Source organism: Lachnoclostridium sp. An169, assembly GCF_002160525.1.
Lineage (GTDB): Bacteria > Bacillota > Clostridia > Lachnospirales > Lachnospiraceae > Mediterraneibacter > Mediterraneibacter cottocaccae.
Genome location: NZ_NFKT01000004.1, coordinates 1 through 57671, shown reverse-complemented (window position 1 = coordinate 57671; position 57671 = coordinate 1). Strand labels below are relative to the sequence as shown.

Sequence of the window (57671 nt, the reverse complement as noted above, 5' to 3'; positions counted from 1 at the left end):
TCTCCGTTCTCCGGAAACGAAAAGAGAGCCCCGGCACCTTCCGCCGCTGGCTCTCCTCTTCCCGCACTGCAGGCCGCCTCCGGCAGCCGGCTTCCGCCGATCAGCAAAGCGGATATTTTGCCGTCAGTTCTTCTGCCATCTTTCTGGCAGCCTCAACGTTGTCCTCGCTCTCGATGACCATGGCAATGATCTCTGCGATCTTATCCATATCTTCCTCTTTCATGCCCCGGGTTGTAACTGCCGGTGTTCCAAGCCTTACGCCGCTGGTGACAAACGGAGATCTGGGATCATTGGGAATCGTATTCTTGTTGCAGGTGACATAGGCATCGTCCAGGCGCTTCTCCAGCTCTTTTCCGCTGACATCCGTCTCCGTCAGGTCCACCAGCATCAGATGATTGTCCGTATCGCCGGATACAATCTTCACACCGCGCTTTTTCAGACCTTCACAGAGCGCTTTGGCGTTCTTTAATATCTGCTTCTGGTATTCCTTAAACTCCGGCTGCAGCGCCTCTTTGAAGCACACCGCTTTCGCCGCGATCACATGCATCAGCGGGCCTCCCTGGATCCCCGGGAATACCGCCTTGTTAAAATTGAACTTCTCGTTCACTTCATTGCTCGAAAGAATCATACCGCCACGGGGTCCTCTCAGGGTCTTGTGCGTCGTCGTTGTCGTCACATGCGCGTACGGAATCGGGCTAGGATGGAGTCCTGCTGCCACCAGTCCGGCAATGTGCGCCATATCCACCATAAGATACGCTCCGACTTCATCAGCGATCTCGCGGAACCGTTTGAAATCAATAGTGCGCGCATAGGCGCTCGCCCCGGCAACGATCAGCTTCGGCTTACATTCCTTCGCAATCTCCAGCACCTTGTCGTAATCGATCACACCCTCATCGTTTACCCCGTATGGAACTACGTGGAAATATTTTCCTGACATGTTGACCGGTGATCCGTGAGTCAGGTGTCCGCCGTGGTCCAGATTCATTCCCATATATGTGTCTCCCGGCTGCATCATGGCGAAAAATACCGCCATATTCGCCTGCGCTCCGGAGTGCGGCTGAACGTTCGCGTACTCGCATCCGAACAGTTCCTTTGCACGCTCTCTGGCGAGATCCTCCACCACGTCCACGCACTGGCATCCGCCGTAATAACGTTTTCCCGGATATCCTTCCGCGTACTTGTTTGTCAGAGGGCTTCCCATTGCCGCCATTACAGCCTTGCTCACCCAGTTCTCGGATGCGATCAGCTCGATGTGGGAGTTCTGTCTTTTCATCTCCGCATCAATCGCCGCTGCGATCTCCGGGTCTGTTGTCATGATTTCGTCGAAGTCGTACATTCTCATTATCCTCCATCCTGTTTAATCTGACCTGAAAAAAGCCGCTTGTAAATGCGGCTTTTCTCTGCCTACCTGGTCATTATATCACAGGTATGGCACGGACTGCAAAATTTTTTGCAGGTTTCACTGTTTCTCCTTGCTTTCTCTTTGCTCAGCTGTTCCTTTTTGTTTGTCTGCTCTGCTTAACTACTGCTCTTCATACTGTCCACAATCTCTTTGAGCGTCTCCATGGATACCCTGCCCTGCAGTTCATAGCGGACGCCGTCCGCCACAAAGACTGCGGTCTTTTCCGTGACAAAATGCGGGTCCGTATTGGTGGTGCTGCCGATCAGATTCACGCGGTAGCCGGCGGATGAAACGTAGGAATCCAGATACTCGTAGTAACCAAGATAGTCCGAATCCCATCCGTTTTCTTCCTGCTCTGTGCTGAGCATGTAGCTGACTTTCAGGGAAACCGAAGAAGAATAGACTGCTCCGGGATCACAGTTGTAGCGCCCTACATCTTCCACAAGCTGATAGTCGTCCGTATCACCCACAAGATAATTTTCCACGCTGATTATACCGAAGTCTTTGTTGTCCGTGTAAACATTGACCTGCATGTAAGGATTTTCCCCTTCCAGATCTGAATCCAGGAAACGGTTTCCCAGCAGGCTGTTCACCCTGTCATAGGAACTGTAATCCGCATCGATCAGCCCGCACTCATCCGGCTCTCCCGGAAAAGCGGGTACATCTACCACTTTCATTTGGTCAAGCTCCGGCAATGTCTGGTCGTTTACATTAATCTTGTTCAGGAAACGGTACCCTGCATAAACCGTGGTACCGCCGAGCACAACCACCGCCGCAAACGCCGCCGCAGTCCGCAGAATCCGCTGATACATTGCTTTCTTCTTTTTCAGCATATTGATTCGTTTCGTGCCCGCCTGATCACTCCTCATCCGTTCACTTTCCGCCCGGTCATTTCGCCCGTAATTATTCCCGCAATTCTTCCCGCAACTCTCAGCTCCGGCTGCCATGCGGATCTTATCCTTCATCGCCTCAGACAGCCGGATCCTGTCAAGCTCTCTGCCAAGCTCCGCTTTAACCTCGCTTCTTTCCATTGTCCTGCTGTTTTCCATTATCCTGCCATTTTCCATTGTCCTGCCATTTTCCATCTTTTACACTTCTCCTTCCAGAATTCTTCGCAGTTTCTTTCTCGCTCTGCTGAGCCGTTGCCCAGCCGCGTTTTCAGACGTGCCGATTATGGATGCGATTTCCTTCATCCGAAGTTCCTGGTAATAGTAGAGAAGAATGATCTCCCGCTCCTCCGGATCCAGCCTTAAAATCCCCTGCGAAATGCCCTCCTGCTCGATCAGCTGTTCCACCGGATCATTGCCCTGTACGGAAAGATTCTCGTCAAGCTCATCCATTCCTGTCCTGTACCATCTGTTCCGAAGAATGTTCTTGCAGCAGTTGACCGCAATCCGGGTAAGCCATGTCTTCTCCTTTGACCGGTGCTCAAACCCGCCGTATGACCGCATTGCCCGGATAAATGTCTCCTGAACCGCGTCCTCGGCAAGATGGTAGTCTTTCAGATACAGGCAGCACACCCGCAGAATATCGTCTCCATATTCATTCATCAGTCTGTCCAAAAGGTTTTCTTCTGCCGGCATCATTGATCCCCCTTTCACCTGATTAGACACACCATCTCCCCGAATCCTGACAGAGAAATTGAAAAAATTAAACTTTCTTATACCGACTCACATACATCCCCTGACAGGGGATTTCGTTATCGCTATAAGAAAGAAACAGTTTTTCCCATGAAGTAAAAAATAAGTTGGGGTACGGATAAAGTGAGTCCCCGGTAGGGGCGTCATGAGAGCAGGACTTTAAGTGAGAGCGTTCCGAAAAGCATTGGTTCTGTTTGTTAGTCATCCTGTATGGAGTGCCTCTGCACGAACATGCAGGATGGCGTTACAAACATTCCAATCTTTGAGGTAAAGCGGAACGGTCCTGCGTCATGACGCCCCTGCCGGGGACGGACCTTATCTGTAAACACAAGCTTAATTTTTACGTAAAATCAAAGAGGGACAGCTGGTTGCTTTCGGGCAGGTCCCCGAACAGCCCCAGATCGTTCATCAGGTCGATGACGGTCTTGCTGACCTTGGTTCTCTGGCGGAAATCATCCAGTGACAGGTAAGGGCCGTCCTTGGACGCCTCCTCCACCGCCTCTGCCGCCTTATCGCCCATTCCCTCGATGCTTGCCAGGGAAGGCATGAGCTTTCCGTCGATGATCTGGAACATCTTTGCCTTGGCGCGGTAGATATCGATAGGCATAAACTCGAATCCCCTCGCATACATCTCCTGCACGATCTTCATGTCTTTCATGACATCCTGCTCCTTTTTGCTCAGGGAATCGCTGCGGCGCTTGTAGTCTTTCATATAGTAGTCCAGCTTGTCCTTGCCCTGGCACATGATCTCATAAGAGAAGGCGTCGGCACGGATGCCGAAGTAAGCCGCATAGTAGGCAAGCGGATAGTTGATCTTGCAGTAGGCGATGCGGTATGCCATCATGACATACGCAGCCGCATGGGCTTTCGGGAACATGTAGCTGATCTTCTTACAGGACCAGATGTACCAGTCCGGAACATTGTTTTCCTTCATGATCTCTTCCCACTCGGGTTTGAGTCCCTTACCCTTACGGACGCTCTCCATGATGGTGAACGCCTGGGCGCTGTCCACCCCCTGGTTGATCAGGTAGATCATGATGTCGTCGCGGGTACAGATGGCGGTGGAAATGGTCGCCTTGCCCGATTTGACGAGCTCCTGGGCGTTTCCCAGCCACACATTTGTCCCGTGGGACAGACCGGAAATACGGATCAGGTCGGAAAGGGTCTGGGGCTTTGTATCCTCCACCATCTGGATAACGAAATCCGTACCGAACTCGGGAATTCCGAGACAGCCCAGCTTGCAGCCGTCGATGTCCTCCGGCTTGATGCCGAGCACTTCCGTGCCGTGGAACAGCTCGATCACCTGCCTGTCATCCAGGGGAATGTCGGTTGCGATAAAGGGATGTTCCGCATTATATTCATTGTCCATGGCGTCGGATGTAATATAGTCCTCCAGGGTACGGATCATGGTGGGATCATCGTGTCCGAGAATATCCAGCTTCAGAAGGTTATGGTCAATGGAGTGGTAGTCGAAATGAGTTGTGGTAATTCCGCACTCCATGTCGTTTGCCGGATGCTGCACCGGGGTGAACTCATTGATGTCGTGTCCGTGTGGAAGCACGACGATACCTCCCGGATGCTGCCCGGTACTTCTGCGGATTCCGGTACACCCTTCCGTGATCCTCTCGATCTCGCAGCGGCGTTTTCTCTGCCCGTGGTCTTCATAATAATTCTTCACGAAACCGTAGGCAGTCTTGTCCGCCAGGGTTCCGATAGTTCCCGCCTTGAAGGTATGTCCCTCGCCGAAGAGAACCTCTGTATACTTGTGCGCCTTAGCCTGGTAGTCTCCGGAAAAGTTCAGGTCGATATCCGGCTCCTTGTCTCCTTTGAATCCGAGGAAAGTCTCGAACGGAATGTCGAATCCCGCCTTCACAAGTTTTTCCCCGCACACCGGGCAGGTTTTATCCGGCATGTCGAATCCGCAGCCCCCGGCGAATGCCTTAACTTCCTCGGAATCGAAGTCGCTGTAATGGCATTTCTTACAGTAATAGTGAGGGCTTAAGGGATTAACCTCCGTGATTCCCGCCATGGTGGCCACAAAGGAAGACCCGACCGATCCACGGGAACCTACCAGATATCCGTCTGCGTTGGATTTCCATACCAGTTTCTGGGCGATGATATACATCACGGCGTAGCCGTTGGAAATAATGGAGTTAAGCTCTTTTTCCAGGCGGCTCTCCACCTGTACCGGCAGGTTTTCGCCGTACATCTCATGGGCTTTCCGGTAACAGATATCCCTCAGCTCCTGATCGGAATTCTCGATAACCGGCGGACACTTGTTGGGGTTGACCGGCGAGATCTTCTCGATCATCTGCGCGATCTTCGCGGGATTTTCGATCACGATCTCATGGGCCTTCGCCGAGCCCAGGTAAGAGAACTCTTCCAGCATCTCATCTGTTGTCCGCAAAAACAGCGGGGGCTGTGTATCCGCATCATCAAAGCCTTTCCCTGCCATGATAATCCGACGGTACACCTCGTCCTCCGGATCCAGGAAATGGACATCGCAGGTCGCCACAACGGGCTTGTTGAACTTTTCCCCCAGCTCTACGATCTGGCGGTTCAGCGCTTTTAAGTCCTCGTCCGAACTCACCTCCGGAACCTTGTCGCTTCCGATCATGAATCGGTTGTTCCCCAGAGGCTGAATCTCATAGTAATCGTAAAAATCCGCCAGCCTTGCAATCTGTTCCGAGGACCGTTTCTCCAGGACGGCGCGGTACAGCTCTCCCGCCTCGCAGGCGCTTCCGATAAGCAGCCCCTCCCGGTGTTCATTCAACAGGCTTTTCGGAATACGCGGCCGCCTTGCATAGTAAGTCAGATGGGAGGCTGTGATCAGCTGATAGAGATTGTACCTGCCGATATCATTTTTCGCCAGAATAATGATATGGTGGGTAGTCATCTTCCGGATCGCGTTCACATTGCGGTCTCCGAAATGATTCATCTCCTTAAGCGTGGTAATCTCCCGGTCTTTGAGCATTTCCACGAATTTCACGAAGATCTCCGCCGTCGCCCCGGCATCGTCCACGGCGCGGTGGTGGTTCTCCAGGGAAATACCGAGAGCCTTTGCCACAATATTCAGCTTGTACTTGGACAGCGTGGGCAGAAGCACACGGGCCAGCGCCACCGTATCCACATAGGTAAATTTCTGCTCGATTCCGAGATTGCGGCAGTTCTGTTCGATGAATCCCACATCAAATCCCGCATTGTGCGCCACCAGAGCGCCATCGCCGACAAATTCGAGGAACTGCGGCAGAATCACATCGATGGGGGGCGCGTCGATCACCATCTCGTCGGTGATGCTCGTCAGATTGGTGATTTCAAAGGGGATCGGCCGCTGAGGATTCACAAAGGTACTGAACCGGTCCGTAATCTCTCCTCTTACCACCTTGACCGCACCGATCTCGATGATCCGGTCGTTGATCGCGCTGAAGCCGGTGGTCTCGATATCGAACACAATATAGGTATCGTCCAGGTGCTGATCCCCGGCATTGACCGCGATATCCGTCATATCGTCCACCACATAGCCCTCCACACCGTAGATCACTTTGAAAGGATCATCCTTGTCCAGCGTCTCGATGTAGTGGTTGGCGTCCGGGAAAGCCTGGGCCACGCCGTGATCCGTGATGGCAATGGCGGGATGTCCCCAGTCGTGGGCGCGCTTTACGATATCCTTCACCTCGGAAACTCCGTCCATATCGCTCATCTTCGTATGGCAGTGAAGCTCCACCCGCTTCTCCGGGTTCAGGTCCTGGCGGGAAACGGTAAAGTCCCCGATTTTCTTGATGCCCGTGATGGAACCGATGGTCAGTTCTCCGTCGAACTTGTCGATGGTCGTCACGCCCTTGATCTTGATGAAAGCTCCCTTTTTCAGCTCTCCTAAAATCTCCGGGAGCTGGTCGTTTCTGGCAAACATCTTGACTGTAATCGTATCCGTGAAATCCGTCACCGCAAACATGACGATCGTCTTCTCGTTGCGGATCTCCCGGGTATCAAAGCTGACAATCTTGCCGTGAACCGTAATCTCTCCCATCTCCGTAACCACCTGCTCGAGAGGCATGGGCTCATCGTCAAAGTTCTTTCCGTAGATCAGGTTCGGGTCATCGCCGATCTTCACCGGACGCACATAATCCTTCTTCCGGAAATCTTTCCTGTGGAATTCTTTCTTCCCGCCGGCGTCCTTTCCGCCTCCGGAAGCCCCGGCTCCGCCCTTCGGATGAGCGGAAGAGGAGCTCTTCGTGACACCGTTCTTCCCGGAAGATTCCTGCTCCTTAGCCGGCTGGCTGCCGCGGTGCCTGTCTTCGCCGCGCTGTCTCGCTCTCCTTTCAAAGATGGCATTGATCTCCTGCTGTATCCTCTGCTCATCGTATTCCCGCGACCCGCTCTTCTCCGCTTCCCGGTACGACACGCGGATATCGGCAGTGATATGAAAACGCTGGCTGAAGATCTCCTCCAGCTTTCCGATAATCTCCTCTTTCCTGCCCTCCGACACAATCGTATCCAGCAGCTCCAGACAGACCACATTGCCGTCCTCATAGCGGATATCCGCGTGGGCGAACATATTCGCTGCCAGCACACTCAGTTCCTTAAGCTCCAGAATAATACTCTCCCGGTACTCCTCCATGAGCGCACGGGGGTTATACTGTCCGGACAGACGGTACTGCTCCATGATTCTCACGGAGACATTCGTCTTTCCGAAAAGCTGCTCCTTGATGCGCTGCTCCATCTGCCAGATCTGCTTCTTCTGGATCAGATGATGGCTGAAAATATGTACATGCAGGAAATCCCGGGTGGAATTGGTGGTGATCTTCTGCACCTCCACATCCGCAAAAAGGATCCGCATATCATCGTCCACTTTCAGAGTGGGAAATACATGAAAAAATGTTTTTTCGCTCTTTACCTGTTCCAATTTAACAACTCCTGACGCAGGGTATTTAGAAGTTCCTCTTCTTTTACCTTTTTCACAATCTGTCCCTTCTTAATCAGCAGCCCTTCACCGACGCCGCCTGCGATGCCGATATCGGCTTCTTTCGCCTCTCCCGGTCCGTTCACGGCGCAGCCCATGACTGCCACTTTGATGTCAAGAGGAATATCCGCAACCATCTCCTCCACCTGGTTGGCAAGACCGATCAGGTCGATCTTCGTGCGCCCGCAGGTGGGACAGGAGACAACTTCGATTCCTCCTTTTCTGAGCCCAAGTGTTTTGAGAATCAGTTTCGCCGTGCGGATCTCTTCCACCGGATCTCCGGTCAGAGACACACGGATGGTATTGCCGATTCCCTCGTAGAGGATGATTCCAAGACCCACGGACGACTTCACATTGCCGGAGTAAACGGTGCCCGATTCGGTAATCCCCACATGGAGCGGGTAAGGACACTGCTCTGCGATCAGCTCATGGGCACGGACGCACATGAGCACATCCGAGGACTTGATGCTGACCACCAGATTGTCGTACCCCATCTCTTCGATCATATGTACTTTGTCCAGGGCGCTCTCCACGATTCCCTCTGCAGTGACTCCCCCGTATTTCTCCAGAAGATGCTTTTCCAGAGATCCGCTGTTGACACCCACGCGGATCGGAATACCATGCTCCTTCGCACAGTCCACCACTGCCTTTACGCGCTCCGGAGAACCGATGTTTCCGGGATTGATCCGGATCTTGTCCGCCCCGTTCTCGATGGCTGCAATTGCCAGGCGGTAGTCAAAATGTATATCCGCCACAAGAGGAATATGGATCCGCTTTTTGATTTCCCCCAGAGCCTGCGCCGCCTCCATGGTCGGAACAGCACAGCGGATAATCTCACATCCCGCTGCCTCGAGCCGAAGGATCTGGGCGACGGTTGCCTCCACATCCTCCGTCTTTGTGTTGGTCATGGACTGGATCGCCACCGGGTTGTCCCCGCCGATCTTCACACTGCCGATTCTGATCTCTTTCGTCTGGTTTCTGTACATATCTGTTCTCCTTTCCATAGACAAAAACAGAGAAGAAATTTCCGATGCCCGGAACAGGCTCTCCGCCTGTCCTTCGCCCGGTAACCTCCTCTCTTATATTCCTCCGTATTCTTTCCCGCCGAAGCCGGATTATCTGCGTTCAAAGACCATCCAGTCGCCGTATTCCCGCTCGGTCAGCGTGAGCCTGTCCTGCTCCACACTGTAGTCATATGTGCCGGCAAGAGACTCTGCATCCACAAAGATCCCGGTACCGTCCGCCGCGCTCTCCGACTCGTCCGTCACTTCCCGGGACAGCTCTGTACCGTCATCATATATGGTAAAGGTCTTTATATCTTTATCCACTGTGAAATCCGCCGTGACAGAGAACTCCTCACCGTTTTCGTCTGTTCCCGTCACTGTCGCCTTCCCGTCTCCGCCGATCTCAAGGGTCACGCCGCTATCCTCACTTACCCAGGTGCCCTCGATGGGATTGCCCGTAAAGAGACGGATAATGAAAAATACGGCGATAATAACAATGAGAACCGAGGATACGCTCATCACCGCTCTCCACAGCGTATTACGTTTTTCTTCACTGTTTTTCTGAATCATAAAATACTTCCCTTCATTTTCTTCCTTTTCATTATACGGATTTCATTCTATGCTGTCAACGCTTGAAAAGGAGGGAGTCTTTTATCCCAGCTCCTTTTTCAGGAAATCGAACAGTGTCTGCATCTCCTCCCTGGTTCCCACGGTAATTCTCAGATACTGCCCGATCTTTTCCCCGTTCCAGTGTCTGACAAAGATACCGTCCGCCCGGAGTTTTTCAAAAAGCTCTCCGGCGTCATGCTCCGGATGTCTGGCAAAGATAAAGTTTGCCTTTGAATCCGGGAATACGAATCCCAGTTTTGCGAGTTCTTCCTTTGCCCATTCCCGCGTCTCTGTTATTCTGCGTACTCCCTGCTCAAAATATTCGCGGTCTTTTACAGCCTCCACGCCGCAGGCGATCGCAGCCTGGCTCATCGTGTAGGAATTGAAGGAGTATTTTACATTGTTCAGGCACCGGATCAGTTCCGGATTGGACACTGCATAGCCGATCCGCATTCCTGCCATGCTGCGGGCCTTGGAAAATGTCTGTACAACAATCAGGTTGTCATATTTGTCAATCAGTTCCATGGCCGACCTTCCTGCAAAATCAACATATGCCTCATCCACAATCACGATGGAATCCCGGTTGTGGGAGAGAATATCCTCCACAAAGTCCAGTTCTTCATAGATTGCCGTCGGAGCATTCGGGTTCGGGAAGATGATTCCTCCGTTCTCACGGTAATAGTCCTCTCTTACGATCCGGAAATTCTCATCCAGTTCCGGACATTCGTACGGGATCCGGTAAAGTCCGGCCCACACCTTGTAGAAAGAATAGGTAATGTCCGGGAAAAGCACCGGTCTGCCGGAATTGAAAAAGGTAAGGAAACACAGGGAGAGCACGTCATCCGAGCCCACGCCCACAAATACCTGATCTTCTCCCACACCGTAGAAATCCGCCAGAGCGTTTACCAGGTCTCCCGCAGTGGGATCCGGATAGAGTCGGAAACAGTCCGCATCCATCTCCCGGAGGACGCGCCCGACTCCCGGGGCCGGCGGATAGGGGTTCTCGTTTGTATTCAGTTTGATCACCTTGTTCCGGGGCTGTTCCCCGGGCACATAAGGTTCTGCTGCACGGATATTCTTTAAAAGTTCTGCTCTCACTGTCTTTCGTTCCTTTCTGGTCTGCTGTGTCCGCTCCGGTTCACTGTTTTCCCTGGCAGGTCTGCAGTGCCCGGCGGTTCTTATTTTTTATATTCTGCCGCAAGCTCCGCAAATTTCGGCAGAGAGTTCACAATTGTCTCATAGGATACACAGTATGCGATACGCACATACCCCGGGCATGCAAAAGAGCTTCCCGGAACAATGAGGATATTGTACTTCTTCGCAGCCGCGACGAACTCTTTCTCGTCTGCCACCGGAGATTTAACGAACAGATAGAAAGCGCCCTCCGGCTTGATGCACTCGAATCCCAGCTCTTTCAGCCCGTTGTAAAGTGTCTCCCGGTTTCTGTTATAGAAGGAGATATCGGTCTTCTCGTTCAGGCATGCCTTCACCACTTTCTGCTGAAGTGTTGGAGCGTTGACAAATCCGAGAATACGTGTCGCCACATTCGCAGCCGCATTCAGGTTCTCGCTGTCCGCCGCCTCATCCGGAATCACCAGATAACCGATCCGCTCGCCCGGCAGGGACAGAGACTTGCTGTAGGAATATCCCACAACTGTATTCGCGTAATATTTCGTCAGATAGGGAACTTCCACCCCGTCGTAAGCCAGCTCTCTGTAAGGCTCGTCGGAGATCAGATAGATATCCGTACCGTACTCATTCTGCTTTGCCTCCAGAATGGCCGCAAGCTTCTTAATGGTCTCCTCCGAGTACACCACTCCCGTCGGGTTATTGGGCGTATTCACGATCACCGCTCTTGTCTTCGGGGTGATCTTCGCCTCGAACTCGTCCAGTTTCGGTTGGAAAGTGGCAGTGTCCGGAGAGATCTCCACGATCACGCCGTCGTAGTTGTTCACATAGCTTCTGTACTCTCCAAAGTAAGGAGCAAAGACGATGACTTCATCTCCCGGGTTGAGCAGGGCCTTGAGGATCACATTGAGCCCTCCTGCGGCGCCCACGGTCATCGTGATATTGCGTGCGGCAAAATTCGTGCCGAAGCGCTCATTGAGAGACTCTGCCACTGCCTGGCGCACATCCTCATAGCCGGCATTGCTGTTCGTATAGCCGTGCAGTACGACCGGATCTTCTTCGTTCAGAAGATCGATAATCGCCTTCTTCACCGATTCCGGCGCCGGAACGTTAGGGTTCCCGAGGCTGAAATCATAGACGTTCTCCGCGCCGTAGATCTTTGCCAGACGGTTACCTTCCTCGAACATTGCCCGGATTGCCGAGCTGTTTGCCACCATGTTTTCCATTTTCTTTGAAATCATCTCTGTCACTCCATTTCTTAATTATTTTCTTCTTCCATCCGTGCCGGTTCCGCCGTCTCCGTCACCAGTCCCTTTTCCTCGAGAAATGCGGGACGGTAGGAAAGTTTTGCTTTCCGGAGCCCTTCCGCTCCGGTATCATCCTCACGGTTGACGTATTTATAATCCATGCATTCATGCTGCACGAACTGCTGGTTGATCATCGTATATGCCCCTTCCACATCCGGGAATGCCTTCTCGATATGGACGACAAAAGTATCATCGCAGAGGGGTTCTCCCAGGGAAAACGCCACGATCCTGCCTCCCACTCTCAGAAGGCCGCCTCTTAATCCGAGCTCTTTATAGAGCCGCAGCGAGTTGAGAGTCACACACATCTCGGCATTTTTCTCCGAATCGTCATCGCACCCGTTCTGGTTCCGCCACTTGAGCGCCATCTGGAAACATTCCTCCACGTTCTCCTCCCCGATGCTCTCATAACACCAGTCCGGATAGAGGGTCTTAAACTTGTTGATATGGTTTCTCTTTCCGTGAAGCTTCTTGCCCGCCAGAGTCGCCAGTTTCTCTGTCTCATAGACATAGTCCGCCACATCCCGGTCGTACTCGATCCGGAAACGTCCCGGATACCATCCGTCGAGCTGGGAAAAATACTCCGGTGTCACGTTGTAGAGAACGAACGGGCATCCTTTTTCCCTGCAGTATGCCATCAGATATTCAAGCGCCCGCCTCACATCTTCCGGCTCCCCGGCGGGATAGGAAAACGCCGTGCCCTCATCCTCGCTCCTGAAAACAAGGGTATTCTCGATAACGGCGAATTTTACTTTGTAGTACCTTGACCAGAGATATACGTTCACGAACGTCCGCTCACAGCTCCTGCTGGGCGATTCCCGGAAATAATGGCTGATGCACTCCTTATCTTCCAGTTCAGGCCGTTTGAACACTGGTTCTGTCATACTTTATCAATCCTCCATTTTTGCAAGTTTTGCGGTCTGGTCCGCGGCGATCAGACTGTCGATAATCTCGTCCAGATCCCCGTTTAGGACCGAGTCAAGCTTGTGCAGAGTCAGTTTGATTCTGTGGTCTGTCACCCTTCCCTGCGGGAAGTTGTATGTGCGGATCTTCTCCGACCGGTCCCCGGTACCGATCTGGCTTCTTCTCGCCTCTGCCTCAGATGCCTGCTGCTTCTCAAGCTCCAGATCGTAGAGTTTGGAGCGGAGCAGCCGGAAGGCTTTCTCCTTGTTCTGAAGCTGGGATTTCTCCGTCTGGCTGTAGATGACAATGCCTGTCGGATAGTGGGTCAGACGTACCGCAGAGTCTGTTGTGTTGACACACTGTCCGCCGTTTCCGGAGGCGCGCATCACGTCGATCCGGATATCTTTCTCGTCGATCACAACATCCACTTCCTCCGCCTCAGGCATAATCGCCACAGTGATCGTGGAAGTGTGGATTCTTCCGCCGCTCTCGGTCTCCGGGACCCTCTGTACACGGTGGACGCCGCTCTCATATTTCAGCCGGGAGTAAGCGCCCTGTCCGGAGATCATGAACACACATTCTTTGAAACCGCCGATCCCGTTCTCATTGAGCGAGATCATCTCCGTCTTCCACCCCTTGCTGTCCGCATAATGCACATACATGCGGTAGATCTCCGCCGCGAAAAGCGCTGCTTCATCCCCGCCTGCGCCGGCACGGATCTCCACGATAACGTTCTTGTCATCGTTGGGGTCCTTGGGAAGCAGAAGAATCTTGAGCTGCTGCTCCAGCTCTTCCACTCTGGCGCGGGACTCATTTAACTCTTCTTTTGCCAGTTCCCGCATTTCCTCATCGGATTCTTCTTCCAGCATGGCAAGGCTGTCCTCAATGTTCTGCCTGCACTGCTTGTACTCTTTGTACGCTTCAATGATGGGAGCCAGATCGCTCTGCTCTTTCATCAGTTTACGGAAGCGCTCCGGATCATTCGCCACATCCGGCTCCTGGAGCTCTCCCATCAGTTCCTCATAACGGATCAGTAGATCGTCTAATCTGTCAAACATTTTCTATCGTTCCTCTTCCTGAATCTAAATACAACTTTTTCCAAAATATCTCTCCGGAGAACCGGACAGAACGGCACCGGTATGCAGAACGCACTACCGATACGGCATGCGGCCCAGTACAACCCGGTCAAGCCCCGCCAGGTCCTTCACCACCGCAGTCTCCTCGAATCCTGCCTTCTCCATGAGACTCTTCACGTCCTGCGCCTGGTCGCAGCCGATCTCAAAGAGAAGATAACCGCCCGGCTCCAGATAATCCCCCGCCTCATCCGTAATCCTGCGGTAGAAATACAGGCCGTCTTCTTTTCCGTCCAGAGCCAGCAGGGGATCGTGAAGTTTCACCTCATCTTCCAGAGTCCGGATCTCTGCACTGCGGATATACGGCGGATTGGATACAATCATCCCGAACGTCCCGCTGATTTTCTCAAAGAGATCCGAGCAGATGAACTCTGCGTTCTTCTGTCCCAGATTCCGCGCATTCTCCTGCGCCACCTCCAGTGCTTCCCTGGAAATGTCCGAACCCACTCCTTCCAGAGCCGTCTGTGCCCAGTGAAGGATACTGATCAGAATACACCCGGATCCGGTACACAGATCTAAAATCCGGCCGGTAAAGGGAGCGGAGCCTCCCACCGGCACCTCTCCCTGCTTCAGCAGTCCCAGTGCCTGTTCCACAAGAATCTCCGTGTCCTGCCTGGGGATCAGCACATGTTCGCTGACATGGAATGACAGGCCCATAAATTCCTGTTCCCCGGTAATATGCTGCAGGGGAACCCGTCCCGCCCTGCGGGAAATGCAGCTCTTATATTTTTCCTTATCTTCTTCCGCCATAATGCAGTCGGGATCTGCCAGATAGTGTGCCCGGTCTGTCCCCGTCACATACTCCAGAAGATACCAGGCGTCGAGATCCGCATCCGCGATTCCTGCCTGCTGCAGCACGTCAGTCCCCTTTTTCAGGGCACTTTTGAGCGTTTCTGTTTTCTCTCCCGGAACTGCCGGCAGCCCCGTCCGGTGCTTTTCCCCGCCTGCGGGGAAACCTGCGGTCATCACAGATTCTCCTTCTGCCAGGTACGCCAGTCAAAGACTTCCTCAACGGCGCGGATCCCGACTTCGATCATACTGTCGTCCGGCTCCTTTGTCGTCATGTTCTGTACCCACATGCCCGGTCTGCTCAGGAGATTGACAAAGGGATTATCACTGTTGCCTGCCAGACGGATGATCTCGTAGGAGACTCCCGCAATGACGGGAAGCAGGGCGATCCTCAGAAGTACCCGGAGCACCTGGGACTGGGCAGTGATAAAAAAGGAAAAGATAATACTCACAATCATGACGAAGAAAAGGAAGCTGGTTCCGCATCTCTTGTGCTGCTTTGAACTCTTCCTTACATTTTCCACGTTCAGCTCCAGTCCGTGCTCGATACAGTTGATGCACTTGTGTTCCGCGCCGTGGTACATAAAAGTCCTGCGGATATCCTTCATCCTTGATATAAAGAAGATATAGAGAAGAAAGATCACCATTCGGATGATGCCCTCAAAAACCGTCATGATAATTCTCGAAGATGTGTACCTTTCCACAACCGTACTCAAGAAATACGGCAGAACCATGAAAATTACCGCAGCCAGCACCACCGAAACAGCAACCGTGATATTCATAATCAGACGGTCCTGCTTCTCCCGCTTTGCGGCTTCTTCCGCCGTGACCACCTCTTCCTCCTCATCATCCTCAAAAAAGCTGGCAGAAAACATCAGTGTCTTCATCCCCAGCACAAGGGAATCAATGAAATTGAAAATTCCCCGGATAAAAGGGATCCTAAGAGGCGTCTTCCAGGGGATTACGCTCTTGTAATCCTGAATATCCACAGCGATCTCTCCGTCGGTTTTGCGGACTGCAACGGAATATTTTCCGCCGTTTCTCATCATGATTCCTTCCAGCACAGCCTGTCCGCCGATATTCGATGATTTCATACTGCCTCCTGTGTAAACGTAGAAGAGGCTGAGATGCAACCACCTCAGCCTCCAGCAAATCTTTCTTATTTAATACCGTATTTTTTGTTGAACTTATCAACACGGCCACGGGCCTGAGCCGCTTTCTGCTGACCTGTATAGAACGGGTGGCACTTGGAGCAGATTTCTACGTGGATACTCTTGTTTGTAGATCCTGTCACAAATGTGTTTCCGCAGTTGCAGGTTACAGTTGCCTGATGATACTCCGGATGGATTCCTTCGCGCATGATTTTCACCTCTCTATTTCAAAATTACTAATTATCATTTCTAAACAGCTTTTAAATTGTATCATAAGTTATATCTATTTGCAATACTTTTTTAGATAAACTTCTGTCTTATGATCTGATGGACGAGTTCAGCGTTGGTTTTCGTGCGGGCAAACATGTTGAGAAGATTGTCCACTGCTTCCTCTGCCTTCATGCCGTTCATCGCCCTGCGCATGATATCCGCCGCCTCCTGTTCCTCCCTGGTCAGGAGAAGGTCGTCTCTTCTCGTACCGGACTTCGGGATATCGATCGCCGGGAACACTCTCTTCTCCTGGAGCTTGCGGTCAAGCATCAGTTCCATGTTTCCGGTTCCCTTGAACTCCTCATACACCACATCGTCCATCTTGCTTCCCGTATCCACAAGAGCTGTTGCGAGAATTGTAAGGCTTCCGCCCTCGCGCATGTTTCTTGCAGCACCGAAGAAACGCTTCGGGCTGTAGAGAGCAGCCGGGTCAAGACCTCCGGAGAGAGTTCTTCCTGACGGCGGAACGGTAAGGTTATATGCTCTTGCAAGCCTTGTAATACTGTCCAGCAGGATCATTACGTCCTTGCCGTGTTCCACAAGACGTTTCGCGCGGGCAATCACCATCTCCGACACTCTCTTGTGGTGTTCCGGCAGCTCGTCGAAGGTAGAGTAGATCACTTCCACGTTGGGGCCGGCGATGGCTTCCCGGATATCCGTAACCTCCTCCGGGCGCTCATCGATGAGCAGAATCAGCAGATGCATGTCCGGTTCTCTCTTCTGAACAGAGAGCGCCACTTCCTTTAACAGCGTCGTCTTACCGGCCTTCGGCGGGGAGACGATCATACCTCTCTGTCCTTTTCCGATGGGGGATACCAGATCCACGATGCGCATTGCAGTCGTACATCCCGGCGTTTCCAGACGGATCCTCTTATTCGGGAAGATCGGAGTCAGGTCCTCGAAATTCTTCCTCTTCATTGCCTCCGCCGGACGGAGTCCGTTGATTGCTGAGACATACAAAAGAGCGCTGAACTTCTCTCCCTGCGTCTTGATCCTTGTATTTCCCGTAAGGATATCTCCGGTTTTCAGACCGAATCTGCGGATCTGGGAAGGCGATACATAGACGTCATTTTCTCCGGGGAGATAATTCTCGCAGCGGATGAATCCGTAGCCGTCCTGAAGCACCTCAAGGATACCGTTTGCCGTATATCCGCTGTCAAGCTGCTCGATATCGGTCTCTTCCTTATCTTTATCGTGATCCTTCTCTCTGTCGTCTCTCCGGTCGTGCCTGTCCGCGCGTCCTTCTCTCTTCTCTTCGCGGTCCTTTTTCTCCTCGCGCTTCTCTTCCTTCTCGGCTTTCTCCGTCTTCTTTTCTCTCTTTGCCTTTGTCTCTTTTCCCTCTTTTGCCTCTTTGACGGATTTTGCCTCTTTCTCCTCGGCAGGAGCTTCTTTCTGCGCTTCCTGTTCGTCAAGAGCCAGCATCGCGTCAATCAGGTCGCTTTTCTTCAGACCGGAGATTCCTTTCATCTTTCTTGCTTTTGCCAGTTCCTTCAGAGTCGCCAGCGGCAGAGATTCATACTTTTCTCTTGTCATAAAACCTATCCTTTCTGTTCAAAACAAGACTGCTGTTATTTCTTTACTGATTCAGTTCGTTTTTCATTTTAAATGCTTCGGGAATTATCGTCTGAAATGACGTAAATCGAAAATATGCACCAAAATATGTTCTTATTATACAAGCAGAGCGTCCTCTTGTCAACCACAGAAATCAGTGGTATTATAACGGAATGAAGAAGAGACGAAAAGTGAGGTAAAGCAAATGACGAACAGTGAAAAAGCGTTGCAGATGCATGAACAGTGGAACGGTAAGATCGAGACAACAGCAAAGGCCCATGTAAACTCCAGGGAGGATCTTGCCATCGCCTATACCCCCGGCGTCGCGGAGCCCTGTAAGGTGATCGCAGAAGATCCGGAGGCTGCATACAAATATACCATGAAAGCCAACACGGTTGCCGTCGTCTCCGACGGGAGCGCCGTCCTCGGCCTTGGCAACATTGGCGCACTTGCCGCCATGCCGGTTATGGAAGGGAAAGCGGTACTCTTCAAGGAATTCGGCGGCGTCAATGCGGTTCCGATCTGCCTGGACACCCAGGATACCGAGGAGATCATCCGCACCGTCGTGAACATCGCCCCGGCGTTCGGCGGCATCAATCTGGAGGACATCGCCGCACCGCGGTGCTTTGAGATCGAGACACGCTTAAAAGAGCTTCTTGACATTCCGGTATTCCATGACGACCAGCACGGCACCGCCATCGTCGTCCTCGCCGGAATCATCAACGCCCTGAAAGTGACCGGGAAAAAGAAGGAGGACTGCCGCGTTGTGGTAAACGGCGCCGGATCCGCCGGAGTGGCAATCACAAAGCTTCTCCTCACCTACGGTTTCCCGCACATTACCATGTGCGATATCAACGGAATCATTTCCACGGATTCCCCGAATCTGAACTGGATGCAGAAAGAGATGGCAGAGGTGACCAACCTGGAACACAGAACCGGCACCCTCGCCGACGCCCTCAAAGGCGCGGATATCTTTATCGGTGTGTCCGCTCCCGGCATCGTTTCCCAGGAGATGGTATCTTCCATGAATAAAGACGCCATCCTCTTTGCCATGGCCAACCCGGTTCCGGAGATCATGCCGGATCTGGCAAAGGCGGCAGGCGCAAAAGTTGTCGGTACCGGAAGATCGGATTTCCCGAACCAGGTAAACAACGTGGTCGCTTTCCCGGGAATCTTCAAGGGAGCCCTGGAGGGACGCGCCACACAGATTACCGAAGAGATGAAGCTGGCTGCCGCCAAAGCCATCGCCGGTCTTGTGGCAGACGAGGATTTGAATGAAAACAACATCCTCCCCGAGGCTTTCGATCCCAGGGTTGCCGAGACCGTCAGCCGCGCAGTCAGGGAACTCATCTGATGGGGAAAGAGAAATCAGAAGATAAAAGGCGCTGGGGCGAAAAGCGGTACTATTCCCTGGATTACTACCTGAAACACACATTCGGGGAGAAAGTCTACAAGATCACACTGAACGGCGGCATGACCTGTCCCAACCGGGACGGTCATATCGGAAGAGGCGGCTGTATCTTCTGCAGTGCCGCGGGATCCGGAGATTTTGCGGGGGACGCCGCACTCTCCATAACGGAACAGCTCCGGAAAGGGAAGGCCGATCTTCTCTCAAAGCGTCCGGTGCGCTCCTACATTGCATACTTTCAGGCGTTTACCAACACCTACGCTCCGGTGCCGTATCTGGAAAGGATCTTTACCGAGGCACTGGATGATCCGGAGGTGAAAGTGCTCTCTATCGCCACCCGCCCGGACTGTCTCGGCGACGATGTGATGGAGCTGCTCTCCCGCCTGAACCGGATCCGTCCGGTCTGGGTGGAGCTGGGACTGCAGACCATTCACCCGGACACTGCCCGCTATATCCGCCGGGGCTATGAACTGCCTGTTTTTGAGGAAGCGGTAAAGAGACTGCGCGCTGCCGGAATCCCCGTCATCGTGCATGTGATTCTCTTCCTCCCCGGAGAAAGCCGGGAACAGATGCTCGGGACCATTGACTATCTGAACCGCGCCGGCATCCAGGGAATCAAGCTGCAGCTTCTCCACGTACTGCGGGGGACAGATCTTGCCCGGGAATACGGGAAGGCGCCTTTCCATGTGCCTGACATGGAAGAATATATCGAACTGCTCGGGACATGCATTGCCCGGCTTAACCCGGAGACCGTCATCCACCGGCTGACCGGAGACGGACCGAAAGACCTGCTCATCGCCCCTGCGTGGACCGGGGCAAAACGCACGGTTTTAAACCGACTGAACCAGTATCTGAAGGAAAATGACATCTGGCAGGGAAAGGAGTATTATGGCTGAAACATTTACACTGTATAAACTGATCGTTCTGTATATGCTTGAAAAAGTGGATTTCCCTCTTGCGACCTCGCAGATATCCGAATTTATACTGGATAAGGGATACACCTCCTATTTCCGGCTTCAGGAGACCCTCTCGGAGCTGACCGACTCCGGACTTCTCAAAGCAGAGACAACCCATAACCGGACCCTCTACCATCTCACGGAAAACGGGGCTGAGACGATCCATTTCTTCAGCAATAAGATCTCCCCGGCAATCCGCCAGGACATTGATGATTTTTTAAAGGAAAAACAGTATGATCTGAAAGAAGAAGTGGCTGTAAAAGCTGACTATTATCTGAACACAAACCGCGAATTTGAAGTGCGCTGCCAGATTGTGGAGAACGGATACAGCCTCATCGATCTGAAACTTACCGTTCCGACCGAGAAGGAGGCCGAATCCATCGCCAACAACTGGGACGCCAAAAGCCAGGATATCTACACATCAATCCTCGCGGATCTCCTGTAGGTATTCTCTGATATTTTTTTCATAACCGAGGACGCCGGGTTCGTAGAATCTGGCGTCTTTTATTTCGTCCGGAAGATACTGCTGCTTCACATAATGCCCGGGGTAATCGTGGGCGTACTTGTACCCGGTGCCATGCCCCAGCTTTGCCGCCCCTTTATAGTGAGCGTCTTTTAAGTGAACCGGAACCGTGGTCCTGTATTTCCGGACCGCCTCGTTTGCCGCAAAGATCGCCTGGGAAGCCGAATTGCTCTTGGGCGCGCAGGCCACGTAAGTCGCCGCCTGGGAGAGGATGATCTGGGACTCCGGCATGCCGATGCGCTCCGCCGCCTGAGCTGCCGAGACCGCTACGGTCAGCGCCATGGGATCTGCATTCCCCACATCTTCCGAGGCGCAGATCATGATGCGCCGGGCGATAAACTTCACATCCTCCCCGGCATTTAGCATTTTTGCCAGATAGAATACCGCCGCATCCGGATCCGATCCCCTCATGCTCTTGATAAATGCAGAGATGATATCATAATGGTTGTCCCCCTGCCGGTCATAGTTGATCACCCGCTTCTGGATGCACTCGGACGCCACATCCAGAGTAATATGGATGATACCGTCAGCGCTGCGCTCCGTGGTAAGGATACCAAGCTCCACGGCGTTCAGGGCATTTCTTGCGTCTCCCCCCGCCATATCGGAGAGAAACTCCAGGGCATCCTCATCAATCTGCGCATGAAAACTGCCCATTCCTTTCTCCGTATCCGTAACCGCCCGCCGGATCAGAACCTTGATATCCTCCTGGGAGAGAGGCTGCAGCTCAAAGATACTGGACCGGGAGAGCAGAGCTCCGTTGACCTCGAAGTAAGGGTTCTCCGTGGTGGCGCCGATCAGGATAATGGTTCCGTCCTCCACAAACGGGAGCAGATAATCCTGCTGTCCCTTGTTGAAACGGTGGATCTCATCGATAAAGAGGATCGTCTTTCTCCCGTACATTCCCTGCAGGTCCTTCGCCTCTTTCACGACCTCCTCCATATCCTTTTTCCCCGCCACGGTGGCATTGATCTGCTTAAACTCCGCGCTCGTGGTACTTGCAATCACTTTGGCAAGGGTGGTCTTGCCGGTTCCCGGCGGTCCGTAGAAAATCACCGAACTTAACTTGTCCGCCTTAATGGCGCGGTAGAGAAGCCTGTCCTTCCCGATAATGTGCTGCTGTCCTACCACCTCGTCCAGCGTGGTAGGGCGCATTCTTGAGGCAAGAGGCGCTTCCTTCTCCCTGTTCGCCTCTCTCATATAATCAAACAGATCCATGTTCTATCTTCCTTTCTCTGTCATTTCTGTCAAAGCGAGTTCCCGGATCACTTCCCCGGCGATCAGAAGCCCCGCCACGGGAGGCACAAAAGAGATGCTTCCGGGCACGGCGCGGCGTCCTTCAGGCGGCTCTTCCGTCCCTTCTTTTACCGTCAGCGGCTTCTCTTTGGAATAGAGCACTTTCAGGCTGTAAATGCCCCGCTGCTTTAACTCTCTTCTCATCACCCGGCAGAGGGGGCATACACTTGTCTTTGAGAGATCAGTAATCTCAAAAAGCTCCGGGTGCAGCTTGTTTCCCGTACCCATGCTGCTGATCAGGGGAATCCCCCGCTTCCGGCACTCTTCCACAATGGCAATCTTCGCAGTTACCGTGTCCACCGCATCCACCACATAGTCTGCACCGCAGTCCATGATCTCACCGATGTTCTCCGGCAGCACAAACACATTCTGTATCTCCACCCTGATCCGGGGGCTGATATCACGGATCTTCTCCTTCATCACTTCTGTTTTATATCGCCCCACTGTACTGTGGAGCGCGATGGACTGGCGGTTGATATTCGTCACCGACACCACATCGCTGTCTACAAGGATGAGCCTGCCCACGCCGCTTCTCGCCAGCGCCTCGATACAGTGGCTCCCCACGCCGCCCACGCCGAACACGAGGACAGACGCCCTCTCAAGCCGTTCCATCCCCTCTGTCCCCAGAAGCATCTCTGTCCTGGAAAATTCATTTACTGTCATCTTACTTCTCCTGTCACTGCTTTTTGTTCCTGCCGGGACAACCGCCTGTTCCGCCGTACTGCGGACCGGATGCTGTCAGTCCATCAGCAGCCGGTCCGCAGTGACGAACTCGTAACCTTCTGCCTGTAGTATGTCAACGATCTGCAGGGCTGCTTCCACGGATGTCTCATAACAGTCATGCATGAGAATCATATCATTTTCTTCCACATCCGTCACTACCCTTCGCACAATTTCCTGCGTATTTTTCAGAGACCAGTCCCCGGAATCCACCGTCCATTTCACGTACAGCTTATCTTCTTCCTCCGCGCATTCGGGAAAAGATCCGAAAGGCGGACGCACCAGGAACGGCTCCTCCCCTGTGATCTCCCGTACCAGATCGTCCGTCATCCGGATCTCCCGTTCCATATCTTCATAGCTCAGGTTCGCCAGGTTTACATGATGGTAGGTGTGGTTGCCGATCAGATGCCCCTCCTCATACATCCGCCGGATGATCTTCTCATTCCCCTCTTTCTCAATGTTCACGCCGATGACAAAGAAGGTCGCCTTCACATCCCGCTTGAGGAGTCCGTCCAGAAGCTGCTCTGTGTATTCCGCATTCGGTCCGTCATCGAAGGTCAGGGCGACCATAGGGCGCACAGGAACTTCTGCTCCGGCTTCATCCGCCTCTGAAATTTCTGTTCCTGCCTTCCCTGTCCCTGACACATCTTTCGATATCTCCCGCGGAATAAAACTGTCTGTCAATGGCCATATCCAGAGCAGGAGAACCAACCCGAGAGCCTGCATCTGTTTTTTCAGAGTCGTACTGCTCTTTTTCACGGTATTTTCCACCTTTTTTATTTTCAACCAAATTATATGCCAAATGGAATGTCCCCGATTCCTTTGAGTCATATCCTTCTCGAAAGAAGCAGAATCCAACAGCAAAACCTCCGGACTCTGACAGATCCGGAGGCTTGATTACTCTTATTCTTATCCTTTTTTATAACTTTCTGCTTCTGCTGATGACACAATTTCTTTCAGTTCCTTTGATGACTTCGGAAGCTTTTCTTTCAGGAACTCCATAACCAGTATCATATTCAGCGACCACTGGGAAACCATATTAGTGCTTATCCATGGGATTTCATACCTGTCCATCCCGTTTTCGGCAGCCATATATTTTTCTTTTCTGAATCCCGAATAATCGGATGGAGAATATAATACAGAAAAAATCTTCCCCAGTACCTTCCCCGCCAGTTGTTCATCTTTGTAAAATGCGGAAGAAAATGCTGCGAGCCCGGACGCAAAATAAGGAAACGAGAAAGGTCTGCGGTCGATCAGCCCATTGGTGGCTTTTCTTTTTTCTTCCGGTGAAAGCATATAGAACTTTCCGTACTCTGCAAGAAGCTTTGCAAATCTTGTTCCATAATCAGAATAACCATCCAGCATATCCATAAGTTCTAGCCAGATATGCGTCCCGCCCTGGCACACCTGCAGGTGCATGTTAATGGATTCCTCATGTTCACCTGTATATTCCAGATGTCCGTTCTCCTCATCCAAGAGGAATTCGGGTCCGGACGCCAGACCGAAAGGCATTCTGCAGATATCGTCGATACCGTTGAGGATTTTCTGCAGATATGTCTGATCCAGTGTCTGCTCATATGCCGTCATCCAGTTACAGACAAAACTTGTCCAGTCGGGGCCGCTCCTGATTAACACTTTCTCTTTCCCATCCGTTTTCGACTTTTCAACTACCGCTGTCCTGAGATTCCTCATTGACCGTTCTGCGTCTGCGCTGTCACGCATCACGTCCCTAATCCGGTAGTCTCCCGTAAGATAGTAGAAAAACCGGTGGTGTCCCGCCATACTGATTCTGGGCTCTTTACACGGACATCCCCAGTGCCTTACATTGTGTCTTGTGCCGATTCCTTTCAGCGGTCCTATGTGATACATATCAACTTCACTGCAGTGTCTCGTCATGGCTTCTGCAATATCAAAAATATCACTTTCTCCGCTTCTCAGGAAAGAAATCCACAGCCAGTAAGTTGGAACCAGCTCCGTATTCTGCCAGGCAAATCCACCCATGTCATATCTCCATCTGTGCCGCACTGGATCGTATTTGTGCATGACGTCCCCGTAGTCAAACAGCCCGTACCACTGTCTTTGCCTGATCTCATCTTCATAAAACCGGACAGCTCGCCTTAACTGGTCTTCTATTTCTTCTTCAACTTCTGTGTCCGTCTGCTTCAGGCTCCAGAAGCCAAACGCACGTTTCGCATAATAATATTCCGGATCAGCAGCATAGACCGGAGGTCTCTGCACTTCCCTGCCGAATTTTTTTATCTCCTCATTCCGTGGCAGACACCCCACCAACTTCACCCTGCATTCACTTGTCACTCCTATACCGTATGGGCTCGCCTGAACAAAATCATATCCTTCATACAGGGTCTTTACATAACTCCGTCTGTCATAGTGTCTCAGATCATAGCTCTCTGTAAAGGGAGAGTAGAACCACAGCGTGGTCTCCGCTGAATCCCCCGCAAGGTTTCTTACCTGAACCGCTCCCGGGTATTTCTGCCGGAAATCCTTTATTCCTGCCGCAATTCCGCCCTTTTCTCCCGTAACGGATACCGTCCCTTGTGCCCGCAATCCATGGTCGCTGTCAAGATAGCAGCACTCACCGCAGGTTCTCTTTTTTATGAAATAGTCAGATATGCTGTTCTGGGCAAGTACATACTCATTCCACACCGGCAGATCTTTGGATGCCTCATCAGCCATTTCATCGTACTCTCCAAAAGAGAGCGCTCCCTGCATCTGTGCCTCAAACACACTGTCGGGAAGCCGGGGGCTGCATGAAAACAGACTCTGTGCTGTCTCATGGAATACCCCTTCGCCGGTTCCGAATTTCACATGTCTGTTGTATGGTTTTCCCGAAAGGTGTGTCAGCAGGCGGATACCGAAGCCGTTGATAAAATCTCTGTCGGCATCACCGTCATAAAGAAAGGTATGTACAAATTTGATTTCCTCGCTTCCGGCCCACAGATATGCATAGATAATCCACTGCATGCTTCTGTGTTCTGTGGTTCTGCTCTTATATGGACCTTTCAGACGGACAACCACCTGCAGGGGACCTGCTTCAAGGAGCGTTATCTCCTCCGCTGCCCCGGGATATTCTTCCCGCAGGATCTTTTCGGAACCATCACCGGATATTCTCTGTTCCAGTCTGAAAACAGGATACACCTCTGTATCCCCCGCCTTCCCGGAACAGGAACGGATTCTCATTAACGGAGAAGCAGAAGCCCCGCTGTTGCGCGGAACTTCCACCTGTATTTTTCCTGTATCAATCGTAAATCCGTTTTCATGTTCGTTCAGAGTTATCGAAGCAGGATACTCCGTACATGGAACAGCTGCTGTTATCCCGGCTGGTTCCAACACCCCAGTCCTTCCGAGCAGCTTTGAATCTGCCGTATGCGCCGCCCATTTTACACTTCCATCAGGCCAGTATGCAGAGATCCTTGTCTGCACCGGCACATTTCCCCCTGAAGAGTCTTTCAAAGCAAACCGGCTGTCACCGGAAACCTCTCCCTTCCTGTAGACGCTCCCGAATGTTGTATAGCCGGATATTGTCCTGTTTTCCAGTAAATGTATCTTCATAGCAATATTCCTTTACCTGTTCTGCTTTAACACAACTACTCCGTAACCCGGAATTGTCATCGCTTTCCCTGCAGTGATCTGATTCCCGCTGAGCATATCCACTCCTGTCATATCTGATTCAAAACAGATCTCGTTGCTGTCATGGTTCAACAGAAAAATAAACCTGCCATTGTCATTCTCTCTTACCGTGACCTCCAGGTTTTCAGGCGCTGCCGCGGATATCGGCCGGATTTCCAGTTCCATACAGATATCTTTCAGGAAATCTCTGTAAAAATCATCATCTGCTCTCGCCCCTACATGCCAGGTATTTCCTTTTCCAAACCTGTTTCTCGCCAGAACAGGCACGCCTTTGTAGAAATCTCTTCCATACACTGCAAGGCTTTCCGCCCCTTCCAGTCTTAAAAGGTCACAGATAAATCCGGCTTCATATGTTTTTCCCTTATAGGTAAAGAAATTCTTTTCCTCCGGCGGAAGTGCATCCGATTCCTCGATCCACAGTCCCATAAAATCTCTCCATTTTCCGGGATAGCCACCGGTAATTATATTATCATTTTCATCTACATAGCCGCTGAAAAAGGACGTCACAAAATTTCCGCCTTCCCTGATATAGTTTCGCAGCTTCTCATCAAAACCATTCTTGTTCATGTACAGCATCGGCGCAATAATCAGTTTATATTTTGAGAAATCCGCATCCGTCCCTATCACATCAACACTGATATTTCCTTTGAAGAGCCCTTTATAAAATCTGACTGTCTCGGCCATGTAGTCTATGTGCGAGGATGGTCCTGCCGAATACTCAGCTGCCCACCAGTTCTCCCAGTCGAAGATAATCGCCACGTCTGATCTGGTCCGGGCGCCCAGGATCTCTCCTTTCAGCCTGTTCTCAAGTTCATCTCCAAGGTCTGCAACTTCCCGGAAAACTCTTGTATCATCTCTTCCGCAGTGGTCAATCACTGCCCCGTGGAATTTTTCACAGGAGCCGACGCTTCTCTTCATCTGGAAAAACATAACCGTGTCGGAGCCGTGCGCAAGTGCCTGATAGCTCCAGAGGCGCATAACGCCCGGGCGCTTCAGCCTGCAGTATTCGTCCCAGTTATTTACACCCGGGGACTGCTCCATCAGAGCAAAGGGCCTGCCATCCTGAAGTCCGTATACGATTTCATGCCGGAATCCCACCGCCGCCGGTTCTTCTTTATATCCGGGATAATTATCCCAACCGACCACGTCCAGGTGTTTTGCCCACTTATGCATATCAAGCTGCTTGATGATTCCCTGGAAATTTGTTGTCACCGGAACGTCTTTTGAATATTTCCGGATTGCTTCTTTCTCCGCCAGGAAACATTCAAGAAAGCTGTCAGACATAAACCTGGAATAATCGAGGGAAAGCCCCTGGAAGAACGACTTCATTTTGCCCCATCTCATATGTGCCTCAGAAAGAGCACCCGGAACAACAATTTCATCAAACTCATGATATGTATGACTCCAGAAGTTCGCATTCCATGCTTTATTCACGTTCTCTATTGTCTGATACCTGTCTTTCAGCCAGATACGGAATGCTTTTTCGCAGTTCTCGCAAAAGCACATGCCAGTATATTCATTATTGACATGCCAGGCTACGATATTATCGTAGCCCGCATATCTTTTTGCCAGCTCCCCGGCGAGAGCGGCTGAAAATTTTCTGTAATTGGAACTGTTAGGGCAAAGAGAGTGACGTCTGCCATATTTCCTCCTGAGACCGTTTGACTCTGCCCGGACAGTATCCGGGTATTTTTTCGGCATCCACGCCGGATGTGCTCCTGTTGAAGTTGCCATAAATACCTTGAAATCATATTTTTTTACAAGTGCCATTATTTTGTCCAACATGGTAAAGTCATACTCATCCTCTTTTGGCTGAAGCAGTCCCCAGCTGAACACATTAAGTGTAAGAATATTGATATGTGCTTTCTTTAAAAGTTTCAGATCGCCTTCCCATGTATCCTCAGGCCATTGCTCCGGATTATAGTCGCCGCCATATAAGATTTTCTTTCCCTTAGCATTTCCTGTCATAACTGTCCTCTGTCCTCACTAAATTCATGTATTCATTTTCATTCATTTGCCCTTATTCCGTGGCAAGAGCGTCACGAAGCTGTTTTGCGTTATCAATATCCGCCAGTTTCCACTCGATCACTTCTTCTGCGCCAAGCTCCTCGGCATCGGAAACCATGCTGTTCCAGACCTGCTCAAATTCTTCATCTGACTGAGCGTATACCATCTGCCAGCTTGCATTCACAACCGTATCCTTGATAGCGGAGATTGTAAGCTTCATCGTATCATCCGGTATAGCTGCAAAAGTACTGATATTATTCAGATCGCTTTCTGTTACAAGTGCGCCTTCTGACTCGAGCCACTCCATCCAGTCCGTATGGCCGGTTGTTTCCTGCCATGTCTTATATGTTGCATTTTCAGCAGCAATATCCTTGAGCTCCTGGAATCCTTCCAGTCTCTGGGTTCTGTAGTTACCTTCCGAATCCTTGTAGGAAAGAAGTTCTCCGGTATTTACACAGAAGCTTGTATTCCAGAAAGATTCCTGCTCGCCGCTTGCCAAAGTGAATGCTTCGCTGTGGTCCGTATTTTCATACCAGTCCAGATACTCATCGGTAAGACTGATCACATCGCCTTCAATCGTATAAATATTCCCCTCTCCTGCAGGTCCGTTGAGAATCCGGAAGATGGCATCAGGATCATTAAACAGGTTGAGAAGTGTCAGACACTCTTCCACATGTTCCGTCTCTGCACTTATGGCAATAACATAGTCGCCGTTTCCATACGTGGATGTACCGTTAAAGTAAATCTTTGTTCCCGGAACAAGATACTGATAGTATCCGCCGTCTGCCCATCCCGGAAGCGTTCCTGACGGAACCATTACGTGGTTCGCAGTCTTATTCCACATGGACTGGCGGTCCGTGTTAATGCTGTCAGGATCAAGAAGGCCGCGGGTATAGGCCTCATTCAGCCACTTCAGCGCCTCATAGTATTTGCTGTCAGTACTGAGAATTGAGCTGACTGTTCCGTTTACCATATCTTCCTCAAGCAGATAGCCAAGCAGTGCCGTGTCATATCCCTGCCAGCGGTAATAGAGGGTTACTCCCGCAAAATAATCGGTGTCGGAACCGCTGTTCAGCACAGTTCCATAGAACGGGTTCCCCGCTTCATCCTCCGGAGATGCAGCCATCATTTCTTCCATCACATCAAGAAGATCGTCGAAGTTCTCGATCTCAGGCGCTCCGATGTCTTCGAACTGCTCCCAGAGCAGTTTCAGTGCATTTCTTTCTGTCTGGTCATTAAAGCCATATACCGTGATCAGATCACCCACATTCAGGGGCAGACAATAGAGAGAGCCTGTATCCGCACTGTTATAAGTTCTGATATAGTTCAGGGCCACATCCATTTTCTCGTTGTCCGTCACGTTCGGGAGCTGGTCCATATAATCATCCAGATTTAAGAGCATGCCGCCCTCAATCATGTCATTCAGATTCTCTTTCGGCACATACATAATATCCGGAAGGTCTCCACTTGATAAAATCGCGTTGGTTCTCTCGTCAGAATGAGCCCATACTTCAAGATTGAATCCGTTCTCCGCAAAGAACTCTCCCTTATGGCCCCCCACAAGTCCGCTTGTAAGGCTGGCATTTGCCGGATACATTGTAATTGTCGGCAGAGCGGAACTGCCGGAGCCGCCTTTTTCCTGCTCCGAATCTCCCTGACCTGCACATCCGATTACTGCTGATGCAGTGATCACTGCTGTAAGTGCTGCTGACAATACTCTTTTTGCTGCTTTTGTTTTCATCCTTTTCCTCCTTGAAATAATATTATCCTTTTACTGCTCCGATCATGATTCCCTTTACATAGTATTTTTGTATAAACGGATAAACCAATATGATTGGAACAATAACAATTGCCGTAAGCGTAAGCCGGATCCCCGTCGGTGTAATTGACGTAAGAGCATCTGCGGTATTAAGCTGTTCCGCCGCCGAACTGATCTGACTTAAGAATTCATATAACTGGAACTGTAATGTATACAGGCTTGTGTCCGTAATATAAAGCTTGGTCGAAAAGAAATCGTTCCAGTGCGATACCGCACTGAAGAGAGCGACCGTAGCCAGGATCGGTTTCTGCAGGGGCAGGACAACCCGTAAAAACCGGGTAAAATATCCTGCTCCGTCAAGATAAGCCGACTCTTCCAGCTCCGCAGGCATGGATTCAATCGAAGTCTTGATCAGTATCATGTTGTAGACATTGACAAGCGATGGTATCACATAAACCCAGAAATTATTCAGAAGTCCCAGCATACGCATATTCAGATAAACCGGAATGATTCCTGCGGAAAAATACATGGTCACAATCGTAAACCGATACCAGAACTTTCTCCCCCACATATTCTCTTTTGTGAAAAAATACGCCACATATGCGGAAGCCAGAACTCCTCCTACGGTTCCGATAAGCGTTCTCGCCACCGTCACAAGAAATGACTGGAAGAGATTCTGCACCTGGAAAACTTCGATATAATTCCGGAACGTAACATTCTTCGGCAGAAATAATACCTGTCCCAGGTCAACCGCCTTGCTGTCACTGATGGTGCAGATCAGCAGATAGTAAAACGGAAAGATACAGATCAATGCAATAATTATGAAAACAAGATACAGAATGAAATCTGCAGTTTTATCACTTAAATGCTTTTTCCTATACATTGCGTCCTCCTTAAAATACACTTGTCCCGCGCACTGCTTTTGACACCCCGTTTGCTGTGGCGAAAAGCACTACGGCAACAATGGATTTCATAATACCTACTGCCACACTGTATGAGATTTGTCCGCTTCCGATTCCCAGGTTATATACATAAAGGTCAAGCACCTCTATGCTCTCCATATTCAGCGCATTTCCGAACGCCAGATACTGGTCAACTCCTGTGTTGAGGAAGTTTCCTATGCTCATGATCAACAGTACAAAGTAGGTGGGTATCAGCTGAGGAATCGTAATGTATCTGATCTTCTGCCATCGGCTCGCCCCGTCAACAGCCGCAGCCTCAAAAATGGACTGATCCAGTCCGGCAATTGCCGCAAAATAGATAATTGCGTTCCATCCCAGGCTCTTCCACTGCTGCAGCAGCACCATAATCAGCCAGACATGCTTGTTTGTATTCAGTATGTTGACCTGAAGATCACTGCCCATATCACTGAGAACCGTATTGATCAGTCCCGAAGTCCCGAATATGGAAAATGTCAGGGAAAACATAATTACCCAGCTTATGAAATTCGGGAGCGTGGTTACTGTCTGGACGAACTTCTGAAATTTTGTATTTTTCAGCTCACTGAGCAGCACTGCAAAAAGAAGCGGAAGGGGTGTGAACAGATAGCCAAGGAAGTGAATTCCAAAGGTGTTCAGCAGTACTCTTCCCAGATTTCTCCGCATGATGGAATTGCCGAACAGCTGTTGGAAATTATCCAGTCCCACGAAGACGCTGTCCAGAAGACTTCTTCCGGGTTTATACTGAAAAAATGCAAACGACCATCCCCACAGAGGGAGATAATGAAAGATCAGGATCAGAATAATTCCCGGCAAAACAAAAAGAAATAGTTTAAAAGATTTTTTCGATTTCGTCATACATTGTTCCTCCCGTCGTTACTTGTTGATACAATAAGTTCGCTCTGATAGCCCCCCAGTACCATCTCACCTGTAAAATCCTCAGCATCCAAAACACGTTTTCCTTTTACGGGAAGCTTCACGTTTATTTCATGATCCGTTGTATTTACCAGGAAAAACTGTCCTTTTGATATTTCTCTCCCCTGTATGCCGTCAGGAAGCTCAATCTCCCTTCTGATACCAAGTTTTTCTGTTATGAAGTCGAGAGTTTTCGTAAGAACCTTTCTGTCCGTTTCCACAGCGACATAGTAAGCCGAGCCTTCTCCATATTGATTGACAGATACTGCCGTTATGTCTTTGCCTGTAAATCCGGCAAATTTTTTTGCACCTTTGAGTTCCAGCACTTCATAGTAAGCAGTATCTGTAACCACTTTTTCATCGCCGAAACTGACTTCCACGCTCTCCCGCACATTTTCCTGATTATTCTTTCTCTCTGTCTTCTCCGAGAAACTCCAGGGCATATCTGTTCTGTAAAATCCTGCAGCCCGGACTCCGAATACATCTGCCAGAAGTCCCGGATGCGGAGAAGTATGGGCATGTCCGTTTCCGTCTACCATTCCTGTTTCCGCAGTCATGACAACACATCCTCCGTTCCTGACATACTCTCTGACAGCCTCTGCCGTCTCTGCATCAATCACAATATGATTCGGTATTATGACCAGTTTATATGCCTGTTTCATTTTCTTCATGCTGATCATATTCCACTCCACATTCACATCTGTCAAAGCTTTCTGCGCGTTCATTATCAGATGTGTATAGCCCGTTTTGAATCGTCCGGGATGAAACTGTGAAAACCACCAACTTTCATAGTCAAAAGCCAGGGCAACTTCCGGTTCTGGCATATAAGGGAAACCATAACGCTCCAGTTTTTTCATATCTGCCGCTGCTCTTTTGAATTCATTCAGGTTAGGACCGGGGATGCCGTCATGCCCAAGCAGTCCGTAGTAAAACTGCTCTTCTCCGCTGTACATGGTCCGCCATGTCCAGGCAAGGAAAACCTCGCCTCTGTTTAACAGGGCTGACATAAGCTGCATGTAGGTATATCCTTCCGGTCCGTACCAGATTCCTTCCTTTCCGGTCTGAAATTCAAGAAACCACAACGGTTTTCCCAGCTCATTCAGATTTTCTTTTATAATGGTATAGAAATACTTCTGCATATCCCCATCTACATCAAATCCCGGATAATACCCCATTCCCGGATAATCCATGAATGTATCCGCCGAGTTAAGGTAGTCATATCCGATTTCTCTTGCCCCCGGATACAGATTCGTCGTATAAGGAATTCCCGGCGCAAGTCTTTTTATAATCCTGCTGAATTTCTGCATAAAATCTACGAGACCATCAGAGAAAAACCTTCTCATGTCCAACCTTGCCTCAGGCATTGCCACGGATATCTCATTCTCGGGGAAAACAATATCCTCAAACGACGAAAGCCTTCTGCACCACCTCTGCGTTGACCAGGCATGATTGAGCGCTTCGATTGTCCCGTATTTTCTTTTCAGCCAACCGATAAATCGCTGTCTTGAATATTCAGAAAACGACATCCTGCCGCTGCCTATTTCATTGCACATGCTGAATGCATATAATGCGGGATGATCTTTATATCTTTCTATGAATACTTCAGCAAACCGGAATGCATAATGCTGGTATTCCGGATCCGCCATGTCTTCCATATATCTGCGGAGACTCGCCTGTTTCGTTCCCGTGCGTGAGACAATATTGACTCCCGGACATTTTTTATGAACCCATACCGGTGCCGGATGAATGGATATATCCAGAAAAACTTTAAATCCTGCCCTGTAAAATAAGTCCATGACTTCATCGAACCACTCAAAGGTATAAATGCCATCCTCCGGTTCAAAGCTGTCCCAGCAAAGATGCCCTACACGTACGGCATTAAACCCCGAATCTCTCATAAGGTTGATATCCACCGGCCATCTTTCTCTGTCCCAGTCATGAGGATGATAGTTTGTACCTATCAATATACTCTTTTTTTCTCCCATCCTGCTCTTTTTCTTCCCTCCCATACTGTATTCCCGGCGTTTCGCTGTAAAATACTCAGGAAAACCGCCCCGTGATCTCAAAGTCGAACTTTGTACAAGTCCTATATTTTTTATATCATTATGCCTTTTAAAATGACATAGAAAATGGTATTATATATTTGTCAAAAAGTATGATCCCTGATGTAGAATGCCATTTGGAAGCCTCTTTCAGGCTATGAACAGATGCCCGTCTGTGCAGGCAGACAGGCAGAAAGGAAGAAATTATGAATGAAATCAAAAAAATATTTGATATCTTCCAGAACATATCTCTTTCAATAATCTTTCAGCACAACGTTGACAAGGATGCGTCCTGGAATGAGCATAAGACGAATAAAGACTATACTTTATGGCTTGTCACCAACGGGAATATCATTGTAGAAATGAATGGCAATACCATCAAGGCATCCACCCATGACGTGATTCTGTTTTACCCGGGAGATTCTTACAGCGCATATACGGACTGTGAAAAATGCAGCTTTATCTTCCTGTTTTTTAAGATGGGGACCGGCAACATGATCGATATTTTCCACAGCAGAAACGCCTCCGGACTCTACTATAACAAAGAACTCAACAGACAGGCAAAACTCTTTCAGAAGAATTATTTCAAAAGAAAAAGGACAGGTGAAAATTACATGCTGTCCTCTTTATGCGACTTTATGCAGCTGCTTAGCACAATGTTCACCGCCGCAGACTTTACTCCGCTTGAAAATAAAAAGCAGGTGAATGTGTCACAGGAATTAATCAAAACCCTGATCTACATCCATGAACACTGCACGGAAAACCTGTCCATAAAGGAACTTGCCAGAAATACCGGAATGAGCGAGAAGTATTTCATAAGCAAGTTTAACCACGATATCGGGATATCGCCAAAGCGATACCAGATTGAATGCCGTATGAAGCTTGCCGCCAGTCTGCTCATAACCACCTACGACAGCATAGCACAGATTTCACAGGATGTGGGATATCCGGACCAGTACAGCTTTTCAAAAGCTTTCAGTAAATATTACGGGGAGTCGCCCAGCGCATTCAGGAAAAGTCTGTAGTGTTTCTCCTGTCCCTGCGGTATTCCGAAGGGCTTAATCCCTTCTGTTTGCGGAACGCCTTGGAAAAATACAGATTGTTCTCAAACCCTACCGAGTAGGCGATGGCGGATACCGAGAGATCCGTCTCCCGCAGCAGTCTGCAGGCCTGTTTGATCCGGTACCCGGTGAGAAATTCCTTGGGTGATTTCCTCATATAATTCTGGAAAGACCGGAACAGATGGCTGCGGCTGATTCCCACATAGGCTGCCACATCCTCCACAGTGATGGGATAGGAATAGTTGGTCTCGATATATCCTTCCGCCTTCTCCACGTACATCACCTGACTGTCCGTCTCATGCTCTTCCCTGCGGGAATAGTGCATAAATACGGACAGGAGGGTATACAGTCCGCCTGCCATGGCAACTGCGGCATCGTAAGTACCGCCCTTTGCCTGGTAAATCCGTTCGATTCCCTCCCGGATCTTCTCATCCGGCACAAGCCCCCTGCGGATATAAGGGGTCTCCCGGCAGAATTCTGTATTGCGGATGATTGACGCCGCATCCGCTCCCATGAATCCCGCCCAGCCGTACTCCCATGGCTCGTCCCTGTCCGCCCGGTATTCAAGTTCCACGCCCGGAAAAAGGATAAACGTATCCCCCGCGCTTAAGCGGACCGATACTTTTCCGGTCGTGTAATAACCGCTTCCCGAGAGAATATGATGGATACAGTAGTGGTCGCGCACCCCCGGTCCCCACTGGTACTCGGGCTCGCATTTCTGGTATCCCACATTATACACCGAGAGAGAATTCAGCAGAATCTCTCCCACTTTATAAGAATGTTTGTATGTCTCGCTCATTTTGTGCCTCCCGGTTTTTCTTCTGTCTGTATTATAGACCGGCTATCCTCGTTCCGCAACCATCATGCAACATTTTTACATATAGTTGCACGTAATTTTTATATACTGCCGCCGTTTCTCCTATTATAATAAAATCAGAACTGATAAACGGACAGCAGTCCTTTTTTGCGTCAGCAGATCTTTTACAATATCATCTTTCAGGAGGGAAACATCAGATGAAAACGAAGCTTTTTGACAAATTTGCAGAACTTTTCGGCAGTTCTGAGGGCGCGCGCCTCTACTTTTCACCGGGCCGCGTCAACCTGATCGGAGAACACACAGACTATAACGGCGGACATGTCTTCCCCTGCGCCCTGACACTGGGTACATACGGGGCTGCACGCAGAAGAGATGACCGTCTGATTCATTTTTACTCTATGAACCTGACATCTTTCGGCGTAGTGGAGGTGTCTCTGGACGACCTCTCCTATCAGAAATCCTACAACTGGGCAAACTATCCGCTGGGTGTTGTCTGGGCTTTTTCAGAGAAAGGCTATACTCTGGAAAACGGATTTGACATGGTGATCTGGGGCAATATTCCAAACGGTTCCGGTCTGTCCTCTTCCGCTTCCCTTGAAGTGCTCACCGGTGTGATTTTAAGAGACCTCTTCGGATTTGACAGTCTTTCCATGACGGATCTTGCCCTCATCGGCCAGTATTCGGAGAACAATTTCAACGGCTGCAACTGCGGAATCATGGACCAGTTTGCAGTTGCCATGGGAAAGAAGGATAACGCTATCTTCCTGGATACATCCACACTGAATTACGAGTACGCGCCCATTGTACTTGAGGATGCGAAGATCATCATCACGAACAGCAAGGTAAAGCACAGTCTGGTGGATTCCGCTTACAACGACCGCAGACAGGAATGTGCGGACGCCCTCGCCGCCCTTCAGAAAGAACTGGACATCAAAGCACTCGGCGATCTGACTCCGGAAGTCTTTGAGGCACACAAAGGGCTGATCACCGATCCGATACAGTTAAAGCGGGCGAAACACGCCGTATATGAAAACCAGCGCACCATCGATGCAGTAGCTGCATTAAAGAGCGGAGATATTGTAAAGTTCGGACAGCTCATGAACCAGTCCCACATCTCCCTCCGGGACGACTATGAAGTATCCTGCGAGGAGATCGATGTTCTGGTGGATCTGGCATGGAACATTCCGGGCGTTGTGGGTTCCCGTATCACCGGAGGCGGATTCGGCGGCTGTACGGTCAGCATTGTAAAGAACGACGCGGTGGATCTCTTCATTGAAAGCATCGGAAAGGCTTATCAGGAGAAAGTCGGACATGAGGCGGAGTTCTATACCGTTGATGTGGGGGACGGCGCCTCCAGAATCGAGTAAAAAGGCAGGGAGGAAAGAATTATGCTCTATGAAGCAATCAAGAAGCTGGTTCAGTATGGGATCAGCACGGGACTTACTCCGGAGACAGAGAGGATCTATACGACGAATCTTCTTCTGGATATGATGAAGGAAGACAGTTATGAGGATGTGGAATGTGATCTGGACAATATTGTCCTGGAGGATGTGCTTAAGGAACTGCTGGACGAGGCGGTAAAGCGCGGTATTATCGAGGATTCCGTAACCTACCGGGATCTTTTCGACACAAAACTTATGAACTGCCTGATGCCGCGTCCGGCGCAGGTGCAGGATACTTTCTGGAAGAAATATGAAGTCTCCCCGAAAGAGGCGACGGACTGGTACTATACTTTAAGCCAGGACAGCGACTACATCCGCCGCTACCGCATCGCAAAGGACAAGAAGTGGACGGTAGAAACGCAATATGGCACACTGGATATCACCATTAACCTGTCCAAACCGGAAAAGGACCCAAAAGCCATCGCTGCAGCCGGGAAGGCAAAATCTTCTTCCTACCCGAAATGTCAGCTCTGTATGGAGAACGAAGGATATGCGGGCAGGGCGAACCATCCCGCCCGTGAGAATCACCGGATCATCCCCATCACAATCCAGGGAAAGAAATGGGGATTCCAGTACTCTCCCTACGTGTACTATAATGAGCACTGTATCGTGTTCAACGGAGAGCATATCCCGATGAAGGTGGACCGCGCGGCATTTGCCAAGCTGTTCGACTTTATCAAACTGTTCCCCCACTACTTCCTGGGATCCAATGCGGATCTTCCGATTGTGGGCGGTTCCATCTTAAGCCACGACCATTTCCAGGGCGGAAACTATACTTTCGCCATGGCTAAGGCGCCGATTATCGAGAACTTTACCGTCTCCGGCTATGAGGACGTGAAAGCCGGGATTGTAAAATGGCCTCTCTCTGTCATCCGTCTCCAGAGCGAAGATCCGGAGAGAATCATCGACCTGGCAGACCATATTCTCGGGAAATGGAGAGGATATACTGACGAATCCGCCTTTATTTTTGCGGAGACAGACGGCACGCCCCACAGCACGATCACTCCGATCGCACGCAGGCGCGGGGATCTCTATGAGCTCGACCTGACGCTTCGGAACAACATTACAACAGATGAGCACCCCCTTGGGGTCTACCACCCTCACGAGAAGCTCCATCACATCAAGAAGGAAAATATCGGGCTGATCGAAGTCATGGGACTCGCTGTCCTTCCTGCAAGATTAAAAGGCGAGATGGAACTTCTGCGGGAATACATTCTGGAGGGGAAGGATATCCGCAGCAACGACCAGATTGAGAAGCATGCGGACTGGGTTGACGAGTTCCTTCCCACCTATTCTGACGTCAATGAAAGCAACATCGACCACATTCTGGAGCAGGAAGTCGGTAAGGTCTTCTGCCAGGTGCTCGAGGACGCCGGAGTGTTCAAATGCACAGAGGAAGGACTGGAAGCTTTCCGCAGGTTTATCAGCGTGCTGTAATCTGGAAATCCGGTTTTGCAGTTTACTTTCTCATTTCCATCACTTATAATAAGAAAAGTAATGTCACGTTCCGGACCGGAAAACAGCGACAATGCTTTCGGTTTGCGGATATATTGATAGAAGGAGGCTTACTTATGAAACAGTGTATGGACTCGGATAATCTGCATCGCCGTCTGAAGAAGATCATCGGCCAGGTGCAGGCAATCGACCGGATGATTGACGAAGACATTCCCTGCGAAGATGTTCTCTCCCAGATCAACGCAGCAAAATCTGCCCTCCATAAAGTCGGGCAGATCGTTCTGGAAGGACATATTAACCACTGTGTAAAAGACGGGATCGAGCATGGGGATGTGGATGCGACGATCGCCAGTTTTACCAAGGCTGTGGAACGGTTTGCGAATATGAAATAGATTACTTTGAGATAGAGTATTTTATAAAAAATCGAACGGTTTTATCAATAAGATCGTTCGATTTTTTTATGGTCTTTTTTCTGCAGAATTATCTTCTCTTCCTCTTGACACCCTATACCCCTATAGGTATATAATATACCCATACCCACATAGGTATATTTGTTTTCATAATATTTTAAGCTGCCGGAGCCGGTATTCTTTCCTGTCGGGTCTCATTTATAGATTTCATTTATGGATCTCATTTACAGACCGCATTTACAGAACCTACGGCGGCGGATTGGAGTGTATCATGAAGAAACTGGAAGAACTTCTGGAATGGGGCGGGACGAAACGGGACATTGCATTTCTCGTCATATCCGGCGCCGCCCTTCTTGCAAGCATTGCCGGACTCTCCCCTTTCCCCTTTGACATGGCGTGGATTGCCATCATTCTGTGCGGGATCCCGATTATCCTGGAAGCAGTCATCGGTCTGGTCACCGCCTTTGATATCAAAGCTGACGTACTGGTGTCTATCGCCCTGATTGCCTCGGTGATCATCGGGGAAGACTTTGCCGCCGGAGAAGTCGCCTTTATCATGCAGTTGGGAGGGCTTCTTGAGGAATTGACGGTGGCAAAGGCGCGGGCAGGCATTGAGAAGCTTGTCCATCTCACTCCCCGGACTGCCCGGCGGATCACAAAAAGTTCCATTTCTACAGCATCCCCGGCGTCCGGCACATCCGTCAGTACCAAGGAAGAGATCATCCCCGCGGAAGAGGTACAGGTCGGCGACCGTCTGCGCGTGCATCCCGGAGAGACTATTCCCGTGGACGGCGTAATCCTCACCGGGGAAACCTCGGTCAACCAGGCTGTCATGACCGGGGAGTCCCTGCCTGTTGACAAAGGACCGGGCGATGAAGTATCAAGCGGCACATTCAACCAGTTCGGCGCATTTGAGATGGAAGCGGTCAAGGTCGGCGAGGACAGTTCCATCCAGCGCATGATCCGCCTCGTCCAGTCTGCAGACGCTGGAAAGGCGAAAATCGTAGGAATCGCGGACCGATGGGCAACCTGGATCGTGCTCATCGCCCTCTCGGCTGCTGCCCTGACCTGGCTGGTCACCGGAGAGATCATCCGCGCTGTCACCATCCTCGTAGTTTTCTGCCCCTGCGCGCTTGTCCTGGCCACGCCTACCGCCATCATGGCGGCAATCGGAAATGCCACGAAGCACGGGTTTCTCGTGCGTGAGGGCGACGCCCTGGAACGGCTTGCCACCGTCAGCGATATCACATTTGACAAAACCGGAACTCTTACATACGGAACTCCACGGGTTACTGCGGTAAAAAGCTTCCTTCCCGGCATTTCCGAGGCGCAGCTCTACCGGTATACCGCATGTTCTGAACAGAATTCGGAACATCCCCTGGGGAAAGCCATCGTACAGTGCTATAAAAAAGAGAACGGCGAGACTCCCGGATCCCCGGAAGAATTCCACATGCTTCCCGGGCGGGGAGTTCAGGCTGTCGCCGAAGGGCATGCCATCCTTGCGGGCAATCCGGAGCTTTTCCGGGAACATGGGGTCCTGCTGCCGGATTCCGTCAAAACCGCTGCCGCCTCCTGCCTGCAGGACGGCTGTACGGTGATCTACATCGCTGTGGATCAGCAGCCTGCCGGATTTATCGCCCTCTCCGATACGCTGCGGGAGGACGCCGCATCGACGATCGATGAAGTCATCCGGACAGGCGTCACACCGGTGCTCCTTACCGGAGACCACGAAAATGCGGCGCGGCACATTGCAGAGCAGCTCCACATCAGCCAGGTACATGCAGACTGTCTCCCGGAAGACAAACTGAAATGGATTGACGAAGACCAGAAAAATAACCGTCAGGTATGCATGATCGGCGACGGGATCAACGACGCGCCGGCGCTGCGGAAAGCATTTGTGGGCATCGCCATGGGCGGAATCGGAAGCGATATCGCCGTGGATGCCGCGGACATTGCCCTCGTCAACGATGATATCCGGGAGCTTCCCCACCTTCTCCGACTTGCAAAAAGGATGATGACGACGATCCGGATCAATTTGACATTTTCCATGACCCTGAATTTCGTCGCAATCATCCTTGCGATTACCGGTATTTTAAATCCTGTAGTGGGAGCCCTTGTCCACAATGCAGGCTCGGTGCTTGTCATCGTCAACTCCGCTTTCCTGCTCACCTGGAAGCAGCGGCACGCAAAAATGGCGGAGCACTGATGCCCCGCCGCCTTTCCGCTGCACTCGACGTTAATCTGCTCGTGCCGCCCGCCGATTCAGCCCGGCACTCAGTGAGCTGTGCCGTAAAGATTCAGGATCACGCATCCTGCCACAATCAGAATGATTCCGATTACGCCCAGGAAGGAAATTCCTTCTTTATAGATAAATACGGAAACCAGTGTCGATACCACAATGCCTACGCCGCACCAGGTGGCGTAGGCAATTCCCAGATTCATCTTCATCAGCGCCCTCGCCAGGCAGAAAAAGCACAGAATATACAGAATAATGCAACCGATCGTGGGATAAAGCTTTGTGAATCCTTCCGTATATTTCAGGACTGACGTGGCGATCAGCTCCAGCACGATCGCCGCTGCCAGAAAACCGTAAGACAACATCATATGTACGCACTCTCCTTTTTATAAACCGCTGAAATAAAGCTGATACTGCAGCTTTTCCAAGGCATATTCTAACGGATCGGCGTATTTCCGTCAAGAGAGTACCGGTTCAGTTGTTCACCTTATGGTGGGGTGCAAAAGAATCCACTGTGATCGCCTTAAATGTATATCCTTTATCCCTGTAATATTCAATGATCTGCGGCAGCGCCTCCACAGTCGTATCCTTTGCGTCCGTGTCATGCATCAGAATGTTGATATGCTGCTTCGAACAGGATGTGGCGTTAGCCACCAGTTTCTCCACTGCCACGTTGTTGCCCGTTGCATCTGTGGAATCACAGTTCCAGTCAAAGTACTGGTATCCCTTCTCCTGCACTTTCTTTACAAGCGAAGTCATCAGCCCCGGCACATAATTGGCACTCTTCGTGTTGCTCGACCCTCCCGGGAAACGGATGATCCGCGACTTCTCTCCGGTCAGGCTTTCCACCAGGTCGGATATCTTCTGAAGATCATTGAAATATGCCTCTTCCGATGCATATACTTCCGGATAATCGTGTGTGTATGTATGCAGTCCTATGGAATGTCCTTCCTTATAGGCGCGGGTGATCATGGAATCATACTTCTGGTTGTTACCGGTAACGAAAAATGTCGCCTTGACGCCGTACTGGTTCAGAATATCCAGGATCTTTCCCGTATTCTCTGACGGTCCGTCGTCAAATGTCAGGTAAACGATCTTCTGGTCGTACTCTTCATTCTTATCCACCGTCACTTTCCGCTCAACCGTTGTCACATTGCCGGAGCGGTCCTTCGCTGTATAGACCGCCTTGTAAGTGCCCGGCGTATTCAGATCCACCTGGTCTGTATTGACCTCCAGGACCGGATTCGGATCCATGTCATCTGTACAGGTCACACCATTCTGGAAATCAAACGTCTTTCCCTGGAGAATCTCCACATCGTCTGTTCCGCTGATCTCCGGTCCGGTTTCATCCTTCACCCGGGTCAAAGTGGTCTTCTCCACGGTCTCATTTCCGGCGGAATCCACAGCCGCAACTTCGACATCATATGTATCCGGCTGATCCCAGGTCTGAGGATTCACAAACTTTAATGTCACCTCAGACGCATCTTCCACCGACTCCACAAACAGTTCCGGCGTAATCTCTTCCGTCAGATCAGCAGTGTAAGGCTTCACTGCAAGAACCGGCGGCTTCGTATCCCGCACCTTCACAACCGCCTGCTTCTCATAGTTGTGGAACCGGTAGGTCAGCGTATAGTCCCCGGGTTTTGTGAGATCTACATTCCCTTCCACAGACACCTGGCTTATCTTTCCTCCGAACACAAAGCCGATATTCTGCATGGGATGGAAATCTTCCTTCAGCTCCTGCTCCACCACCTCATTTTTCAGAATCAGCGGGTGCAGCTTCATAAACAGCAGCGCACCGCCCAGCACTACCAGAAGCGGTATGAGAATCACCAGCGCGATTTTCATCAGTCTCCGCCGGGTATTTCTGCTCCCGCGACCGCTGTATATTTTTCTTCCTGTACTCTTTCTTACTGTTCCCCTTGTTCTCTTATTCATACTTATCTTCTGCATAGAATTGACCCTCTTATTATTGTTCTGACTTTAAGATAGCATCCGTCTCCATACGGGTCAATAGATACTCGAAAAGCATAAGTTTAAATTAATGAAGTCTTAAGAATTACTCCTACGAAAGCCTTCCGTTCTCCATCTCATAGATCTTCTCTGCCGCCGCCATGGTTGACTCCCGGTGGGATACGATCACTACGGTCTTATCCTGGCATGTCTCCCGGATGGACTTGAGAATAATCCCCTCGTTCAGGGAATCCAGGTTACTGGTGGGCTCATCCAGAAGGAGCATGGGCGCATCGTGGAGAAACGCCCGGGCGATCCCGATCCGCTGCCGCTCGCCGCCGGAAAGGGTATCCCCCAGCTCTCCCACCTGCGTGTCATATCCCTTGGGAAGAGAAAGGATAAATTCATGCAGAGCTGCCTTTTTCGCCGCCTCCTCGATCTCCTCCCGGGACGCTCCCGGTTTTGCCACCGCGATATTATTTGCAATGGAATCGTGAAACAGGTCTGTCTCCTGTGTCACATAGCTCTCCATCTCCCGCAGTTCTTTCGTATTCACCGACACAAGCCCTCTTTCCCCGATGGAGATCTCTCCCCGCTGAGGATCATAGAAACGCATGAGAAGTTTTAACAGCGTGGATTTTCCCGACCCGCTGCGTCCGTGGATGCCGATTCTGGACCCTTTGGGAATCCGGATGGAATAATCTTTTAAAATCTGCTCATCCTCATAGGCGAAATCAAGGTTGCTGCAGCTCACATCTCCGAATTCTGCATGCTCCTGACCGCTCACCTCCCCTATCTGTGGTTCCTCCTCGAGAAGTGACAGAACTCTCTCGCCGCTTGCCAGGGTCTGCATCAGATTGTTGGACAGGCCGGAAAGGGCGGTCACCGGTCCGAAGGATCCCATCATAAGGATGGTACACAGAAATGCCCCCTCAAAAGAGAGCTGTCCCTGCATACAGAGATATGCCGTCAGGAACAGCATTCCGAAGGAGAACAGGAGTATCAGTGTATTGGTGACTCCCCTCTGGGTTCCTTCCAGATCCTTCATGATCTTCTGCTTTCTGTCAAGCTGCCTGCTCTTTTTTACCATTTCCTCTTCCCGATCTTTTCCCCTCTGGTACTGGATCGTCTCATCCAGCCCCCGGAGACTCTCCAGGACGAAGCTGTTCAGATCCCCGAAACACTCCCGGAACTCCATGCCGCAGGACGCGCCTCTCCCGGAGTTCCACACCGGGACGATCACTCCCACCGCCACATATCCCGCCAGTGCAAACAGACCGGCAAGAACATGGTAATGAAAGAAAAAGATTTCCATGATCAGTGAGGTAAAAACCGCGATCATGATGGGAGAGATCGTGTGGGCATAGAATACTTCCAGAAGCTCGATGTCCGAGGTGATGATCGAGATCAGATTTCCCTTGTCCCTGCCGTCCAGTTTTGCCGGGCAGAGCTTCCGCAGCACCGCGAACACTTTGTGACGGATCAGTGCCAGAAGCTTGAAAGCGATATAGTGGTTGCAGGCCTGCTCCCCGTAGTGCAGCACGCCCCTCAGAACCGCCGCTGCCGCAAGACAGACGAACACGGTCGTAAGCGATGCTTTCTCCCACAGTCCCATGACGTTTAAAAGACCCGCACCTGCCAGAGCCGTCAGGAAAATGGCACAGAGATATCCCGCAACTCCAAGGATCACCGCCGCTGCCATCACATGCAGCAGAGGTCTCACCAGCCCGATCAGTTTCCCCATAATCCGGATTCCGCTTCTTCGTTTCCTGTTCTTTTCCATTATGCTCTCACCTCCTGTAATTCTTCCTGCCTGCGGTACAGCCCGGCATAGCCTCCGCCTTTTTTCATCAGTTCCTCATGGGTCCCGCTCTCCGTGATCCTGCCTTTCTCAAGCATGTAAATGCAGTTGCTCTCTACCGCGTTGGCAAGCCGGTGCGAGATAAAGAGGACCGTCTTTGTGCGGGCAAGATTCCGGATCACCTGCATGATCTGCTCCTCGCTCTCCACATCAATATTGGACGCCGCCTCATCAAAAATATACATGGGGCTCTCATGCAGAAGCGCCCTGGCAATGGCAAGCCGCTGCTTCTGTCCGCCAGACAGATTGCTCCCCTGCTCCTCCAGACGGGTGGAAAGTCCTTCCTGTGAGGAAAGAAATCCGTAGAGATTTACTTCTTTTAAAACCCGCTCCATCTCTTCTGCCGTAGCGTCCGGTTTTGCCATTCTCAGGTTCTCTTCCACTGTCCCTTTAAACAGACAGCTGTTGTGACGGACCAGGGTGATCTTCTTCATCAGTTCCGTCTCCCGTATCTCCCCGATGGGAACTCCGTTGATAAGGATCTCTCCGGTAAATCCCCTGTTCCGCCCGGTCACAAGTGAGGCGATGGTGCTCTTTCCGCATCCGGATACTCCCACCAGGGAGACAAAGCTTCCCGCCGGAATATCCAGCGTAATATCCTCAAGCACTGCACGCTCCGGTTCATAGGAGAATCCCACGTGGGAGAGGCTCACGCTCAGACCGGACCCGGTACCTTTCTGCATGTTGTGCTCGGCACCGGACAGTGTAACGGGTTCTTCCATGTCCAGGATCCGGAAGATCTTGTCGCTTGCCGACATGCCGTTCATGGCAATGTGAAAGAAAGATCCCAGAAGCCGCAGAGGGATAAAGAACTCCGCCGCCAGAAGGATAATGGCAAATGCTCCGGCAAGACTTACATTTCCCGCCAGGAACTCCCGCACCGTGACGATCATTCCCACCGCCGCGCCGCCGTACGCCACAATATCCATGACGCTCACGGAGTTGAGCTGCATGGTCAGCACTTTCATGGTGATCTTACGGAACCGCTCGGATTCCTCATCCATCTCCACCGCTTTCATTCCGTCCGCCTGATAGATCTTCAGCGTGGTCAGTCCCTGCAGATTCTCAAGGAAGCTGTCGCCCAGTTCCGTATAGATCCCCCAGTATTTGTTCAGCAGCCGTTTGGCAAACTTCTGCACAGCCACGATCGACACCGGGATCAGCGGCACACAGACAAGAAGGACGATGCACGCCTTCATGCTGACCGGGGAGAGCACAAGGAAAAGCGTAACCGGGGCAAGCAGGCTGTAGAAAAGCTGAGGCAGATATTTCCCATAATACACTTCTAGCTGCTCCACGCCCTCTGCCGAGACCTGCACCACCTCGGAAGTGGGCACCTTTTCCTTATAGGAAGCTCCCAGCCGGAGCAGTTTCTCATAGATCTGTTTCCGCAGGATGAGCTTCACGTCCGCACTAGCACGGTAGGACGCCCGCGCAGCCTGCTTCTCACAGACAAACCGCATAACAATGGACGCCAGTACGATGCCTGCCGTCGTTAAAAATGTCTCCTGCCTTATCCAACCTTCAAACAGTTCCTGAATCAGAACTCCGGCGGAAATCACCGAGGCGATCTGAAACAGCAGCGCTACCCACTGCCAGAAGATATTGGCGGCGATATATTTGCCGGAACCTTTCATCAGCTTCATCAGTCTTGGTTTAATCATTGTCTTTCTTCCCTTTCCATTCTCTTCTTTTCCCGTATGGAACTGACCACATGGCGGACCGCCATAACCGGATGGTAAAAAATCATCCGGGGTCCGGAAAAACGCATCACTTCCCGGATCTTCTCCCTCATCTCAGCCCTGTAGCAGTGTACCCGGCAGTTGCTGCAGAATGTCTTCGTCTCCATGAACGGACACTTCTCGATGCGCAGCATGGCATAATCCCGAAGCGCCCGGCACTCGCTGCAAAGCTCATCTCCTGTCTGCCCGTGACCGGGAACTTCTGCACTGCCCAAACTGTATAGTTCCTTCTTGCGCCGCTCTCCGTGGTTCTTTCTGCAGTACAGCCGGATCATCAGCTCCATCACCTGTTTTTCCTTCTCCCGCTTTCCTGCGGTTTTCCTCTCCGGAGCCTTTCCCGGAGTTCCATCTCTTTTCATCGCATCATTTCTCCCAGAATCATAAAATTGCAGGTGTCATCTGCCTCTTTTTGCCCCTGCTCACGCCGCCTCCGGCTGAATCGTCCGGATCTTTGTAAAGAAGTAGACATACTTGAAGATGATCAGGCAGATAATAAAGATCCGTCCCGGAAGATTCTGCATGAGCAGGAATGCGCAGATCAGCATCGCCGAGGCGGGAAGCAGAATGCACAGCTTCGTCTTGAGCGTCATGGACCGGTTCTTTACGAAACTGTCCAGATGGTTTCTATAGAGTTTCGTTCCCATAAACCAGTTGTGGAACCGCTTCGAGCCCTTCGCAAAGCAGAAAGATGCGAGCAGAAGAAAGGGCGTTGTCGGCAGCACCGGAAGGATCACTCCCACTGCCCCGATCCCGAGAAACAGAAATGCAGCTGCCAGCCAGAGAATTTTAAATGGATTTGTTTTCATACACCTTCTCCTTATCGTTGTATACGTCTTACCATTGATAGTTTCAACTAACCAACGGGTATAATAACATAATTGAGAATCGTTTTCAACTCTAAATTTCATATTATGTTTCAATACTGTAACCTTCCATGCGCCTGAAATGTAACCTTCCTCTGCTATCCTACAGATATCAGATAAGATAATTAGAGAGGAAGGTTACAGACTATGAAAAAATACTTTGAGAAAAAACATCCCCTGCTGATCATCAGCTATCTCATCTTCTATCTGCTTGCTTTCAGGCTTCTAGAAATGCGCTGAAACGGCGGAATACACATCATCCACACGTCACTGGACGACAGGATCCCGTTCTGCGAATATTTCATTATTCCCTATGTACTCTGGTTCTTTTATGTGGCAGCTACCGTGATCTATTTTTCCTGTTTTGAGAAAAATACCCGGGAATACTGGCAGTTCATGGCATCCCTCGGTGTCGGAATGACGCTGTTTCTTCTGGTGTCCTGGCTGTATCCCAACGGGCATGACCTCCGTCCCGCACTGACGGCAGACGGGAATATCTTTACGGAAATGGTGCGGATCCTGTATCAGATCGACACTCCCACCAATATTCTTCCGAGTATCCATGTATTTAACTCCCTGGCTGCGGCCGCTGCCATCGGTGGGTGCGAAAGCCTGAGGAAGCACCGGATTCTGTGCCTGGCTTCCTGGTTCCTCGCCCTGACCATCGTGCTCTCAACGATGTTCTTAAAGCAGCACTCTGTCTTTGACGTGCTCTGCGGCATCGCGCTCTACGGGGCAGTTTATCTGGCAGTCTATGCAGGGAAGACGGACTACTCCATACGGCTGCCGCAGAGACAGCAGAACCGGCTGCAGAAAAATATCTGAAAAATATCCGGGGTATCATTTCGTTTATCATTTCATTCAGTAGGACGGAGGTTACAGAATATGCACATCATTCTTCAGGCAAAAGGGCTGAAAAAATATTATGGTTCCGGGGAAGCGCTTGTCAGGGCACTGGACGGCGTGGATCTGGAAATCGAAAAGGACGGGTTCACGGCAGTCATCGGCACTTCCGGCAGCGGGAAGTCAACGCTCCTCAACATGCTGGGCGGACTGGATGTGCCGGATGAAGGCAGTGTCACCATCGACGGCACCGAACTCTCCGGCCTTGGAGACGAGGCTGCGACTGTGTTCCGGCGCAGACATATCGGTTTTATCTTTCAGAATTACAATCTCATCCCGGTGCTGAACGTGTGGGAAAATATCGTCTTTCCCATCACTCTGGACAACCACAGACCCAATGAGGACTTTATCATGCGCCTGGTCAGCCTGCTGGGGCTTGAGGGAAAACTTGACCGTCTGCCCGGCAGCCTCTCCGGCGGACAGCAGCAGCGCGTTGCTATCGCACGGGCGCTCTCAACAAAACCATCCATCATTCTTGCCGACGAGCCCACCGGCAACCTAGACAGCAGGACCAGTCAGGCTGTCATCGCCCTGCTGAAAAAGACCAGCCGGGAGTTCCGCCAGACCATTGTGATGATTACCCACGATCCGGAAATCGCCGCTATCGCTGACCGGGTCGTCCGGATCGAAGACGGCAGGATCGCCGGTGATACGCTCACCCACTCTTATGAGCAGCACAATATCCGGAACAACAGCCAGAGGAGGATACAGCCATGAAGACACACTCCATCAGTAAATCCACCCTCCGACAGGTAGAAAAAGGGCTGACGAAGGCCAACCGCGTCCGCAACCTCTTTGCCGTGCTCGCCGTTATACTGACCACTTTCCTGATCGCAACGGTGTTCAGCCTGGGCTTCAGCTACATCACGAACATGCAGATCTCACAGATCCGCCAGGCAGGAACAACGGCGAACGCTTCCCTGAATATGCCATCCCGCAAACAGGAGGAACAGATAAAGGCACTGGATTATGTCATATCCACCGGACATCAGATCGAGATCGGCACGGCAGATCAGGTAAATGAAGCGGGAAATCCCCTGAATATCGCCCTGATGTACTGCGACAGCGATGAGTGGGAAAATCATTTCCGGGAAGCTGTCAGTGATATCAAAGGCTCTTATCCCTCTGCTACAAATGAGATCATGCTGAACATGGAAGCACTCTCCCAGATGGGCATCTCTTCTCCTTCCATTGGCATGGAGATTCCCCTGTCTTATACAGATAAAAACGGGGAACACACCGACACCTTTCTTTTAAGCGGCTGGTTCCGCGACTACTCGGGAGCAGGAAAGGCAGTTTTCTCGGAAGCCTGGTGCCGGTCTTCCGGCTATCGCACGGAAACCGACGGTATTCTCTCCATCCGTCTGAGCAATCCTGCCTTTGATCTTTCCAGTCTTGAGGCAGATATAGACCTCGCAGAGGGACAGTCCTTTAACGGCATAGGAACCCCGGGCTCATCCTCCGGAAATTCCATCGTGATCATAGCTGCCATGCTGGTCCTTTTTATTATGGCAAGCGGATATCTGCTCATCTATAACGTGCTGTATATCTCCATCACAAAGGACACCCGCTTCTACGGACTGCTCAGAGCAGTGGGCGCTTCCCGGCGTCAGGTGAGGTCCCTGGTAAAACGGCAGGCATTTAAGTTTGCATGTGTCGGTATTCCTGTTGGGATCGTTCTGGCCGCCCTTGTCTCTGTCGTACTGGTGCCTTTTGTACTGCGGGCAGGATATACCGGAATCGATTCCAAAACCGGAACTGTAGTCTCCTTCCAGCCGCTGATTTTTCTGTTTTCCATCCTGTTTTCTGCACTGACCGTGTGGATCAGCTGCAGCCTTCCCGCAAAAACAGCGGCAAAGATCTCGCCGACAGAGGCACTGCGCTACCAGAATTTTGCCCCGAAAAAACAGAAATCCCGCCGTTCCAGAAACGGAGGCAGTCTGTTTGTCATGGCTTTTCACAATATTTTCCGGGATAAAAAGCGCGCCCTCCTTGTTTTCCTCTCCCTTTTTATGGGAACCGTCAGCATCCTTGGCGTCAACGGCGTGCTGGGCAGCCTGACAGCGGACAAATATATCGAGAATTATACGAACTACTCATTTGAATTTCTGGATGATCAGTTTTTCGTCTTTCCCGGACCGGAGGGAGAATTTATCCCGCAGTACAGCGAGGACTTTGTCTCCCGGGTATCCGCCACGGAAGGGGTGTCGGGCGTTCATGTCAGTTACGGGATCTTTGCAAATCTGGAATTTGACGGGGAACAGTTTTCTGAGATGCTGGATGCTGTCTACAGCGAATGGTATGTTCCGGCAGACCAGTCCCGGGATGAGATGATGGCAGAAATTCAGGATCTGATCGACCGGAATCGGTACGGCACATATATTTTTACCGTGGAGGACAGCCAGGTGGAAGCCTGGAACCAAAGCCACGGGGATTCCATCGACCTGGAAGCTTTCCGGCGGGGCGATACTGCAATCGTATCCGGACAGTGGTACGATGAAGAGCTGACCGGTAAGGAACTCACGTTTACGGCGGATGCACAGGATGGGAAACCTGCCTCATTCCGGGTGGACGGCTACTGGTCCTACGGAGAATACCGGAATTCCCATTACCCGGAAAGCCGTTATGACCTCATCAGCATCGTGGCGCCGGAAGCGGTGCTCGTAAGTGAACAGGGCATGAAACGGCTGACAGACCAGGCTCTGATCTGTGACATTGGAGTGGATATTGATGATCCTTCCCAACTGGATGCAGTGGACGCACGTCTTCAGGAACTCTCCGGCACTCTCACAGGCGCATATGTGGATCTGGTCAGCGCGGCAGGACAGAGAGACACATGGAACACTTTCTTCTCCGGGCTTTCCGTCCTTGGAAACGGTGCTTCCATCCTGCTGATTCTGGTGGGTCTTATCAACTTTGTTAATGTAATGCTCACCGGAGTCATTGCCCGGAAGAATGAATTTGCCATCATGGAAAGCGTAGGCATGACAAAGAGGCAGATCCGCAGAACCCTGACCATGGAAGGCGGGCTGTACGCCCTGATCACCACCGGGCTGATCCTCACCCTCGGAAACGGCTTTCTCCTGCTGGTCAGCCGGGCAGTCCCGGGGATCGCAGACTATGCAAAGTTCGAGTATCCGGTTTCGCTGGTCGTCCTTCTGATCCTGTCGATCTTCGTGATATGCCTCTCTGTCCCGCCCCTTGTCTACCACTGTGCAGCACGGGAAACGATCATCGAAAGACTGCACAGTTTCGAGAATTGATCCTGCCACCGCACGTCTGAGCTATTCTGCAGCCGGCTCACTGCACGTCAGCGCCATTTCATGGCCGGCTCACCGGATGTAGAACAGGATCCTGGTAATGTATTCATCCTCGTCGTGGGACGTGATGTAATCGTTGATGCAGAACTCATAGGAATCAGAAATGATCTCCAGTGAGTTCGCATCACAGTAATCCAGGATTCTCCGGTACGAGCTCCCGATGGATGCATAATCTCCCCGGTGAAAAGTCCCTGCGATCCTGCCCGCCGGGAGGCATCTGATCTCTTCCGCCTGCTCTGTCTTTTCCGTGAGCAGAAATGCATGCGAAGCCTCGGTAAACTTTCCCTCCCGGATCTTCGAAAGAGGGACAATCACCCCGCACTCGAAAAAAATCGGAAGCTGCTTCTCAAAAGCTTCTGCAAAACACTGTTTTGTGGCGACCGAAGTCTCCCGCAGCGTATAAGGCTCCCCGATCTCCCTGACAAGGATGTACTGCTCTTCAAGCTGTTCCACTGTAACGCCTGTACCGGTTTCATCCAGGTATTTTTTTGCCTGCTCCATCTGGGCACAGCGCTGTGCCACTCTGCTGCGGATCAGACGCAGCTCATCGATCTTCTGATCGATCACTTCCATCTGCTGGCGGAATGCGGCAAGACTGCTGTCAATATTATAGTTCTGCATGTGCTCCCGGATATCATTTAATGAAAACCCTATTTTTTTCATGATCAGGATCGTATCCAGTTCGTCCAGCTGACTGGCATTGTAATAACGGTACCCGTTGTCCGGATCCACGTACACCGGGCAGAACAGTCCGATTTTATCGTAAAAGATCAACGTCTGCTTGGAAATCTTCTGATATCTTGCCACTTCCCCGATTGAGAATAAATTTTTCATTACTTTCTCCTTGACACTATAGTTACTATATCCTTTATGATATTTCCACAGAAGAAAATCATATTTTCTGCGCAGGATCCGATCTGTCTTCCGATCCTGCAATCACTCATAAATCACATAAATCAGTAGGAGGAATATATATGCTGCAGAAAAAAATACGTGCCGTAGCAGGAAGGCTGACAGAAGGGCTGACCATCAAGGGCACCCTGCTCATTCTTCTTGGAGCCATGATCTGTACTTTCGGCATCCACAATATCCATCAGCAGACCGGCATCACGGAGGGAGGCGTCATCGGCCTGATGCTGCTGGTCGAACACTGGCTCGGTTTCTCCCCTGCCCTGATCACGCCCATCCTGGATGCGGCGTGCTATCTGACCGCCTATAAATACCTGGGCGGACGTTTTATCCGGATCTCCATTGTATCTACATTGAGCGTCTCTCTCTTTTACAAAGTGTGGGAACTCTTTCCCCATATGCTGCCCGACCTGTCCGCATACCCGCTGCTCTCCGCACTGCTCGGAGGTCTCTTCGTCGGTGTCGGCGTAGGCATCATCGTGCGCCAGGGAGGTTCCAGCGGCGGAGACGATGCGCTGGCTCTCTCGATTTCCAGAGTCACACACTGGCGGCTGTCCCGGGCGTATCTTTTCACGGACCTTGTTGTCCTGGGATTGTCCCTGACTTATATCCCGTACACACGGATTCTCTTTTCCGTGGTAACCGTAACGGTTTCTTCGTTCCTCATTGACCGGATTCAGGACTTCAAAATATACCGGAAGGAAGAGGCAACGGAATAGTTTATTTCTCCGGATCGCGGGGCAGCAGGTCCGGACAGGGAAATCCCAGCGTTTTGCAGGCTTCCTGAAGGCGGCTGTAAAATGCCGTATAAAATGTCCGGTCGTCCGCAGTACTTCCGCCGCCGGAACTTCCTTCAAGCCTTCCATCGGTGGAATACGGGGTCTGATAAAACGTCCGGAGCACATACAGGGAAAGCGTCCGAACCTGGGCGTCATCCAGATCTTTCATTCCCTCCCCGCACTGATTCAGGAAACAGTGCCAGTCCCAGATATATTTCTCATAGGTTTTCAGATCCGGAATCTCCAGCCATTTCCGGATCTTTATTTTACTCCGGTCAGGCTTTGCACACTCGTGAACCTGCAGAAAATAGCGGAATCCGTTTTCCTCATAATATCGTCCCAGGGGGAAGAGCCTGCAGATTCCCGGACGGAAGGAATGAATGGAACACCGCCCCTTTTCATCGAGGAAACCACACGCTCCGCTCTCCCCTTCCATCTTCAGATTCGGAAGAATCAGCCCATCCACCACATTCAGCGAGATATACTTTTCCATCAGACCGTTAAAATCAAGCCCGGTTCCACAGCTTAAGCGGTACAGGTCCATGGGATCAAGCACCACCGATTCTCCCATCCCGCGGCAGCAGGCGGAACACCCTTCGCAGCCCCGGCAGTCGGCGCGCACCATGTCCCCGGAGGAGTAGAGCCTTCCGTCAGATATTTCTTTCAGATCAACATTTCTTTTCATAGATATAAAACCTCATTTCTGCAGCAGTATGGTTCCATTATACCGGGCAGGGGATTTTATTTCAACCGCCGTGCCAGTCCAAATTAATTCCGACAGTTTCATCCCGGACAAATTCCGCCCCGCAGTTTCACCAGATACCTGCAGACAGATATCTCGTTTCTGTTACCCACCCTCCGGATCTGCTAAAATAATTCTGAAAACCAGGAAATTATTTTTACCCAGGGAGGGATTTTTTATGATTCAGGCAGTACATTTGAGAACCGAATATCTCAGCGATCCGCTGGGAATCGACATCCGTTCGCCCCGGCTGTCCTGGACGGTTCAGGATGCCGTCCGCCAGAGTGCTTACCAGATCCGCTTTTCCTTAAACGGCGGCGAATGGATGGAACTTGAGAAAATAGAAACAGACCGCATGACAGCACGTCCGGAGTGGAAGTTCACAAGCCGGGACCGGGTTATCTGGCAGATTCGTCTGACTGATGAGAAAGGCGAAACCGGGGAATGGAGTGAATCCGCATCTTTTGAGATGGGTCTTCTGGACAGGCAGGACTGGAGTGCCCGCTGGATCATGGGCAACTACACGCACAGCTCGTCCGGCAAAGATCGTTATCCGGCGGACTGCTTCCGCAAAGTATTCTCCGTGGACGGAGAAATCCGTCAGGCAAGGCTTTACATTACCGCCTGCGGAATCTACGAGGCGCGCATCAATGGAAAGAAAGCTGGCGACCAGGTGCTCTGCCCCGGTTCCACTGCATTTCAGAAGCGCGTCCACTATCAGGCCTATGACGTCACTTCTCTGATTGATCGGGAAAATGTCTGGGATATTGACCTGGCTGACGGATACTATGCCAGCAACATGGGCGTCTTCAACAAGGCAAAGCCTTTCGGATATGAGCCCAAGGTTCTGGCACAGCTGGAGATCTGTAAAACAGACGGCTCCCTGCAGTGTGTCTTCACAGACAGAGATTTTCTCTGGTGCAACGACGGCCCTGTGCGCTTTGCCGATATGAAAGACGGCGAATCCATTGATTTCAACTTTGTTCCTCATTTTCAGGGAAAAGCGGCAGTAACCGATTACAACGGTATCATAGACTGCTCGGACAACAGTCCCATTCATGAGAAAGAACGATTCAGCACCCCGGAGATTCTCACCTGCCCCGACGGAAATAAAGTTCTTGATTTCGGGCAGAATATTGCCGGATATGTGGAAGTGAAACTCTGCGGAAAGAAAGGCGACAGATGCAGCATGGTGTTCGGGGAAAAACTGGATGACTCCGGCTGCTTTACTTACCGGAATATCTCATCTGAAGAATACGACAAGTGCCATTTCCAGACCATTGATTTTGTCTGCGACGGAAAGCCGCATGTTTACAAGCCCCGCTTTACGGTCATGGGGTTCCGCTATGTGCTGCTCCGCGACTGGCGGGATGAGATTCTCCCGGAGAACTTTACCGCCATCGCCGTGTACAGCGACATGGATGTGACTTTCCGTTTTGACAGTTCCGACCCGGAGCTCAACCAGATCGTACACAATACATTCTGGAGTATGAAGGGGAATTTTCTCGATGTTCCCACCGACTGTCCCACAAGGGAGCGCGCCGGATGGACCGGGGACGCGCAGCTGTTTTTCAACACAGGCAATTATATGATGGATCAGCGCGCCTTTTTCCGAAAATGGCTCCGCGACGTAGCGGACTGCCAGAAGGAAAGCGGACTCGTCTACAACGTGAATCCTTCTGCCCCGTCCGGCTCGGCAGTATTCGAATGGGTTTCCATGGAAGGCAGCTCCGGATGGGGCGACGCCATGATCACAATCCCCTACTACTTCTGGAAACGCTATGGCGACGATGCTTTGATCCGGGAGTTCTGGGGAAATATGAAAAAATGTTTCTCCTTCTTCTATAAAAGGATGGGAAAGCGAAATCTCCTGACCCTTTTTTCTCCGCCGCGCAGCCGCTATGACCGCTATATCGTGGCATGCGGCAGACATTTCGGGGAGTGGACGGAGCCCGAAGACTGTGCTCCCGGAAAGCTTTCCCTCGTAATGCCTGCCTGTGAGGAGGCAACCGCCTATCTCTCCTACTCTGCTGCGCTGATGGGAGAAATGGCAGCCCATCTCGGCAGGGAGAACGCTGCGGAAAAATACCGGAAAGTTGCAGAACAGACAAAAGAAGCTTACAACCACTATTTCGTAAAGAACGGTTCCATTGAGTCGGAACGCATGTGTAAATACGTCCGTCCCTGCGGGCTGAATCTGGCAAAGGGCAGCGCAAGGAAAAAACTGCTTGAGGAAATCGTTCTGCTGAACCGGAAACGGAATTACCGGATCGGCACGGGATTTCTGACCACGCCTTTCGTCTTCGAAATGCTTTCCGAAGCAGGCGCTTCCGAAGACGCATACCGGACGCTGATGAATCCGGAACTCGGATGGGTTCAGCAGGTAAGACAGGGCGCCACCACAGTATGGGAGAACTGGACGCCGGACGCCTCGCTGAACCACTACTCCAAAGGCGCCTGCTGCCAGTGGCTCTTTGACTGCCTCTGCGGAGTGAAACTGGACGGACGCAGGAATCACTTTGTCATCGAACCTCACATCGTCAGCCAGCTCTCCCACATCCGCTTTTCCTATGATTCCGTCTATGGCACGGTATCAAGCGGCTGGGAGAAAACACCGGAAGGACACTGCTTCCGGATCACTGTTCCTGCGAACTGCACGGCAGATGTAGTTCTCCCGGGAGGAGACAGACATTTCCTTTCTGCCGGAGAATACATGTTCTCCGTTACGCAGTAAGAGTCGGTTGGAAAGATCGTGTCCGACTTTAAAAGAATCGTGCCCTTTGGGCACTAAAAATCCGGCGCCTGCTATGTCGAAGCAGACGCCGGATTTTTATGCCGGAAACTTTCTGTTTCTGTTACTTATTTCTGCAGTGCCGCCAACTGCTGGCGCAGAGTTTCGAGTTCTGAGGTAAGCGAGGAGATGGCAGCATCCTTTTCTGAAATTTCCGCACTCTGATTAGAGATTAAAGTATCCCTCTCCGAAATCGCCGCACTTTGATCAAAGATTAATGCATCTTTCTCCTTCAACTGCTTCTCCTGCTCATCAATCTCCGCCTGCATTTCATCGATCATATACTGTACTGTGTTCCGATCCAGTTCCTGTAATTCTTTGGAAAACATGTTTA

45 protein-coding genes and 1 pseudogene are annotated in these 57671 nt (G+C 51.0%); 13 read left to right on the top strand and 33 right to left on the bottom strand.

What is annotated here, in order from left to right:
- Positions 1 to 100: 100 nt before the first annotated feature.
- The 14 genes from glyA to rho all read right to left on the bottom strand — a co-directional run bounded on the left by glyA (position 101) and on the right by rho (position 17826).
- Positions 101 to 1336, bottom strand: coding sequence for a serine hydroxymethyltransferase (glyA, locus tag B5F07_RS04390; RefSeq protein WP_087160074.1), 1236 nt, complete (start codon positions 1334 to 1336; stop codon positions 101 to 103).
- 182 nt (positions 1337 to 1518) lie between these two features.
- Positions 1519 to 2487: a hypothetical protein gene (locus B5F07_RS04385; RefSeq protein WP_087160073.1), complete on the bottom strand. Its 969-nt coding sequence runs from the start codon at positions 2485 to 2487 to the stop codon at positions 1519 to 1521.
- Positions 2488 to 2490: 3 nt separating this feature from the next.
- Complete coding sequence (locus B5F07_RS04380; RefSeq protein WP_087160072.1) at positions 2491 to 2985, bottom strand: RNA polymerase sigma factor; 495 nt, start codon at positions 2983 to 2985, stop codon at positions 2491 to 2493.
- A 397-nt stretch (positions 2986 to 3382) separates the two neighbouring features.
- Positions 3383 to 7945, bottom strand: coding sequence for a PolC-type DNA polymerase III (locus B5F07_RS04375; RefSeq protein ID WP_087160071.1), 4563 nt, complete (start codon positions 7943 to 7945; stop codon positions 3383 to 3385).
- Entirely contained in the window at positions 7933 to 9006 is a 1074-nt protein-coding gene (gene ispG / locus B5F07_RS04370; RefSeq protein ID WP_087160070.1) for a flavodoxin-dependent (E)-4-hydroxy-3-methylbut-2-enyl-diphosphate synthase, read from the bottom strand. Before ispG ends, B5F07_RS04375 begins: the two co-directional genes overlap by 13 nt.
- 111 nt (positions 9007 to 9117) lie before the next feature.
- The gene (locus tag B5F07_RS04365) at positions 9118 to 9576 is read right to left on the bottom strand and encodes a hypothetical protein (RefSeq protein WP_087160069.1); all 459 of its coding nucleotides are present in this window, start codon (positions 9574 to 9576) and stop codon (positions 9118 to 9120) included.
- Between the two features lie 81 nt (positions 9577 to 9657).
- Positions 9658 to 10713 (bottom strand): histidinol-phosphate transaminase, encoded by a 1056-nt coding sequence (gene hisC / locus B5F07_RS04360; RefSeq protein ID WP_087160068.1) that lies wholly within the window; start codon positions 10711 to 10713, stop codon positions 9658 to 9660.
- An 80-nt stretch (positions 10714 to 10793) separates the two neighbouring features.
- A complete protein-coding gene (locus tag B5F07_RS04355; protein ID WP_087160067.1) occupies positions 10794 to 11984 on the bottom strand; it encodes a pyridoxal phosphate-dependent aminotransferase in 1191 nt (396 codons plus the stop codon).
- A gap of 17 nt (positions 11985 to 12001) precedes the next feature.
- The gene (locus B5F07_RS04350; protein ID WP_087160066.1) at positions 12002 to 12931 is read right to left on the bottom strand and encodes a DUF2156 domain-containing protein; all 930 of its coding nucleotides are present in this window, start codon (positions 12929 to 12931) and stop codon (positions 12002 to 12004) included.
- A 6-nt stretch (positions 12932 to 12937) separates the two neighbouring features.
- Entirely contained in the window at positions 12938 to 14008 is a 1071-nt protein-coding gene (gene prfA, locus B5F07_RS04345) for a peptide chain release factor 1 (protein ID WP_087160065.1), read from the bottom strand.
- Between the two features lie 93 nt (positions 14009 to 14101).
- Positions 14102 to 15049, bottom strand: coding sequence for a peptide chain release factor N(5)-glutamine methyltransferase (gene prmC / locus B5F07_RS04340; protein WP_087160064.1), 948 nt, complete (start codon positions 15047 to 15049; stop codon positions 14102 to 14104).
- Entirely contained in the window at positions 15049 to 15966 is a 918-nt protein-coding gene (locus B5F07_RS04335) for a DUF1385 domain-containing protein (protein ID WP_087160063.1), read from the bottom strand. Before B5F07_RS04335 ends, prmC begins: the two co-directional genes overlap by 1 nt.
- 65 nt (positions 15967 to 16031) lie before the next feature.
- Entirely contained in the window at positions 16032 to 16232 is a 201-nt protein-coding gene (rpmE, locus tag B5F07_RS04330; protein ID WP_004079233.1) for a 50S ribosomal protein L31, read from the bottom strand.
- A 91-nt stretch (positions 16233 to 16323) separates the two neighbouring features.
- Complete coding sequence (gene rho, locus B5F07_RS04325; protein ID WP_087160062.1) at positions 16324 to 17826, bottom strand: transcription termination factor Rho; 1503 nt, start codon at positions 17824 to 17826, stop codon at positions 16324 to 16326.
- Between the two features lie 223 nt (positions 17827 to 18049).
- Here rho and B5F07_RS04320 point away from each other — a divergent pair, with 223 nt between their 5' ends.
- The 3 genes from B5F07_RS04320 to B5F07_RS04310 are packed head-to-tail and all read left to right on the top strand — an operon-like array spanning position 18050 to position 20653.
- Positions 18050 to 19198 carry an NAD(P)-dependent malic enzyme gene (locus B5F07_RS04320; protein ID WP_087160061.1) on the top strand — a complete coding sequence of 383 codons (1149 nt, stop codon included), beginning with the start codon at positions 18050 to 18052 and terminating at the stop codon, positions 19196 to 19198.
- On the top strand, positions 19198 to 20148 hold the full coding sequence (locus tag B5F07_RS04315) for a TIGR01212 family radical SAM protein (RefSeq protein WP_087160060.1): 951 nt from the start codon (positions 19198 to 19200) through the stop codon (positions 20146 to 20148). The genes B5F07_RS04320 and B5F07_RS04315 overlap by 1 nt, the downstream gene beginning before the upstream one ends.
- On the top strand, positions 20141 to 20653 hold the full coding sequence (locus B5F07_RS04310) for a DUF4364 family protein (protein WP_087160059.1): 513 nt from the start codon (positions 20141 to 20143) through the stop codon (positions 20651 to 20653). The genes B5F07_RS04315 and B5F07_RS04310 overlap by 8 nt, the downstream gene beginning before the upstream one ends.
- Here B5F07_RS04310 and B5F07_RS04305 read toward each other — a convergent pair.
- The 9 genes from B5F07_RS04305 to B5F07_RS04265 form a co-directional block, all read right to left on the bottom strand.
- Positions 20630 to 21946: a replication-associated recombination protein A gene (locus tag B5F07_RS04305; protein WP_087160058.1), complete on the bottom strand. Its 1317-nt coding sequence runs from the start codon at positions 21944 to 21946 to the stop codon at positions 20630 to 20632. The genes B5F07_RS04310 and B5F07_RS04305 overlap by 24 nt on opposite strands.
- Positions 21947 to 21949: 3 nt before the next feature.
- Positions 21950 to 22687 carry a tRNA threonylcarbamoyladenosine dehydratase gene (locus B5F07_RS04300; RefSeq protein ID WP_087160057.1) on the bottom strand — a complete coding sequence of 246 codons (738 nt, stop codon included), beginning with the start codon at positions 22685 to 22687 and terminating at the stop codon, positions 21950 to 21952.
- A gap of 75 nt (positions 22688 to 22762) precedes the next feature.
- Complete coding sequence (locus B5F07_RS04295) at positions 22763 to 23503, bottom strand: polysaccharide deacetylase family protein (protein ID WP_242972429.1); 741 nt, start codon at positions 23501 to 23503, stop codon at positions 22763 to 22765.
- Between the two features lie 150 nt (positions 23504 to 23653).
- Positions 23654 to 26314, bottom strand: coding sequence for an exo-rhamnogalacturonan lyase family protein (locus B5F07_RS04290; protein WP_087160056.1), 2661 nt, complete (start codon positions 26312 to 26314; stop codon positions 23654 to 23656).
- A gap of 12 nt (positions 26315 to 26326) precedes the next feature.
- A complete protein-coding gene (locus B5F07_RS04285; protein WP_087160055.1) occupies positions 26327 to 28360 on the bottom strand; it encodes a beta-galactosidase in 2034 nt (677 codons plus the stop codon).
- 52 nt (positions 28361 to 28412) lie between these two features.
- Complete coding sequence (locus B5F07_RS04280; protein ID WP_087160054.1) at positions 28413 to 30140, bottom strand: extracellular solute-binding protein; 1728 nt, start codon at positions 30138 to 30140, stop codon at positions 28413 to 28415.
- A 22-nt stretch (positions 30141 to 30162) separates the two neighbouring features.
- The gene (locus tag B5F07_RS04275; protein ID WP_087160053.1) at positions 30163 to 31041 is read right to left on the bottom strand and encodes a carbohydrate ABC transporter permease; all 879 of its coding nucleotides are present in this window, start codon (positions 31039 to 31041) and stop codon (positions 30163 to 30165) included.
- A 10-nt stretch (positions 31042 to 31051) separates the two neighbouring features.
- Entirely contained in the window at positions 31052 to 31954 is a 903-nt protein-coding gene (locus B5F07_RS04270; protein ID WP_087160052.1) for an ABC transporter permease, read from the bottom strand.
- On the bottom strand, positions 31951 to 34020 hold the full coding sequence (locus B5F07_RS04265) for a beta-galactosidase (RefSeq protein WP_087160051.1): 2070 nt from the start codon (positions 34018 to 34020) through the stop codon (positions 31951 to 31953). Before B5F07_RS04265 ends, B5F07_RS04270 begins: the two co-directional genes overlap by 4 nt.
- A gap of 239 nt (positions 34021 to 34259) precedes the next feature.
- On the opposite strand from B5F07_RS04265, the gene B5F07_RS04260 reads away from it, so the two are divergent.
- Positions 34260 to 35078 (top strand): helix-turn-helix domain-containing protein, encoded by an 819-nt coding sequence (locus B5F07_RS04260; protein ID WP_087160050.1) that lies wholly within the window; start codon positions 34260 to 34262, stop codon positions 35076 to 35078.
- Here B5F07_RS04260 and B5F07_RS04255 read toward each other — a convergent pair.
- Positions 35062 to 35913, bottom strand: a complete 852-nt coding sequence (locus B5F07_RS04255) for an AraC family transcriptional regulator (protein ID WP_087160049.1) — start codon at positions 35911 to 35913, stop codon at positions 35062 to 35064. The two genes, B5F07_RS04260 and B5F07_RS04255, sit on opposite strands and share 17 nt — an antisense overlap.
- 215 nt (positions 35914 to 36128) lie before the next feature.
- Here B5F07_RS04255 and B5F07_RS04250 point away from each other — a divergent pair, with 215 nt between their 5' ends.
- The 4 genes from B5F07_RS04250 to B5F07_RS04235 all read left to right on the top strand — a co-directional run bounded on the left by B5F07_RS04250 (position 36129) and on the right by B5F07_RS04235 (position 41444).
- A complete protein-coding gene (locus B5F07_RS04250; RefSeq protein WP_087160048.1) occupies positions 36129 to 37298 on the top strand; it encodes a galactokinase in 1170 nt (389 codons plus the stop codon).
- Positions 37299 to 37319: 21 nt separating this feature from the next.
- On the top strand, positions 37320 to 38810 hold the full coding sequence (galT, locus tag B5F07_RS04245; protein WP_087160047.1) for a UDP-glucose--hexose-1-phosphate uridylyltransferase: 1491 nt from the start codon (positions 37320 to 37322) through the stop codon (positions 38808 to 38810).
- A 134-nt stretch (positions 38811 to 38944) separates the two neighbouring features.
- Entirely contained in the window at positions 38945 to 39220 is a 276-nt protein-coding gene (locus B5F07_RS04240; protein WP_087160046.1) for a metal-sensing transcriptional repressor, read from the top strand.
- A gap of 289 nt (positions 39221 to 39509) precedes the next feature.
- Positions 39510 to 41444 (top strand): heavy metal translocating P-type ATPase, encoded by a 1935-nt coding sequence (locus B5F07_RS04235; RefSeq protein ID WP_087160045.1) that lies wholly within the window; start codon positions 39510 to 39512, stop codon positions 41442 to 41444.
- Positions 41445 to 41512: 68 nt separating this feature from the next.
- Here the strand turns inward: B5F07_RS04235 and B5F07_RS04230 are convergent, their stop codons facing one another.
- From B5F07_RS04230 to B5F07_RS04205, 6 genes are all read right to left on the bottom strand, one after another.
- A complete protein-coding gene (locus tag B5F07_RS04230; RefSeq protein WP_242972428.1) occupies positions 41513 to 41842 on the bottom strand; it encodes a DMT family transporter in 330 nt (109 codons plus the stop codon).
- Positions 41843 to 41948: 106 nt separating this feature from the next.
- A complete protein-coding gene (locus tag B5F07_RS04225; RefSeq protein ID WP_087160044.1) occupies positions 41949 to 43427 on the bottom strand; it encodes a polysaccharide deacetylase in 1479 nt (492 codons plus the stop codon).
- Between the two features lie 112 nt (positions 43428 to 43539).
- Complete coding sequence (locus B5F07_RS04220; protein ID WP_087160043.1) at positions 43540 to 45210, bottom strand: amino acid ABC transporter ATP-binding/permease protein; 1671 nt, start codon at positions 45208 to 45210, stop codon at positions 43540 to 43542.
- On the bottom strand, positions 45210 to 46952 hold the full coding sequence (locus B5F07_RS04215) for an ABC transporter ATP-binding protein/permease (RefSeq protein WP_087160042.1): 1743 nt from the start codon (positions 46950 to 46952) through the stop codon (positions 45210 to 45212). The genes B5F07_RS04220 and B5F07_RS04215 overlap by 1 nt, the downstream gene beginning before the upstream one ends.
- Complete coding sequence (locus B5F07_RS04210; protein WP_087160041.1) at positions 46949 to 47389, bottom strand: nitrous oxide-stimulated promoter family protein; 441 nt, start codon at positions 47387 to 47389, stop codon at positions 46949 to 46951. Before B5F07_RS04210 ends, B5F07_RS04215 begins: the two co-directional genes overlap by 4 nt.
- Positions 47390 to 47449: 60 nt before the next feature.
- Complete coding sequence (locus tag B5F07_RS04205; protein ID WP_087160040.1) at positions 47450 to 47836, bottom strand: YbaN family protein; 387 nt, start codon at positions 47834 to 47836, stop codon at positions 47450 to 47452.
- A 402-nt stretch (positions 47837 to 48238) separates the two neighbouring features.
- Here B5F07_RS04205 and B5F07_RS04200 point away from each other — a divergent pair, with 402 nt between their 5' ends.
- From B5F07_RS04200 to B5F07_RS04190, 3 genes are read left to right on the top strand one after another with little or no spacing between them, the layout of a single operon-like run.
- Positions 48239 to 48718 carry a phosphatase PAP2 family protein gene (locus tag B5F07_RS04200; protein WP_162613051.1) on the top strand — a complete coding sequence of 160 codons (480 nt, stop codon included), beginning with the start codon at positions 48239 to 48241 and terminating at the stop codon, positions 48716 to 48718.
- A gap of 60 nt (positions 48719 to 48778) precedes the next feature.
- The gene (locus B5F07_RS04195; protein WP_087160038.1) at positions 48779 to 49513 is read left to right on the top strand and encodes an ABC transporter ATP-binding protein; all 735 of its coding nucleotides are present in this window, start codon (positions 48779 to 48781) and stop codon (positions 49511 to 49513) included.
- On the top strand, positions 49510 to 52059 hold the full coding sequence (locus B5F07_RS04190; protein ID WP_087160037.1) for an ABC transporter permease: 2550 nt from the start codon (positions 49510 to 49512) through the stop codon (positions 52057 to 52059). Before B5F07_RS04195 ends, B5F07_RS04190 begins: the two co-directional genes overlap by 4 nt.
- A gap of 69 nt (positions 52060 to 52128) precedes the next feature.
- On the opposite strand, the gene B5F07_RS04185 is transcribed toward B5F07_RS04190, so the two are convergent.
- Positions 52129 to 52950, bottom strand: a complete 822-nt coding sequence (locus B5F07_RS04185; RefSeq protein ID WP_087160036.1) for a MerR family transcriptional regulator — start codon at positions 52948 to 52950, stop codon at positions 52129 to 52131.
- 140 nt (positions 52951 to 53090) lie between these two features.
- Here B5F07_RS04185 and B5F07_RS04180 point away from each other — a divergent pair, with 140 nt between their 5' ends.
- A complete protein-coding gene (locus tag B5F07_RS04180; RefSeq protein ID WP_087160035.1) occupies positions 53091 to 53744 on the top strand; it encodes a YitT family protein in 654 nt (217 codons plus the stop codon).
- Position 53745: 1 nt separating this feature from the next.
- Here the strand turns inward: B5F07_RS04180 and B5F07_RS04175 are convergent, their stop codons facing one another.
- Positions 53746 to 54489: a YkgJ family cysteine cluster protein gene (locus B5F07_RS04175; protein WP_087160034.1), complete on the bottom strand. Its 744-nt coding sequence runs from the start codon at positions 54487 to 54489 to the stop codon at positions 53746 to 53748.
- Positions 54490 to 54724: 235 nt separating this feature from the next.
- Here B5F07_RS04175 and B5F07_RS04170 point away from each other — a divergent pair, with 235 nt between their 5' ends.
- Positions 54725 to 57280 (top strand): family 78 glycoside hydrolase catalytic domain, encoded by a 2556-nt coding sequence (locus B5F07_RS04170; protein WP_087160033.1) that lies wholly within the window; start codon positions 54725 to 54727, stop codon positions 57278 to 57280.
- A gap of 125 nt (positions 57281 to 57405) precedes the next feature.
- Here the strand turns inward: B5F07_RS04170 and B5F07_RS04165 are convergent.
- Positions 57406 to 57671, bottom strand: a pseudogene (locus tag B5F07_RS04165) (PD-(D/E)XK nuclease family transposase); the annotation flags it as partial.

Excerpts from the sequence above, each read along its gene's own strand:
- glyA (WP_087160074.1), bottom strand. The coding sequence starts at position 1,336 with ATGTACGACTTCGACGAAATCATGACAACAGACCCGGAGATCGCAGCG.
- B5F07_RS04385 (WP_087160073.1), bottom strand. The coding sequence starts at position 2,487 with ATGGAAAATGGCAGGACAATGGAAAATGGCAGGATAATGGAAAACAGC.
- B5F07_RS04380 (WP_087160072.1), bottom strand. The coding sequence starts at position 2,985 with ATGCCGGCAGAAGAAAACCTTTTGGACAGACTGATGAATGAATATGGA.
- ispG (WP_087160070.1), bottom strand. The coding sequence starts at position 9,006 with ATGGAAAGGAGAACAGATATGTACAGAAACCAGACGAAAGAGATCAGA.
- B5F07_RS04365 (WP_087160069.1), bottom strand. The coding sequence starts at position 9,576 with ATGATTCAGAAAAACAGTGAAGAAAAACGTAATACGCTGTGGAGAGCG.
- B5F07_RS04355 (WP_087160067.1), bottom strand. The coding sequence starts at position 11,984 with ATGATTTCAAAGAAAATGGAAAACATGGTGGCAAACAGCTCGGCAATC.
- B5F07_RS04350 (WP_087160066.1), bottom strand. The coding sequence starts at position 12,931 with ATGACAGAACCAGTGTTCAAACGGCCTGAACTGGAAGATAAGGAGTGC.
- prfA (WP_087160065.1), bottom strand. The coding sequence starts at position 14,008 with ATGTTTGACAGATTAGACGATCTACTGATCCGTTATGAGGAACTGATG.
- prmC (WP_087160064.1), bottom strand. The coding sequence starts at position 15,049 with ATGACCGCAGGTTTCCCCGCAGGCGGGGAAAAGCACCGGACGGGGCTG.
- B5F07_RS04335 (WP_087160063.1), bottom strand. The coding sequence starts at position 15,966 with ATGAAATCATCGAATATCGGCGGACAGGCTGTGCTGGAAGGAATCATG.
- rpmE (WP_004079233.1), bottom strand. The coding sequence starts at position 16,232 with ATGCGCGAAGGAATCCATCCGGAGTATCATCAGGCAACTGTAACCTGC.
- rho (WP_087160062.1), bottom strand. The coding sequence starts at position 17,826 with ATGACAAGAGAAAAGTATGAATCTCTGCCGCTGGCGACTCTGAAGGAA.
- B5F07_RS04320 (WP_087160061.1), top strand. The coding sequence starts at position 18,050 with ATGACGAACAGTGAAAAAGCGTTGCAGATGCATGAACAGTGGAACGGT.
- B5F07_RS04315 (WP_087160060.1), top strand. The coding sequence starts at position 19,198 with ATGGGGAAAGAGAAATCAGAAGATAAAAGGCGCTGGGGCGAAAAGCGG.
- B5F07_RS04310 (WP_087160059.1), top strand. The coding sequence starts at position 20,141 with ATGGCTGAAACATTTACACTGTATAAACTGATCGTTCTGTATATGCTT.
- B5F07_RS04305 (WP_087160058.1), bottom strand. The coding sequence starts at position 21,946 with ATGGATCTGTTTGATTATATGAGAGAGGCGAACAGGGAGAAGGAAGCG.
- B5F07_RS04300 (WP_087160057.1), bottom strand. The coding sequence starts at position 22,687 with ATGACAGTAAATGAATTTTCCAGGACAGAGATGCTTCTGGGGACAGAG.
- B5F07_RS04290 (WP_087160056.1), bottom strand. The coding sequence starts at position 26,314 with ATGAAGATACATTTACTGGAAAACAGGACAATATCCGGCTATACAACA.
- B5F07_RS04285 (WP_087160055.1), bottom strand. The coding sequence starts at position 28,360 with ATGACAGGAAATGCTAAGGGAAAGAAAATCTTATATGGCGGCGACTAT.
- B5F07_RS04280 (WP_087160054.1), bottom strand. The coding sequence starts at position 30,140 with ATGAAAACAAAAGCAGCAAAAAGAGTATTGTCAGCAGCACTTACAGCA.
- B5F07_RS04275 (WP_087160053.1), bottom strand. The coding sequence starts at position 31,041 with ATGTATAGGAAAAAGCATTTAAGTGATAAAACTGCAGATTTCATTCTG.
- B5F07_RS04270 (WP_087160052.1), bottom strand. The coding sequence starts at position 31,954 with ATGACGAAATCGAAAAAATCTTTTAAACTATTTCTTTTTGTTTTGCCG.
- B5F07_RS04265 (WP_087160051.1), bottom strand. The coding sequence starts at position 34,020 with ATGGGAGGGAAGAAAAAGAGCAGGATGGGAGAAAAAAAGAGTATATTG.
- B5F07_RS04260 (WP_087160050.1), top strand. The coding sequence starts at position 34,260 with ATGAATGAAATCAAAAAAATATTTGATATCTTCCAGAACATATCTCTT.
- B5F07_RS04255 (WP_087160049.1), bottom strand. The coding sequence starts at position 35,913 with ATGAGCGAGACATACAAACATTCTTATAAAGTGGGAGAGATTCTGCTG.
- B5F07_RS04250 (WP_087160048.1), top strand. The coding sequence starts at position 36,129 with ATGAAAACGAAGCTTTTTGACAAATTTGCAGAACTTTTCGGCAGTTCT.
- galT (WP_087160047.1), top strand. The coding sequence starts at position 37,320 with ATGCTCTATGAAGCAATCAAGAAGCTGGTTCAGTATGGGATCAGCACG.
- B5F07_RS04240 (WP_087160046.1), top strand. The coding sequence starts at position 38,945 with ATGAAACAGTGTATGGACTCGGATAATCTGCATCGCCGTCTGAAGAAG.
- B5F07_RS04235 (WP_087160045.1), top strand. The coding sequence starts at position 39,510 with ATGAAGAAACTGGAAGAACTTCTGGAATGGGGCGGGACGAAACGGGAC.
- B5F07_RS04230 (WP_242972428.1), bottom strand. The coding sequence starts at position 41,842 with ATGATGTTGTCTTACGGTTTTCTGGCAGCGGCGATCGTGCTGGAGCTG.
- B5F07_RS04225 (WP_087160044.1), bottom strand. The coding sequence starts at position 43,427 with ATGCAGAAGATAAGTATGAATAAGAGAACAAGGGGAACAGTAAGAAAG.
- B5F07_RS04220 (WP_087160043.1), bottom strand. The coding sequence starts at position 45,210 with ATGGAAAAGAACAGGAAACGAAGAAGCGGAATCCGGATTATGGGGAAA.
- B5F07_RS04215 (WP_087160042.1), bottom strand. The coding sequence starts at position 46,952 with ATGATTAAACCAAGACTGATGAAGCTGATGAAAGGTTCCGGCAAATAT.
- B5F07_RS04210 (WP_087160041.1), bottom strand. The coding sequence starts at position 47,389 with ATGAAAAGAGATGGAACTCCGGGAAAGGCTCCGGAGAGGAAAACCGCA.
- B5F07_RS04205 (WP_087160040.1), bottom strand. The coding sequence starts at position 47,836 with ATGAAAACAAATCCATTTAAAATTCTCTGGCTGGCAGCTGCATTTCTG.
- B5F07_RS04195 (WP_087160038.1), top strand. The coding sequence starts at position 48,779 with ATGCACATCATTCTTCAGGCAAAAGGGCTGAAAAAATATTATGGTTCC.
- B5F07_RS04190 (WP_087160037.1), top strand. The coding sequence starts at position 49,510 with ATGAAGACACACTCCATCAGTAAATCCACCCTCCGACAGGTAGAAAAA.
- B5F07_RS04185 (WP_087160036.1), bottom strand. The coding sequence starts at position 52,950 with ATGAAAAATTTATTCTCAATCGGGGAAGTGGCAAGATATCAGAAGATT.
- B5F07_RS04180 (WP_087160035.1), top strand. The coding sequence starts at position 53,091 with ATGCTGCAGAAAAAAATACGTGCCGTAGCAGGAAGGCTGACAGAAGGG.
- B5F07_RS04175 (WP_087160034.1), bottom strand. The coding sequence starts at position 54,489 with ATGAAAAGAAATGTTGATCTGAAAGAAATATCTGACGGAAGGCTCTAC.
- B5F07_RS04170 (WP_087160033.1), top strand. The coding sequence starts at position 54,725 with ATGATTCAGGCAGTACATTTGAGAACCGAATATCTCAGCGATCCGCTG.